Genomic DNA, 55559 nt, shown 5'->3' with positions numbered 1-55559 from the left:
GCGCTCACCGACAGCTGCCGCCGGTCCACGCCGCGCACGTCCGTGAGGTACGCCCGGACGCGCTTGACCTGCTCCCGCTCGCCGTGCACGAACGCGTGCACCCGCCCCTCCCGCCACGCCGCGTCCTCGACGGCGGCGGCGAACCGCGTCGTCTCCGGGGTGAAGGGGTCGCCGCGGTGCAGCCAGCGCACCTCGACGCCGGCCGGCGCGGTCAGGGGCACCTCGTCCCGGGCGTCGGTCACCTCGATCAGCGCGACGCCGACCGCCGCGGCGTCCGTGGCGGCGAGGTCCTCGAGGGCGGCGGCGATCGCCGGCAGGGCGGCCTCGTCGCCGGCGAGCAGGTGCCAGTCCGCGGTGGGGTCGGGTCGGTAGGCGCCGCCGGGGCCCAGGAACGCGACCTGCTGCCCCACGGGCTCGGAGGCCGCCCACGCCCCGGCCAGGCCGCCGTCGCGTCCGCGGGCGGCGCCGTCGTCGGACGCGCCGTGGACCACGAAGTCGACGTCCATGGTGCGGGCGGCCGCGTCCATGCGGCGCACCGTGTAGGTGCGGCGGACCGGCAGCTGCTCCGGGGCGAGGCGCTCGCGGAGGGCGTCCAGGTCGTACGGGGGCTCGAGGCCGAGCGCGGGGCCGGCGAAGAGCAGCTTTACGTACTGGTCCGTGGCGCCCTTCTCCGCCCAGCGGGCGTGGACGGCGTCGAACTGCTCGCCGCCGAGGGTCAGGCGCACGAGGTGCGGGGTGAGCCGGCGGGCGGCCAGCACGGTGAGGACGGTCTGGGGCCGGGCCATGCGGGCCTCCTGGGGTCGGGGGCGGGGTCTGCGCGGGCACGCGTCCCCCACTCTCCCACGACGAGGCGGATTAGCGCACGTCAGCGTGATGTTTTCCGCGGCGTCGGGGTCAGCGGAACCGGCCCCCCCGGTGGCCCTCCGGCAGCAGCGGTCCCGCGCCGGCCGGGGCCGGGGTGGCGCGGCGCGCCCCTAGGCTGTGGGCGTGCGTCTCGTCCTGCTCGTCCTGCTCTCGCTGCTGAGCCAGCAGCTCGGCGCGTCCGTGGCGGGCCTGCTGTTCGACGACGTCGGCGCGTCCGCCATGGTCGCCCTGCGCGTGGTGTTCTCCGCGGCCGTGCTGCTGCTCGTCACCCGGCCGAGCCGCGCCGCCCTCGCCGGCCTGGGCCCCCGGGGGTGGGCCGCCGTCGTCGGGCTGGGCGCGGCCATGACCGGCATGAACCTGGCCATCTACGAGGCGTTCGCGCGGATCCCGCAGGGCGTGGCCGTGACGTTCGAGGTGCTCGGGCCGCTGACGCTGTCCGTGGCGGCGCGGCCGTCGTGGCGGTCGGCGGCGTGGGCGGCCCTCGCGCTCGCCGGGATCGGGGTGCTCGGCCGGGAGGGGTTCAGCGCGGACGGCGGGATCGGCGGCGCGGGGCTGGACCCGGTGGGGGTGGCGCTCGCGCTGGCCGCGGCGGCGTGCTGGGCGGGGTACATCCTGCTCTCGCGGCGCGCGGGGACCCACCTGCCGGGGGTGCAGGGGCTGGCCCTGGCGACGGCCGCCGGGTCCCTCGTGGCGCTGCCGGTCGGCGTCGCGACGGCGGGGGCGGCCCTGCTCTCTCCCGTGGTGCTGGGCGTGGGGCTGGCCGTGGCGCTGCTGTCCACGGCGGTGCCGTACGGGATCGACCTGCAGGTGCTGCGCCGCATGCCGACCGCACTGTTCTCCCTGCTGACGTGCCTCTCGCCGATCGCGGCGGCGCTGACCGCGTGGGCCGTGCGCGGGCAGGAGCTCACCCCGCTGGACCTGGCGGGGATGCTGCTGGTGATCGCGGCGTGCGCGGCCGCCGTCTGGACGGGCCGATCACCGGGTGTGGCGGGCAGGGGCTGAGGCTAGCCTGTGTCGATGCCCCACCCGTCCCGTCCCGCCCCCGACGACGTCCCCGCCGCCGAGCGCGCCGCCCTGCGCCGTGGCCGGCTGCGTCCGTGGCTGCCGTTCCTGCTCGCGGCCGTGCTGTGCCTGGCGCTGCTGGGGTGGGCCCTCGTCGCCCTGCCGGGCCTGCCGGAGCGCGTGCCCACGCACTGGGGCGTCGACGGGCGGCCGGATGCGTGGGAGGACACCTCGTTCGGCACGGTGGCGGCGGGGCCGCTGATCGGCCTCGGCGTGACGGGGTTCCTGGCCCTGGTCTCCGCGATGGTCACCGCCCTCGTCCCGACGGATCCGGGGCTGTCCCCGTGGCGGCGCGTGCGCCAGGCGGGGGTGCACCGCGGGGTCCAGGAAAGCCTCGGGTGGTCGTGCGTGCTCATCGTGCTGGTGCTGGCCCCGACGACGGCCGAGGTGCTCGCCGCCGGGGCGTGGACGATGCCCTGGTGGCTCCTGCCCCTCACGCTGACCGTGCTCATGGTGGGCGTCTTCCCGGCGATGCGGGCCGGCACGCAGCGGTGGACGCGCTGGTCGGACCGCGTCGCGGCGGAGCTCGGGTACCGGCCCACGGCCGCGGAACGCGCCGAGGACGAGATGTGGACGCCCCTGGGGCTCAAGCGCGACCCCGAGGACCCGGCCGTCTTCCCCGCCAAGCGCCCCGGCTACGGGGTGGGCGTGACGGTCAACCTCGCCACCCCGGTGGGCCGGTGGCTGGTGCGCGGATTCGTGGCCGTGTTCATCGTCGGCCTGCCGCTGGCGATCTGGCTCGGCGCGTTCGCGGCACGGTGAGGCGGACCGTGCCCGACGACGTCGCCGTCCGCCTGCTCCTGATCGCCGACACCCACATCCCGCGGCGTGCCCGTGCCCTGCCCGCGCAGGTGCGGGCCGAGGTGGCGCGGGCCGACGTCGTGCTCCACGCCGGCGACTGGGTGACCGAGGACGTGCTCGACGACCTCGACGCACGGGCCGCCCGGCTGGTGGGCGTGTGGGGCAACAACGACGGGCCGGGGCTGCGGGCGCGGCTGCCCGAGGTGGCGCGCGTGGAGATCGGCGGGGTGCGGATCGCGATGGTCCACGAGACGGGCCCGGCGGCCGGCCGCGAGCGCCGCATGGCCGCGGCGTTCCCGGACGCGGACGTGCTGGTGTTCGGGCACAGCCACATCCCGTGGGACACCGTGGCCGGGCCGGAGACCGCGAACCCGGGCCTGCGGCTGCTCAACCCCGGCTCCTGCACGGACCGGCGACGGCAGCCGGTGTGCACGCTCATGCGCGCGGTGGTGCGGGGCGGTCGGCTCGAGGACGTGGAGCTGGTGCCGGTCGACCGCACGCCGTGACCGACGGGCCGGCCGCTCCCCCCTGCAACGCTGGTTGAGTTATCACGGGTCCAGGCGGCTTGCACCCGTGATAACTCAACCCGCGTCGCGCCGGTGCCACCATGACCGGCGGGTCGGCCGCTCCTGCACAGCCACCACGACGACGGCGGCCCTCCCCAGGGCGCGTCGGTCCGGTCCGTCGCAGGGCCCGGGGGCGGCAGGCTCACCCCATGACCGCGCGCACGCCCCTGCCGTCCACCCTCGCCGCGGGCGCCTTCACGACGGCCGAGCTGCACGCCGCCGGCCTGCCGTGGCGCCGCACCCTCGCGGCAGACCTCGCCCGGATCTGCCGCGGCGTGCACACCGCGGGCATCCCCGACCCGTGCGCCCCGGACGGCGCGGCCGCGCTGGTCCGCCTCACGGGCGGGGTGGTCTCCCACGTCTCTGCCGCCCTCTGGCACGGACTGCCGCTGCCGCCCCGCCTCGCGCGGCCCGCCGGACTGCACCTGACCTTCGACCGCTCCGCGCGCACGCACCGGACCGACCTGGACGGCGTCGTCAGCCACCGGGTGCGACTGCCCTCCGACCACGTGCTCGAGCTTCCCGACGGCCAGCGCGTCACGACGGCGGCGCGCACCTGGTTCGACCTCGCCGGGATGCTCCGCCCCCACGAGGTGGACTGGCTCATCGCGGCCGGCGACCACCTGGTGTGTCCGCCGTGGACGCCGACGGGCCGGGCGCACCCCGTGGCCACCGTGCCCGGGCTATCGGAGGTGCTCGCCCGCTGCCGTGGCCGGCCGGGTGTCCGTCTCGCACGTGCCGCGCTGGCCGAGGTGCGCGTCGGGGCCGACTCCCCGCCCGAGACCTTCCTCCGGCTCGCGCTGATCCGGGCCGGGCTGCCGGAGCCGGAGCTGCAGGTCGCTGTCGACCCGGCCGACCCGGCCTCGCCCGTCGTGGACCTCGGGTACCGGGCGGCGCGCCTGGCCCTCCAGTACGACGGCGCCGGCCACCGCACGGCTCAGCAGCAGGCGAGGGACGCCCGTCGGGACGCGTACTGCCTCGAGCGGGAATGGACGACCCTGCGCTGCACCTGGGAGGACCAGCGCGCTGGGTTCGGGCGGATCGTAGGGCTGGTCCGGCGTCGGCTCGCCCGCACGCGCTGATCCGCCCCCGCCCGTCCCGACGCGGGTTGAGTTGTCACGGGTCCAGACCAACGCGGGTTGAGTTGTCACGGGTCCAGGCCCGCGTAACCGGTGATAACTCAACCCGCGTTGCATGCCACCGGCCGGCGCCGCGTGACGCTCTGCGACGTGCCCACCCTGCCCCCGGCACACCTCGCCCGGGACAATGGGTCGGACTGTCCCGAAGCCTCCATCGAAAGGACCCCCGTGGCTGACCACGAGTTCGGCTTCCGCACCCAGGCGCTGCACGCGGGCGCCGTTCCGGACGCCGTCCACGGCTCCCGCGCGGTGCCGATCCACCAGACCAGCTCCTTCGTGTTCGAGTCCGCCGAGGACGCCGCCAACCTCTTCGCGCTGCAGAAGTACGGCAACATCTACAGCCGCCTGGGCAACCCCACGGTCGCGGCGTTCGAGGAGCGCATCGCCACGCTCGAGGGCGGCATCGGCGCCGTCGCGACGGCGTCCGGCATGGCCGCCGAGTTCATCACCTTCGCGGCCCTCGCCGGGGCCGGCGACCACATCGTGGCGTCCTCGAAGCTCTACGGCGGCACGATCACCCAGCTGGACGTCTCCCTGCGCCGGTTCGGCGTGGAGACCACGTTCGTGGACTCCGCCGAGGCCGCGGACTTCGAGGCCGCCCTCCAGCCCAACACGAAGGCCGTGTACACGGAGATCGTCGCCAACCCCTCCGGTGACGTCGTGGACCTGCCGGGTCTGGCCGACGTCGCCCACCGGCACGGCATCCCGCTCGTGGTGGACGCCACGCTCACCCCGCCCTACCTGATCCGGCCGATCGAGCACGGCGCGGACATCGTGATCCACTCGGCCACGAAGTTCCTCGGCGGCCACGGCACCACGCTGGGCGGCGTCGTGGTGGAGTCCGGCCGCTTCCCGTGGGACAACGGCAAGTTCCCGTCGATGACCGAGCCCGTGCCGTCGTACGGCGGCGTCTCCTGGTGGGGCAACTTCGGCGAGTACGGCTTCCTCACCAAGCTCCGCTCGGAGCAGCTGCGCGACTTCGGCCCGTCGCTGGCCCCGCAGTCGGCCTTCCAGCTCCTGCTCGGCGTCGAGACGCTGGCCCCGCGCATGGACGCCCACCTCGCCAACGCCCGCGCCGTCGCCACCTGGCTGGACGAGGACCCGCGCGTCTCCTGGGTCCGCTACGCCGGCCTGCCCGACCACCCGCACCACGCCCGCGCGCAGCAGCTGCTGCCCCGGGGCGTCGGCTCGGTGTTCAGCTTCGGCGTGGCCCCGGCGGCCACGGACACCGACGACGGCGCCTCCGGTCCGGAGGCCGGGCGCGCGACGGCGTCGCGCTTCATCTCCGCGCTGCAGCTGGCCTCCCACCTGGCCAACATCGGCGACGCGAAGACGCTGGTGCTGCACCCCGCCACGACGACCCATCAGCAGCTCACCGCCGAGCAGCTCGTGGCCGGCGGCATCCCGGAGGACCTCATCCGCATCTCGGTGGGCATCGAGGACACCGAGGACATCCTGTGGGACCTGGACCAGGCTCTGACCGAAGCCACCGGCCGCACCCGCGACGACGACGGCGCCCCGGTCGCGCCGAAGGAGGCCTGAGCCATGAGCACCACCCACCCCGAGCGCACCTGGACCGGCCCCGGCGCCCCCGAGCGCCTGGCGATCCTGCGGCGCACCCGGTCGATCGCGATCGTCGGCGCCTCGGACAAGCCGGCCCGCGCGTCGTACTTCGTGGCCACGTACCTGCTGAGCTCGACCACGTACGATGTCTACTTCGTGAATCCCGTGCTCGCCGCGGCCGGCAAGGAGATCCTCGGCCACCGCGTGTATGCCTCGCTGGACGACCTGCCCGTCATCCCGGACCTCGTGGAGGTGTTCCGCAAGTCCTCCGACGCCCCCGAGGTGGTGGCGGACGCCGCCCGCGTGGGCGCCCGGACCGTGTGGCTGCAGCTGGGCATCTGGAACGAGGACGCCGCGCGTCAGGCCGGGGCCGCGGGCCTGGAGATCGTGATGGACCGCTGTGTGAAGATCGAGCACGCCCGCTTCCACGGCGGGCTCAACCTCGCCGGCTTCGTCACCGGCGTGATCAGCTCGCGGCGCCAGGAGCTGGACCGCTAGGCGGGCTACGCCCCGTGTCGGGCGTCGTCCGGCCCTCGTTGCGCACCCGCCCGTCGATGGCGTGGGATGGGCCCATGACCTCCGAGCTCCCCTCCCCCTCCCTCTCCCCCGCCTGGACCGGCCGCACCGACGGCGACACCCCCGAGCACCTGCGCTGGCACCAGGTCGTCCGTCCCGCCGACGGGCGCGGCGAGCCCACGACGACGCAGCGCCACCCCGGTGCCGGCGCTCCGACGTCGGGCGCGCGGTCCACGGCGCTCATCGGCTTCGCCTCGGACGAGGGCGTGCGCCGCAACCACGGCCGCGTGGGCGCCGAGGACGGCCCGGAGGCGCTGCGCGGTGCGCTCGCCTCGCTCGCGTACCTCGAGGGCACGGGCGCGCTCGTGGACGCGGGCGACGTGTCCGTGGACCGCGGCGACGACGACGCCCCGGGCGAACTCGAGGCGGGCCAGGCCGAGCTGGGCACAGTGGTCAGCGGGCTGCTGAACGCCCACGACCTGGCCGTGGTGCTCGGCGGCGGACACGAGACCGCCTACGCATCGATCACGGGCCTGACCGGCTCCACGCGCGTGGGTGCTGGCACCCGCGTGGGCATCCTCAACCTGGACGCGCACTTCGACCTGCGCGAGGCGCCGCGGCCCAGCTCCGGCACCCCGTTCCTGCAGGCGCTGCGGGACGCCGAGGGGGCGGAGCATCAGCTCTCCTACGCGGTGGTGGGCATCAGCGAGGCCAACAACACCCGGGCCCTGTTCGACACCGCGCGCGAACGGGGGGTCACGTGGGTGACCGACGAGCAGGCCCAGACCGCCGACGTCACCGGCGTCCGCCGCTGGGTGCGCTCGTTCATCAACGCGGTGGACGTGCTCTACCTGACGATCGACCTGGATGTGCTGCCGGCCGCCGTCGCCCCGGGGGTGAGCGCACCGGCCGGCTTCGGCGTGCCGTACGAGGTGATCCACGCGTGCGCGCTGGAGGCCACCCAGTCCGGGAAGCTGGCCCTGGCCGACGTCGTGGAGCTCAACCCCGCCCTGGACGTGGACGGCCGCACGGCGAAGGCCGCGGCCCGGCTGATCCACACGATCGTCAGCCGTCACCGGACGGACGCGTCGCTGCTGGCCTGAGCGGGCCGGGGGTCCCTTCAGGCGCGGGGGGCCGCGGGCGTCAGCGTCCCTCCGCCCACGGGGCCGGGGGCTCGGCGCTGCCGTGGGCCGCGCGTCGGGCGGCGTAGTCCAGTGCCGAGCGTGCCAGGAAGTCGTGCAGGGCCAGCACCCCGGCCCGGGCTCCTGCCGAGTCCCTCCGGGTCACCGCCTCCAGCGCCGGGACGTAGAACGCCCGGCCGCGTTCGACCTCGTCGGGCACGCCCTTCGTGGTGGCGAGCCAGAACCGGCGGCACAGCCCCTGGAGCGGGACCAGGGAATCGGCGAGATAGCGGTTGTTCGCGATCGTGCGCAGGAGTTCGTGCGAGCGCCCGACGGCGGCGACGTACGCCGGCAGGTCCTCCACCGTGCGCAGGTGCCGCACGTGGGCTGCGACGGCGGCCAGCTGCTCCTCGTCCGCCCGTGCGCAGGCCAGTCCCACGGCCAGCGCCTCGAGCGACCGCCGCACCTCCAGCCTCTCCAGCTGGTCGTCCACGGAGATCGGGGGCACCTGCAGGCCACGTCCCCCACCGGCCAGGAGCCAGTGGTCTCGGATGAGGCGTTGCACGGCCTCGCGCAGGGGCGTGCGCCCCGTCTCGGCGGCGTCGATGAGGGCCGCCTCGCCGAGGATGGCGCCCGGTGGCAGCTCCCCGGTCTCGATCTTCTGCGTCAGGCGGGCGTAGGCCTCCTCCGACTTGTTCATGGGCCCAGCCTAGGCAGTCATCTTCCCGCACCCCCTTGATATATCCGGAATATGCGGCGTAGCCTGGCCCACACCCTGTTACCGGCATCACATGGAGGACTCATGAAGTACCGCCCGCAGCACGAGGCCAACCCCCTGCCCTTCTCCCCCTTCAAGAGCTCCACCGTGCCGCGGCCCATCGGCTGGCTGTCCTCCGTGAGCACGGACGGCCGGGAGAACATCGCCCCCTACAGCCAGTGGCAGAACCTCACCTTCGACCCGCCCATGGTGATGTTCTCCGCGAACCAGTACCCGGACGGACGCCGCAAGGACACCGTCCTCAACGCGGAGCAGACCGGCTGGTTCGTGTGGAACATGGCCACCTACGACCTGCGCGAGGCCGTCAACGTCTCCGCCATGGCCCTGAAGCCGGGCGAGAGCGAGTGGGACCGCATCGCCGAGCACGGCGTCACCAAGGTCTACGCGGACAACCACCCCATCCCGATGGTCGCCGAGTCCCCCGTGCGCTTCGAGTGCCGCTACCACTCGACGCACCGCATCAAGGGCGACTCGAACGTCGGCACCATCGACGTGGTCTTCGCCCACGTGGACACCATCCACATCGACGACGACGTCATCACCGCCGACGGCCGCATCGACATCCCGCGCATCCAGCCGATCGCCCGCCTGGGCTACTTCGACTACACCGTGGTGCGGGAGACCTTCGAGATGCGGGTGCCCGGCGCCGACGGCGATGCCCAGGCCGGCCTCGAGGGACGGGCATGAGCACCGCGGCCACCGGCGCGGCCCGGCCCGCTCCCGTGCCCCGGGCCCGCCCCCGGAGCCTGAAGGACATGCTGGCCGTGAACTTCGGCAACGCGCTGGAGTGGTACGACTGGAACGTCTACACGATCTTCGCCCCGGTCTTCGCGGCGCAGATCTTCCACGCGGACAATCCCACCTCCGAGCTGCTCGCCACCCTGGCCGTCTTCGCGGTGGGCTTCGTCGCCCGCCCCATCGGCGGCTACGTGTTCGGCGCCTACGCGGACCGGGTGGGCCGCAAGCGCAGCCTCTTCGCGGCGATGATGATCACCGCGCTCGGCAGCCTGATCATCGCCTTCACCCCCACCTACGGCACGGTGGGCGTCCTCGCCTCGGTGATCCTCGTCATCGCCCGCCTGCTGCAGGGCCTGGCGCATGGCGGCGAGATGGGCACCTCCGTGACCTACCTCGTGGAGCGGGCGCCGCAGGGTCGGCGCGGGCTGTTCGGGGCGACGTCGTGGGTGTCCGTGGTGGTGGGCACGATCCTGGCCACGCTCGTGGGCCTGGCCATCAACACGCTGCTCTCTCCCGAGCAGGTGGCGTCCTGGGGCTGGCGCGTGGCGTTCGGCATCGGCGGCGTCCTCGGCCTCTACGCGCTGTACCTGCGACGGAGCCTGACGGAGTCGGAGCACTTCACGGCGGCGCAGCAGGTGGTGCCCACCGCCGACGACGCTCCCCGCCGGGAGCCGGGTGCGGTGTGACGCGGCCTGCTGACGATCTTCCTGGTCTCCGCGGGCGGCTCCCTGATGTTCTACACGTGGCTGATCTACCTGCCCACGCACGCGCAGGTGGCCCATCAGATGGACAAGTCCACCACCCTCTCGGCCTCGCTCGTGGCCCAGGTGATCTTCCTGGCCGCCATCCTCGGGGCGGGCCTGCTGGGCGACCGGATCGGCCGCCGTCCGCTGGTCATCGCCTTCGGCCTGCTCTTCGTGGTGCTGCCGTTCCCGCTGTTCGGCATGCTGGACGGCACCTTCGCCTCGTTCCTGCTCGTGCAGACCATCGCCCTGCTGGCGGTGGCGCTGCTGTTCGGCGTCAACGGCGCCGTCTGGTCCGAGGCGCTGCCCACGGCGGTGCGCGCCAAGGGCGTGGCCACCATGCTCTCACTGGCCACCGCGATCTTCGGCGGCACGGCGCCGTACCTGATCACGTGGCTGACGGCGCAGGGGTGGGCCAGCGCGTTCCCGATCTACCTCATGGTGGTCGGCGGCCTCACCGGCCTGGTCATGAAGGAGACGAAGGACGTGGACCTGGCGGCCTGAGCCGGGGCCAACCGACCCGACCCGCAGGCCGCCCCCTCCACACACAGAGTGGTCACGACACGCCGTCTCGTGCAGACGCACGCGGCGTGTCGTGACCACTCTGCGGCGTCGGACCACGCTGTGGCGTCATTGCCCCTCGGCCTCGGCGCCCTCGGACTCCTCGGCCAGGTCCTGCGGCTCGGCATCGGCGGATACGCCCGCGAGCGCCTCCGCCACGGCGGCCAGCACGGACCCGTCGCGCAGGGCCTGCTCGGCGGCGGCCAGCTGCGGGGCCATGTACTGGTCCGGGCCGGGGCCGGGCACGCCGGCCTCGCGGATCACGCGGACGGCGGCACCGGTCGCGGCGGAGGGCTGCAGCGGCGCGCGCAGCTCGATCGCGCGGGCGGCGGCCACGAGCTCGACGGCGAGCACACGGCGGAAGTTCTCCACGGCCGAGCGCAGCTTGCGGGCAGCATGCCAGCCCATGGAGACGTGGTCCTCCTGCATCGCGGAGGACGGGATGGAGTCCACGGACGCGGGCACGGCCAGGCGCTTCATGTCCGAGACGAGCCCGGCCTGCGTGTACTGGGCGATCATCATGCCGGAGTCCACGCCCGGGTCGTCCACGAGGAACGCGGGCAGCCCGTGCGAGCGGGCCGGGTCCAGCATGCGGTCGGTGCGGCGCTCGGACATGCTCGCGACGTCGGCCACCGGGATGGCCAGGAAGTCCAGCACGTACGCCACGGGCGCCCCGTGGAAGTTGCCGTTCGAGCTCACCCGGCCGTCGTCGAGCACCACCGGGTTGTCCACGGTGGCGGCGAGCTCGCGCTCGGCCACGGTGCGCACGTACGCGAGGGTGTCGCGCAGGCCGCCGGCCACCTGCGGGGCGCAGCGCAGCGAGTAGGCGTCCTGCACGCGGGAGTCGCCCTCCTTGTGGCTGGCCACGATCGGCGAGCCCGCCAGGATCTTCAGCATCCGGTCGGCGGAGGTCGCCTGGCCCGGGTGGGGGCGCAGCGGCAGGTGCAGCTCCGGCACGAACACGCGGTCGGTGCCGAGCAGCGCCTCCACGGACATCGCGGCGGTGAGGTCCACGGTGTCGGCGAGCTCCTCGAGGTCGGCCAGCGCCATGATGAGCATGCCGAGCATGCCCTCGGTGCCGTTGACGAGGGCCAGGCCCTCCTTCTCCCGCAGCTCGACCGGCTCGATCCCGGCCTCGGCGAGCGCCTCGCCGGCCGGACGCAGCGCGCCGTCCTCCCCGACGACGTCGCCCTCGCCCATCAGCGCCAGGGCCACGTGGGAGAGCGGGGCGAGGTCGCCGGAGCAGCCCAGCGAGCCGAACTCGCGCACGGCGGGGGTGATGCCCGCGTTGAGCATGGCCACGAAGGTCTCGACCACCACGGGGCGCACGCCCGTGCGGCCGGAGGCCAGCGTGGTGGCCCGCAGGAACATCAGCGCGCGGACGACCTCGCGCTCCACCACGGGGCCCATGCCGGCGGCGTGGGAGCGGATCAGGGACTTCTGCAGCTGCGCGCGGGACTCGAGCGGGATGTGCTTGTCCGCGAGCGCGCCGAAGCCGGTGGACACGCCGTAGGTGGGCGTCTCGGCCTCGGCCAGCGCCTCGACGTGGCGGCGCACCGCGCCGACGGTCTCGAGCACGTCGTCGGCGAGCACCACGCGGGCGTCGTGGCGGGCCACGGCGACGACGTCGTCCAGGGTGGCCCCGGACGTGCCGAGCGTGACGGTGACGGGAGGGGTGGTCATGGTGATGCGTTCTCCTTGCTGTCGGTCGATCAGACGGCCCGGCGGCCCGCGCGCCAGACCGCATGGGTCAGCGGCATGCCGGGGCGGTAGGCCAGGTGGATGGCGGCGGGGGCGTCGAGCACGTGCAGGTCGGCGCGCTTGCCGACCTCGAGGCTGCCGACGCGGTCCTGCGCCCGCAGGCCGATGGCCCCGCCGAGGGTGGCGGCGCGCACGGCCTCGGCGAGGGTCAGGTGCATCTGCAGCACGGCGGTGCCCACGTTGAAGTTCATGGACGTGGTGTAGCTGGTGCCCGGGTTGCAGTTCGAGGCCAGGGAGACCTCGATGCCGGCGTCGAGCAGGCGACGCGCGGGCGCCAGCGGGGCGCGGGTGGACAGATCGCACGCGGGCAGGCAGCCGGCCACGGTGCCGGGAGTGCCGGTGGCCGAGGCGCGGTCCCAGCCGGTCCAGGTGCCGGCGAGGGCCTCGACGTCCGCGTCGGAGAGGTGGTTGACGTGGTCCACGGAGGCGGCGCCGAACTCCACGGCCACGCCCACGCCCGGGCCCTGCTCGATCTGGTTGCCGTGCAGGCGCACGCCCAGTCCCGCCGTCACGCCCGCGGCGAGCACGCGGCGGGTCTGCTCGGCGTCGAAGGCGCCGGTGTCGCAGAACACGTCCACCCAGCCCGCGTGCTCCCGCACGGCCTCGAGCATCGGCCCGACGACGTCGTCGAGGTAGTCCTCCGCGTCCCGGCCCGGGGGCACGAGATGGGCGCCGAGGAAGGTCACCTCGTCCACGAGGCCCTCCTCGCGCAGCCCGGCCAGCAGGCGCGCGTGGCGCGCCTCCTCCTCCACGGTGAGCCCGTAGCCGGTCTTGGTCTCGAGGTAGGTGGTGCCGCCGGCCACCGCGTCGGCCACCCGGCCGCGGACCAGCTCGGCCAGGCGGTCGTCCGAGGCGGCACGGGTGGCGGAGGTGGTCACGCCGATGCCGCCGGCCGCGTAGGACTCGCCGGCCATGCGGGCCTCGAACTCGGCGGAGCGGTCCCCGTCGAACACGAGATGCGTGTGGGAGTCCACCCAGCCGGGCAGCACGGCGCGGCCCTCGACGGACACCCGGTCGTCCGCCTCCGGGGCGTCCGCGGCGGGGCCGATCCAGGCGATGCGCTCGTCCTCGACGACGACGGCCGCGTCCGTGAGCACCCGCCCTTCGGGGTCGACGGTGGTCAGCTCGGCGATGTCGGTGATGAGCGTGGAGCGCATGGGGGCCTCTCTGCGGGACGGACGGGGGTGGGCCGGTGGGGCGGGCCTCAGGTGAGCGCGGCCACCAGGTGGGCCAGCGGCGTGGCCAGCACGATGGTGAGCGCCACGCGCTCGACCCAGATCACCAGGAGGTGCCACATCTTCACGGGGATGTCCGTGGCCAGGATGGCAGGAACCACCGCGGAGAAGAAGATGATCGCGGAGACGCAGACGACGCCGATCACGAACCGGGCGACGAGGTCCTCGTGACCGGCCGCCATCGTGGCCGGGATGAACATCTCGGCGATCGAGGTGGCGGAGGCCGAGGCCAGCAGGCCGGGGTCGGAGTAGCCGAGCGCCCAGAACAGCGGGTAGAAGATCACGCCGATCCACTCGAACACGGGCGTGTACGTGGCCAGGACCAGGGCGATCAGGCCCACGGACATGATGGACGGCAGGATCTGGAGCACCATCACGAGTCCATCCCGGAAGTTGACCCAGATGTTCTTCGGCAGGGACGGGGCCTCGGCGAGGGTCTGCTCGGCGGCGCGACGGGCCACGCGGAAGCGGTCCCGGGTGACGGCCTGCTCGGGCGAGTGGGTGACGCCCGGGTAGCACTCGTCCGGGATGCGGCTCAGCGGCGGGATGCGCACCGTGATGGCGGTGACCGCGAACGTCACCGCGAGGGTGCCGAAGAAGTACCAGAGCCAGATGTCCATCAGGCCCAGCGTCTTGGCCACGATCACCATGAAGGTCGCGGACACCGTGGAGAAGCCGACGGCGATGATCGCCGCCTCGCGGGCCGTGTAGCGGCCGCCGGTGTACATGCGGTTCGTCAGCAGCAGGCCCAGGGCGTAGGAGCCCACGAAGGAGGCGACGGCGTCGACGGCGGCGCGGCCGGGCACGCGCCAGATCGGCCGCATGGCCGGGCGCAGGTAGACGCCCACGAACTCCATGAGGCCGTAGCCGATCACGAGGGCCAGGAAGACGCCGCCGATGGGGACGATCAGGCCCACGGGCACCACGAGCTTGTCCATCAGGAACGGGCCGATGCTCTCGTCCAGGATCCAGCTCGGGCCCACGCCGAACACGACCATCGCCGAGGCGACCAGGCCGAGCACGGCGAGGAAGGCGAAGACCGTCCGGGTGGTGCTGGTGCGCCAGCGGCCCGAGGCGAACGGGTACACGGCGCCGGCGGCGATGATGGCCATGCCCACCCAGCGGTCGGCCGGGCCGAGCAGCCCGCGCACCCAGGTCACCAGGTGGTCCAGCGGGATGGAGCTCGCCCCGTTGATCGTGACGGGCACGAAGAACATGACGATGCCGATCGCCGAGTAGACGATCATGCGCCAGCGCGCCGGCGGGCGGGGCGCGTCGGCCTCGATCGCGGCCATCGCGGTGGTGTCGGTGTGCAGCTCGCGGTCTGCGGGGCGGGACGAGTCCATCGTGGTGTCCTTTCGATCGCGAGCCGGACGGGCGTCCGCCCGTCCGGCTCGCGGCGGTGAAGTCGTCGGACGGCGACGGCGCGGCGGCACCGTCGTCGTCCGACGACGTGACCGGGGTCAGTCCCGGATCGTGGCCTCCATGGGCACACGGACGCCGCGCTCCTTCGCCACCTCGGCGGCGCGGGAGTAGCCGGCGTCGACGTGGCGGATGACGCCCATGCCCGGGTCGTTGGTGAGCAGCGCCTCGAGCTTGGCCGCGGCCAGCTCGGTGCCGTCGGCCACGCCCACCTGGCCGGCGTGGATGGACCGGCCGATGCCGACGCCGCCGCCGTGGTGGATCGACACCCAGGTGGCACCCGAGGAGGTGGCGGTCAGCGCGTTCAGCAGCGGCCAGTCGGCGATCGCGTCGGAGCCGTCCAGCATGGACTCGGTCTCGCGGTACGGGGAGGCCACGGAGCCCGAGTCGAGGTGGTCGCGGCCGATCACGATCGGCGCCTTGACCTTGCCCTCGGCCACGAGCTGGTTGAAGAGCAGGCCGGCCTTGTGGCGCTCGCCGTAGCCCAGCCAGCAGATGCGGGCCGGCAGGCCCTCGAACTCCACGAACTCGGCGGCGCCGTCGAGCCAGCGGTGCAGGTGCTCGTTCTCGGGGAACAGCTCCTTCAGCGCCGCGTCGGTCACGCGGATGTCCTCCGGGTCGCCGGAGAGCGCGGCCCAGCGGAACGGGCCGAGGCCCTCGCAGAACAGCGGGCGGATGTAGGCCGGGACGAAGCCCGGGAACTCGAACGCGCGGGAGTAGCCGGCCTTGCGGGCCTCGTCGCGGATGGAGTTGCCGTAGTCGAACACCTCGGCGCCGATGTCCTGGAAGCCGACCATGGCCTCGACCTGGCGGGCCATGGACTCCTGGGCCTTCTTCGTGAAGGTGTCCGGGTCGGCCTCGGCCTCGGCGTGCCAGTCCTTCTCGTCGATCTCGATCGGCAGGTAGGACAGCGGGTCGTGCGCGGAGGTCTGGTCGGTGACGATGTCGATCTCGACGGTGCCGGCCTTCTGGCGCTCGAGCAGCTCGGGGAACACCTCGGCGGCGTTGCCCACGAGGCCCACGGAGACGGCCTCGCCGTCGCGCTTGGCCTGCATGACGCGCTCGACGGCCCTGTCGATGTCCGTCTCCACCTCGTCCAGGTAGCGCTTGCCCATGCGGCGGCGCAGGCGGTCCTCCGAGACGTCCACGATCAGGCAGACGCCGCCGTTGAGGGTGACGGCCAGCGGCTGGGCGCCGCCCATGCCGCCGCAGCCGCCGGTGAGGGTGAGGGTGCCCTTGAGGGAGCCGTCGTAGCGCTTGCGGCCGATCGCGGCGAAGGTCTCGTAGGTGCCCTGCAGGATGCCCTGGGTGGCGATGTAGATCCACGAGCCGGCGGTCATCTGGCCGTACATCATCAGGCCCTCGGCCTCGAGCTCGCGGAAGGTCTTCCAGTCGGCCCAGTCGCCCACCAGGTTGGAGTTGGCGATCAGCACGCGGGGGGCCCACACGTTGGTCTTGACGACGCCGACCGGCTTGCCGGACTGCACCAGGAGGGTCTCGTCCTCCTCGAGGTCCTTGAGCGTGGCGACGATGGCGTCGTAGGCCTCCCAGGAGCGGGCCGCGCGGCCGGTGCCGCCGTAGACGACGAGGTCCTCGGGACGCTCGGCGACCTCGGGGTCCAGGTTGTTCATGAGCATCCGCAGCGGGGCCTCGGTCTGCCAGGACTTGGCGGACAGCTCGGTGCCGCGCGGGGCGCGGATGGTGCGGGACGGGTCGTGCTGGGTGAAGCCCACGGCCATGGCAGTTCCTCTCGACGGGGTGCGTGCGCCGCCGGGACGAGTGGCCCCTGTGATTTCACGGCTCGGCATGCACTTTCCGAACATTGAAACAGTGACTCGGCTCACGCGCAAGCCCGATCCGTGTGTCCCGCACCCGTTACGCTCCCTGTCATGACCACCACCCCCACCGCCTCGACGCGCACCGTGGACCGGGCCCTGGACCTGCTCGCCGCCGTCACCGAGCAGCCCCGGCTGAGCCTGACCGAGGCCGCCCGTGCCACGGAGCTGCCGGCGTCCACGGCGCTGCGCCTGCTGCGCAGCCTCGAGGGATCCGGCTTCGTGGCCCGCGACGACGACGGCGCCTACCGCCCCGGCGTGCGCCTCATCCAGCTCGGGGCGCGGGCCTTCTCCCGGGACTCGCTCGTGCAGCTGGCCCGCGGGCCGATGGACCACGTCGTGGCCGCCACGGGCGAATCCGTCTACCTCTCGGTGACGACCCCTCCGGACTCCGCCGTCTACCTGGCGATCGTGGAGGGCACGCATTCGGTCCGCCACACGAACTGGGTCGGACGCACCGTCCCCCTGGCGGGCACGGCCGTGGGCGACGCCCTGCGCGGCAGCGTGGCCGCGGGGGACTACACGCTGCGCACCCGTTCCGTCGAGAAGGACGTCACCTCGCTGTCCGCCCCCATCAGCGTGGCGGGCACGGTGGTCGGTGCACTCAGCACGCTCGTGCCGGCCTACCGCTGCACGGACGAGCTGGCGGACCGGTGCGGGGCGGCCCTCGTCGCCGCCACCCACGAGCTGGCGCACCTGCTCGGGGCGGCCGACACTCCCAGGGAACGCCCAGCCGACTCCCCTGGAAAGCCCAAGGCGAGTTCGTAGGCTGAAGCCACCTCATCGAAGGTGCGAGTGATGACGGAGAAGGCCCCGGGCCCGGCGAGAGCCGGAACCGGGGCCTTTCTCTGCGGCCGGCGCCCGAGGCGCCGGTTGCGGGGATCAGCGGCGGGAGGAGACGACGCCCGCCCAGAGGCCGCCGAGCAGGCCCGCCACCGGCAGCATCCAGAACAGGTGCAGGCCCGCCCCGTAGAGGACGGTGTTGGAGAACACCGCGAACAGGCCCACGGCACCGAGGAAGCCGCCGACCACGCCACCGACCACGTAGCGCACGACGGAGCGGGCAGCCCCGCCCATCAGCAGCACGACCAGGTAGCCGGCCGCGCCCGCCAGGGCGCCGCCCACCAGGCCGAACATGAACGACTGCACCAGCACGACCCAGCCGTGGCCGGTCTCGCCCAGCGCCACGGAGCCGTTCGGATCACCCAGGTCGCCGGTGAGCACGCGCACGACGTTGCCGATGATCACGACGAGCACCGAGACGAGGATGACGCGGTTGGTGAAGCCCCAGCCCTCCACCGGGCCCAGCGGCTCGAGCACCTCCTCCTCCACCACGGCGTGGCGCACGGGGCGGGCCGGGGCGGTGTGGGCGTTCGCGGCGTGGGGCTGGACGGCGTGGCTGCCGTCGGCGTTGATGGTCATCTCTGATCTCCCGTCCCGCCCCGGGCGGGGCGCGTTCCGAGCGCCGGGGCGCCCGTCTGGTTGCACGTCTGACGTGATTTTAGGCTTTTCCCAGCCCGAGGGGGTAATGGTGACCCGTCCGCCGGGCGGGGGGCGGCTCAGAGGACGTCGGTGCGGCGGTTGGCGAGCGAGGGGAGGAACTCCCGGACCTCGTCGATGCGCTCGCGGGTGACCTCCGCGGTCGCCACGGCCTCCCGCTCGTCGGCGAGCTCGGCGACGGGCAGCGCCAGCGGGTCCACGATCATCGAGTGGCCCACGGTGCCGTCCGAGCACGTGTCCGCCGCGGCCACCCACACGGTGTTCTCCACCGCGCGGGCCTTGAGCAGGGTGCGCCAGTGCTCCACCTTGTGCTCGCCGGAGAACCACGCCGCGGGGATCACGAGCACGTCCGCGCCCTCCACCGCGAGACGCCGGGACAGCTCGGGGAAGCGCAGGTCGTAGCAGGTGAGCAGGCCCAGGCGGAGCCCGCCGAGCTCGATCGCCGCGACGCCGCCGTCGCCGGGGGTGATCCGGTCCGACTCGCGGTGCGCGAACGCGTCGTAGAGGTGGAGCTTGCGGTACGCACCCAGCCGGGCGCCGTCCGCGCCCACCGCCAGCAGCGTGTTGTAGGGACGCCGGTCCGGTCCCGGCTCGTAGCCGCCCGCGACGACGGCGATCCCGTGCTCCCGCGCCAGCGCGGCCAGGCCCGCGGCGAACGGCTCCCAGGCCGCGGCGACGGCGTCGGGGAACTCCTCCCCCACCTCGCGGGCCCCGAGCATGGCCTCCTCGGGCAGCACCAGGAGGTCCGCCCCCTCGCCCGCGGCGCGGGCGGCGAGGCGGGCCATCACGGCCAGGTTCTCCTCGGCGTCGCCCACGGGCCCGAACTGTCCGACGCTGATCCTCATGCCCCCAGGGTAGCCAGGCCCCTGCCGGTGGCCGTCAGCCCTGGTCAGCGCTGGGGCCAGCCGCCACGCTGGAAGCCGGGCACGACGTCGGCCCGCATCGGCCGCCGTCGTCCTCCGCCCCGGATCCGCGCGGCACCGCGCGGCACGTCGACACCACAGGAGCAGACGCGATGACCACCCAGCAGCCCGACATCCCCGGCACGCCGGGGCCGATCACCCCCGACCTCGAGGAGCACACCGCCCTCACCCACCCGGACCAGCCCGTGGCCGTGCCGGCCCCGGACCAGCGCGGTCCGGCACAGGTCTCCCCCACCGGCCAGGACACCGGCGCCGACCCCGCGACCGCCGCGCAGGGCTGCCCGTACCTGACCACCGCGCACGGCGTCCGCCTGCAGGACTCGGACCACTCGCTCAAGGCCGGCCGCCGCGGCCCCACCCTGCTGCAGGACCACCACCTGCGGGAGAAGCTCAGCCACTTCGACCACGAGCGCATCCCCGAGCGCGTGGTCCACGCCCGCGGCGCCGGCGCCCACGGCGTGTTCCGCGGCTACGGCACCGCCGCGAAGATCAGCCGGGCCGGGCTGTTCGCCAAGGACAAGGAGACGGAGGTGTTCGTCCGCTTCTCCACCGTGGCCGGCTCCCGCGGCTCCATGGACCTGGCCCGTGACACCCGCGGCTTCGCCACCAAGTTCTACACGGATGAGGGCACGTGGGACCTGGTGGGCAACAACATCCCCGTGTTCTTCGTGCAGGACGCCATCAAGTTCCCGGACGTGGTGCACTCGGTGAAGCCGCACCCGGACCGCGAGATCCCGCAGGCGCAGTCCGCGCACGACACGTTCTGGGACTTCGTGTCCCTGCACACCGAGGCGCAGCACCACACCCTGTGGAACATGTCCGACCGCGGCATCCCGCGCTCCTACCGCATGATGGAGGGCTTCGGCGTCCACACCTACCGCCTGGTCGCGGCGGACGGCTCCACCGTGCTGGTCAAGTTCCACTGGAAGCCGATGCTCGGCGTGCACTCCGTGACCTGGGAGGAGGCGCTGCTCACCAACGGCATGGACCCGGACTTCCACCGGCGTGACCTCGCCGACGCGATCGAGGCCGGCGCCTTCCCCGAGTGGGAGCTCGGCGTGCAGGTGTTCGAGGACAACGAGGAGCAGATGTTCGAGGGCATCGACCTGCTCGACCCCACGAAGCTGGTCCCGGAGGAGCTCGCCCCCGTGCAACCCCTCGGCCGCATGACGCTGAACGCCAACCCGTCCAACTACTTCGCGGAGACGGAGCAGGTGGCCTTCAACCCGGCCAACCTCGTGCCCGGCATCGACGTCACCAACGACCCGCTCCTGCAGGGCCGCCTCTTCTCCTACCTGGACACGCAGCTCACCCGCCTCGGCGGGCCGAACTGGAACCAGCTGCCCATCAACCGCCCGCACGCCCCGGTCAACGACATGCTGCGTGACGGCTTCCACCAGAGCGCCGTGCATCGCGGCGTGGCGCCGTACCGGCCCAACTCGCTCGACGGCGGCCTGCCGTACGAAACCCCCGCGGACGACCACGCGTTCATCGAGCACCCGGAGCCGCTGCCGGCGTCGGTGAAGGAGCGCGCGCACGCCGCCTCCTTCGACGACCACTTCTCGCAGGCGCGCCTGTTCTTCCTCTCCCTCTCCGAGGTGGAGCGCGAGCACGTGGCGCAGGCGTACACGTTCGAGCTGGGCAAGTGCTACGAACAGACCATCCGCGAGCGCCAGCTGGCCCACCTCGCCGCGATCGACACGCGACTGGCCCAGCAGGTCGCGGACGGCCTGGGCATCCCCGTCCCCGCGCCGACCGAGACCCCGGCCGAGGTGCAGCCCTCCCCCGTGCTGTCCCAGATCGGCGGCGCGTGGCCGCTCGACGGCCGTCAGGTCGGCGTCGTGGTGGGCGAGTCCGTGGACGAGAAGGAGCTGGACGCCCTCGTGCAGGGCATCCACGGTGCGGGCATGGTCCCGCTGGTCATCGCGCCGAAGGGCGGCCCCGTGGCCGGGGAGATCGTGGCCCAGCGGACCTACCTGACCGCCGCGTCCATCGAGCTGGATGCCGTGGTCGTGGCCTCGCCGGCGGCCCCCGCCGCCGACGCCGCCCCCAGCCTGGACCAGAAGGCCGGCGCCGCCGACTCCGAGGCGGTGGACCCGCGCGTCGTCAAGGTGCTGCAGGAGATGTGGCGCCACTCCAAGGCGATCCTCGCCCTCGAGCCGGCGGAGGCCGTCCTCGCGGCCGCCCAGGTGTCCGGCAAGGGCGTCGAGTCCGCGGCGGACGGCGCCTCCGCCGTCAGCCGGCTGACGGAGCTGCTGCCCGCGCACCGCGTGTGGGACCGCTTCCCGACCACCGGCCGCCTGGCCGACTGACTCGGCGGACCCCCGGGCGCTTTCGAACGTGAGATAGGGCCTATCTCACGTTCGAAAGCGCCCATTCGCCCTCTTTCACGTTCGAAAACGCGGGCCGGGGTGGGCCGGGGGCGGGGCGGCGGGCCGGGTCAGTCCTCGATGAGGTCGCGGACCTGGACCACCTGGTCGCGGCCCGGGCCCACGCCGATCGCGGAGATCCGGCACCCGGAGAGCTTCTCGAGGGCCTCCACGTAGCGCTGGGCGTTCAGCGGCAGATCCGTGAACGCGCGGGCGCCCGAGATGTCCTCGGTCCACCCGTCGAAGAGCTCGTACACCGGCTTCGCGTGATGGAACTCGGTCTGGGTCATGGGCATGCGGTCGTGGCGCACGCCGTCCACCTCGTAGGCCACGCACACCGGGATCTTCTCGATGCCGGTGAGCACGTCCAGCTTGGTGAGGAAGTAGTCCGTGAAGCCGTTGATCCGCGCGGCGTAGTGGGCCATGACGGCGTCGTACCAGCCGGTGCGCCGCGGGCGGCCGGTGTTCACGCCGAACTCGCCGCCGGTGGTGCGCAGCTGCTCGCCCATCTCGTCGAAGAGCTCCGTGGGGAACGGACCGGCGCCGACGCGCGTGGTGTAGGCCTTCACGATGCCGATGGTGCGGGAGAAGCGGGTGGGGCCGATGCCCGCGCCCACGGCCGCGCCGCCGGCGGTCGGGTTGGACGAGGTCACGAACGGGTAGGTGCCGTGGTCCACGTCCAGGTAGGTGGCCTGGCCGCCCTCCATGAGCACCACCTTGCCCTCGTCCAGGGCGTCGTTGAGCAGGTTCACGGAGTCCACGACCATGGGGCGCAGGCGGTCCGCGTAGCCCAGGAAGTACTCGGCGATCTCGTCCACGGTCACGGCGCGGCGGTTGTAGAGCTTCACCAGCAGCTCGTTCTTCTGCCGCAGGGCGCCCTCGATCTTCTGGCGCAGGATCGACTCGTCGAAGATGTCCTGCACGCGGATGCCCAGGCGGGCCACCTTGTCCATGTAGGTGGGGCCGATGCCGCGGCCGGTGGTGCCGATCGCGCGCTTGCCCAGGAACCGCTCGGTCACCTTGTCCATGGTCTGGTGGTACGGCGCCACGAGGTGGGCGTTGGCGGAGATCTTCAGGTGCTCGCACGGGTGGCCGCGGGACTCGAGCCCGTCGATCTCCTCGAACAGCGCCTCCAGGTTCACCACCACGCCGTTGCCGATCACCGGCACCGCGTTGGGCGAGAGGATGCCGGCGGGCAGCAGCTTGAGCTCGAACTTCTCCCCGTTGACGACGACGGTGTGCCCGGCGTTGTTGCCGCCGTTCGGCTTGACGACGTAGTCCACTCGCCCGCCCAGCAGGTCGGTGGCCTTGCCCTTGCCCTCGTCGCCCCACTGGGCTCCGACGATCGCGATCGCTGGCATCTGCATCTCTCCTCAGGGCCGCGGGTCGCCCCGGACCGGCCCGTACATGGAAAACGCCCCCTTGCGGTGCACGCGGAGGCCGTACCCCCGAATCCTACCAGCGTGACGGATGCCACCCTCTGGCTACGCTGGCGCCATGAGCACCGCAGCGCCCGGCACCCAGCACTCGGAGTTCGCCTCCCCGACCCCCACCCGCAAGGGCCCGAGCGTGGGCACGTGGCGCCCCTGGGCCGTGCTGCCGTGGGCGCTGGCCCTCCTCGCCCTGCCCCTGATCGCGCTCGCCCTGCGCTCCAACTTCGGCGCGAACGGCTGGATGACGGTCATCTACATGGTCTTCGGCGCCCTGCCCCACGAACTCGTCCTCGTGCTCATGGTGGGGAGCCTGTTCCTCCTGCCCCGCGTGAACCCGCAGGATGAGCAGCGGGGCGGCATCCGGCTGGGGCGCCTGCTGCACACGCTGCTGGGCATCTCCTGGGGGTCCTTCGCGCTGGCCGCGATCATCTTCCCCGACGGCGGCGACCACCCGGACTCCGGCGCCACGACCCCGGTGCTCATGGACCTGCTCGGCAAGAGCACCGCGATGGACGTCGGCATCGTGGGCGGCCTCGCCCTCGTGGCCGTCAGTGCGCTCACCGGTCTCGCGGTGATCGTGGTGTGCGTGGTGCGGCGGATCCGCGCCGTTCGCTGAGCACGCTCCCGACGACGGCGGTCAGCGCGGGTTCAGGCGTTGGCGGGCTCGGCCGTGCCCGCGCCCCGGCGGCGCAGCTCGGGCTTCACGGTGCCCTCGGCGCCCGTGTCGGGGCAGGCGTCCTCCGCAGCTCCGGCCGCACCGGAGCCGCACGGGCCGGCGTCGTCCGTGCCGCCGCAGCAGCCGCCGGCCGGGGCGCCGTCGTCGGCCGCGGCCTGCTGCGCACGCTCCTCGGCGCCGAGCACGGTGAAGCCGGCATCGGCGATCATCTGCAGATCCGCCTCGGCGTCCTGGCCCTCGGAGGTGAGGTAGTCGCCGAGGAAGATCGAGTTGGCCACCTGCAGGCCGACCGGCTGCAGGGAACGCAGGTGCATCTCGCGGCCGCCGGCGATGCGCAGCTCCTTGCCCGGGCACGCCATGCGGACCATGGCCAGGATCCGGAGGCACTCGAGCGGCGTGAGCTGCTGGTGGCCCTGCAGCGGGGTGCCGTCGAAGGGCATGAGGAAGTTGACGGGGATGGAGTCGGAGTCCAGGTCGCGGAGCGCGAGGACGGCCTCGACGAGCTGCTCGTGCGTCTCCCCCATGCCCGCGATCAGGCCGCTGCAGGAGGACAGGCCGGCGGCGCCGGCACGCTGCACGGTGTCCACGCGCTGCTCGTAGGTGTGGGAGGTGCAGATGGACTCGTAGTGGGACTCGGCCGTGTTGAGGTTGTGGTTGTAGGCGTCGACGCCGGCGTCCTTGAGCTTCTCGGCCTGGCCGTCCTTGAGGAAGCCGAGGCACGCGCACACCTCGACGTCCGGGTGCTGGGCCTTGAGGTCGCCGACCATGCCGGCCACGCGGTCGACGTCGCGGTCCGTGGGACCGGTGCCGGAGGCCACCATGCACACGCGCGAGGCGCCGCCGGCGATGCCCAGGCCCGCCTGGCGGACGGCCTCCTCCGGCTTGAGCCACGTGTAGCGCAGGATCTCGGCCTCGGTGCCGAGCCGCTGGGAGCAGTAGGTGCAGTTCTCCGGGCAGAGGCCGGTCTTGAGGCTGACCAGGTAGTTGACCTTGACCGTGCGGCCGAAGTGCTTCTCGCGCAGGCGCGAGGCTGCCGCGACGATGCGGAACGTGTCCGCGTCCGGGGCGTCCAGCACAGCGACGGCCTCCTCAGCGGTAAGCACGTGGCCCGCCTCGATGCGGTCCACGAGGGCCTCGGGGTCGAGGGCGGCGGCGGGGCGGGGGTCGACGGCGGGGGAGTCCTGGGTGGCGGTCATGCGGGCCTCTCCGGTGGGCGGGGCTCGGCCCCGGGTGGGTCTGACTCGAGGGACTCTAACAGTGTTCATTGAACAGTGTTCAGGAGCGGGGGGCCATGACCCCGACGTCAGCGCCCGTGCCGGTCCAGAGGGACCGGCTCGGGCCGAGGCTGCTCCTCGAGCGTCGTCGTCGCCGCGAGGATGCCGTGGGCGGCGGCAGCGAGCACCGCGCCGAGCAGACCGGCCACGACCGCCCGGACGCCGGCGTCGTCGATCGCGTTCAGCACCAGCCCCGGAATGACCGCGGCCCCCATCAGCAGCATCACCCACGCGGTGGAGCCGGCTCCGGCGTCAAACACGTTGCGGCGAGCCTGCTCCGCCTCGACCCGGTGATGCACCCCTCGCAGGGTGAGCATCGCCCCGAGGGCCGTGACGGCCACCAGCGTCAGACCCCACCCCAGTCCCAGATCCTGCCGCAGCCCCGCGAACACACCAGCCGAACCCACCAGGGCAGATGCCACACCGATGCGCCACCGCCACTCACGCTCATTCCCCACCCGGCTCACAGCCCCATGCTGGCACACGGCCCTCGGAGGCGGAGCGGCAGATCATGCGGTCGTGGCCGGCGGGATCACTCCTGCGTAAGGGGCGGATGGAACTCCGAGGCGAGCATCGCGTAGGTGGCGCCATCCACCCAGCCGCGCGTGAGATGCAGAGACTCCTCCTTGAACGTGCCCTCGTGACGCATCCCCACCTTCTCCATGATGCGCAGGCTCGGAGCGTTGTCCGCGAAGGCATGAGCCTCCACGCGCCGCACACCCAGATCGTCGAACGCGAAGCCCAGCAGGGCTCGCGCAAGCTCGGTGCCATAGCCCTGCCCGGCCTGGCGCGGATCGATCGTCCAGCCGAGCTCGGCCTGGGCGTCCCGGGCTTCCTCCCGCGGGCCGCCCTGACTCCACGCGTCCTGCACCGCGACCTTCCCGACACCGACGATGACGTCTCCGGCCCGCACGGTGAGACGGTCCCCCGCCCCGAGGTAGGACTCGCGCAGCGCGTTCTCACTCTCCGGGCGGCCGGAGGTCCACGACCACACCTGCTCACGACGGCAGAAGCTCCACACGGCGGGTGCATCGAGACCCCGGAACGGGGTGAGGGTCAGCCGGCGGGCTCGCAGCGGGAAGCAGACGCCTCGACTCGCGGCGAGCTCCAGGAGAGGGGTGGCCATGACAGACAGGGTACGAACAAAAGTTCTCGAGTCAGCCCCCGGACAGACCAGTGCCCGCACCCTGCGTCGATGTCAGATCCACGCGGCCTCTCAGGGCCCGTTGACCTCGGGCAGATCCCGCCACGGAGTCCCGCACCTGCACTGGCAGATGATCGCTTCGACCATCGTGCGGACATCCGAGAAGGGTCGACCCTGCCGGCCCGTGCGGTCTGGAGCAGCGGGGCGATCAGCTCCGATCGGGCGTCGGAGACGACGTGCAACCGGGACATGGCTCCCCGGATCTCAGCGGGTCCCTGGAGCCGTTCTCAGACACGCCCTAGGCCATCTCCAGCGCCGAGGCCCGCCTCACATCCGAGGAGGTCCTCCACGCTCAGGTGACGCGGCTCAGACACGATGCAACAGTCGATCGAGGGCCTCTCGCCCGGCGGCCCGCTCACGGACGTCGTCGGAGTCCATGAGGTCCAGCGCCACGACTGTTTCAGTGCGAAGCAGGGCGGAGGGATCCACGGGGGCAGGTATGTGGCGGATCACCACTTCCCCCGCCGCCGAGGCGTCGAGGCGGAGCCGCGACTGGAGAGCCTCCAGGTCGCCGAGCAGATAGCCCTCCTCCCGCTGGTTCCCTTCGACAGCGGCGAGCCCGAAGCGGCGGGCGAGATCCGACTGATCCAGGGCGGACACCCCCGAGGGCACGAGAACGTCGGCGAGCTTGGCTCGGGCTCGAGGCGAGGCGTGGAACCGGTGGGGCCGGGCCCTGTTCTCAGCCAGTCGGTGCATCTCGGCAGCGGTGAGCGTTCGCAGCCGGGAGCGCAGACGGGAGATCCGCGGCTGGTCGAGGAAGGCCCGTCCGTTTCCTCCGGCAAGGAGGTCGACGGCGGCCCAGGCGGTCCGCGGAGCCCAGGTGCGGCCGATACCCGGCGCCCTGCGGGCACGACGGGCCAGGGCACGCTCATCGATGAACCAGGATTCTCCGAGGCGGCGGGCCGGCACATCACCGTCCTCGACGAGGCGCCGCACATAGCGGTCGGAGACCTTGAGGCGCTCGGCGGCCTCCCCCACCGTCAGAAGAGTCATGCAAGAAGAGTACCGGAGCCGGACCTGTTCATGCATGCCCGGGGAGCCCTGACTTTGAGACCCTGTCATGCCATGCACCGAGAGCGCGTGGCCCTCTCACCAGAGCCGTACTCCACCAGAGCGGAGACGGAAGGGCCATCGACAGCAGCGCCTGGAAGGGGGCAACACACCCTGGGGCGATCCCTTCGGCCTGGCGCTCCTTGATCCTTCGACGCTCGAACTCAGCGAATGCGGCCTTGATGCCGAGCATGAGTCCGGCTACGGGGGAAGTGCCGGGCCTGGGCACCGTGATCTCACTCGGTCGAGACCCGCACGGTGCATCCCTTGTCGGTGAGGTCGTCCACGCTCGCGTACAGATTCCGGGTGACCCGGCCGAGCCGGGCCACGACGTCGTCGACCACTGGGGGATCGACCGCACCGGCACCCTCGTCAGCGAGCGCCCGACTCTGGACGTGGACCAGGCCCCGCCCGAGACGATCGAGCGCCTAGAGTGATCCACATCACTCCCGCCCCGGTCTTTCACCTCCGAACAGGAGCCCCATGTCCACCACGTCCACACGTCCGCCCACGCCCAGGCCCCCGGGCCGCGCCGCCCGCGAGGGCACGTTCTTCAGCCGCGCCATGCGCCCGCTGAACACGACGATGGAGCGGTTCATCCCGTCCTCGCTCGTGTTCACCATCGTGCTGACGTTCGCGGTGGCAGCCCTGTGCCTGCTGCTCACTCCGGCCGGGCCGGCCGACGTCGTCGTGGGCTGGGGTGACGGCCTGTCCGGACTGCTGGCGTTCATCACGCAGATGGCGCTCGTGCTCATGCTCGGCCACATCCTGGCGAACACCGGTCCGGTGCGCCGCCTGCTCGCCCGGCTCGCCAGCATTCCCCGCACGCCCCTGGCCGCCTACATCTTCGTGTTCGTGGTGGCGGCGGCGGCCTCCCTCATCACGTGGGGCCTGGGCCTGGTGGTCGGTGCGCTGCTGGCCAAGGAGGTCGCGGCGCAGGCCCGTGAGCGCGGGCTGGTCCTGCACTTCCCGATGCTGGTGGCCGCCGGGTTCTCCGGGTTCGTGGTGTGGCACATGGGGTACTCGGGCTCCGGCCCGCTGACGGCCGCCACCCCCGGTTCGTTCCTCACGGAGAGCCTGGACGGCCGGACGGTCCCGGTCTCGGAGACCACCTTCTCCTGGTGGAACATCACCGCCGCCGTGGTGACCGTGCTCGTCGTGGCCCTGGCCCTGTTCCTCGTCGCCCCGCGCGCCGGGGACCGGATCGTGGAGCTGGAGATCGACGCGCGGGACCAGGACGCGGTGTCCGCACCGGAGATCGAGACGCCGGCGGACCGTCTCGACGCCTCCCGTGTCCCCACGCTCCTCGTCGGCGCCATGCTCGTGACCTATCTGGTGATGCACTTCGTCGGCGGCGGCACCCTCACCCTGGACATCGTCAACTGGTCCTTCCTCGCGCTGATCCTGCTGCTGGTGCGCAGCCCGCACGAGCTGATCGGCCTCACCCAGGGGGCCGCGTCCAACGTGGGCGAGATCCTGCTGCAGTTCCCCCTCTACGCGGGCATCCTCGGCATGATGACGACCACCGGCCTGGTGGCGGTGCTCTCGGACGCCTTCGTGGCGATCTCGAACCCGGTGACGTTCGGCCTGCTGGCGTTCCTGGCCGCGGGCCTCGTGAACTTCTTCGTCCCCTCCGGCGGCGGACAGTTCGCCGTGCAGGGCCCGATCATGCTCCAGGCCGGCGACGCGCTCGGCGTGGATCCGGCCATCACCATCATGGCCGTCTCCTACGGCGACCAGTGGACCAACATGATCCAGCCGTTCTGGGCGATCCCCCTTCTGGCGATCGCCGGCCTGAAGATGCGCGACATCCTGGGGTACACCACGGTCGTGCTGCTCGCGTCGGGGCTCGTCTTCGGCGGCACGCTCCTGCTCGTCTCGCTCTGACCCGGCCGGCCGATGCGGGCCAGGACAGACGAAGGGCCCCGGGATCACCGGGGCCCTTCGCCTGTCATCACTCGCACCTTCATCACTCGCACCTCGATGAAGTGGTTCCACCGTACGAACCGAGCATGGGCGCAGCCGTCACGCAGCCTGGCAGTTGCCTGGCAATGGCCGCCTCAGCCCAGGGCACCGCCGGACTCCGCCAGGTAGCACGTGCCGCACAGGGACTCGTAGGTCACCTGGACACCGTCGATCGCCACCTGGTCCCCCTCGAACACGAAGTGCTCGGCGCCCGTGGCCGGGTCAACGACCTTGCGCGTGTTGAACACCGCCTTCCGGCCGCACCGGCAGATGGTCTTCAGCTCCTCGAGGGAGTGCGCCAGCTCCAGCAGCCGCGCGGAGCCCGGGAAGGAGCGGGTGCGGAAGTCGGTGCGCAGTCCGTAGGCGATCACGGGGACGCCGTCGAGCACGGCGATGCGCAGCAGGTCGTCCACCTGCGCCGGCTCGAGGAACTGTGCCTCGTCCACGAGCAGACACGCCATGGGCGGGGCCTCCACGTGCCCCACGAGGGCGTCCGGGTCGTCACCGGTGGCGTGCCGGCGGAACAGCTCCCGCACGTCCGCGCCCGCCGGGACGAGGAAGTCCACGGCGCGGGTCACACCGAGGCGGGAGACGACGTCGCCCTCCCCCTTCACGTCCACCTCCGGCTTGGCCAGCAGCACCCGCTGGCCGCGCTCCTCGTAGTTGAAGGCGGCCTGCAGCAGGCCCGTGGACTTGCCGGAGTTCATGGCCCCGTAGCGGAAGTAGAGCTTGGCCACGGCTCCGCTCAGCCCTGGGCGCGGCCCTGGCCGGCCTCGATCTGCTCTGCGGCCGTGGGGTCCGAGTCCCGCAGGAAGGTGCGGATGCGCTCGACCTCCTCGGACTCCCCGATCCCGGCGGCCGCGCGGCCCAGCGCGTACAGGGCGCGCAGGAAGCCGCGGTTGGGCTCGTGGGCGTACGGCACCGGGCCGGCGCCGCGCCACCCCGCCCGGCGCAGCGCGTCCAGACCCCGGTGGTAGCCGACGCGGGCGTACGCATAGGAGTCCACGGTCCGGCCCTCGGCCCACGCGTCCTCCGCCATGAGCGCCCACACCAGGGAGGACTCGGGCGCCACCGGCACGATGTCCTCGGGCAGGTCACCTGCCTCGAGCCGGGCCAGCACCTCCGGCTCCTCCGGCAGGCGCGTGGCCGGCGGCTCCATCAGGTTCTTGCCGATCAGGGACTCGGACATGGGATGCCTCTTCTCCTCGCGGACGATGCGGTCGCGGCCGAGTCTATCGACGGCGCCGGACGCCGGACGGATCGCCGTCCCCGCGTCCAGGACGGTCCGGTACCGTAGGCGCAGCGTCCGTCCGCAGCCCCACGCTCCCGGGGCCGGGCCGCCGATGCCGTCGAAGGAGCCTCCATGACCCACCCCGCGCCCGCCCGCCGCCGTGCCCCGCTGGCCGTCGGCGTCGCCGCCCTCGCCCTCGCCCTGGCCGGCTGCGGCTCGGCCGGCCAGTCCGGTGAGCCCGCCTCGTCGACCGCCGCGGCACCCAGCGGATCGGCGGCCTCGGCCGCAGCCGGCTCGGCCACGGAGAGCCCCACCGACCCCGCGTCCGCCGCGGCGTCCCGCGTCCGTGAGGCCCTCGCGTCGGAGTCCGCCGAGGGCACCCCGCGCGCCGAGCCGCGTCAGGCGTTCGAGACCGTCGGCCCGGGCATCAAGGACGGCGCCGCCACCGAGGCCTGGAAGAACACGGCGGCGGTCCGCAACGACACCGTCTCCGTGATGGACTGCACGCGCGACGTCCTGGACCAGCGCACCCTGGACGCCGTCGCCACGCACATCCCGGACAGCTCGAACATCGAGATCGTGCAGCTGTTCGCCTCGCAGGACGAGACCCACGAGTTCCTCACCTGCGTCTACAACGGCTACTTCGAGTACAGCCCCGGCATGCCCCTGGCGCAGGTCCACTACCAGCACAACCTCGACGGCTCCCGCCTGGAGTGGTGCCAGGAGGAGCCCGCCGCCGTGGCGGACGAGTACACGTTCGACCCGAAGACCGGCAAGGGGCTGCTCGCCCTGCTGCGCCCCGGCATGGTCGGCGGCCAGGACGGCGCCCCCCTGCTGCCCCAGCGCACCGCGTGGGCCTGCTCCGAGGACGGCAGCGAGATGGTCTCCGTGACCATGGGCTCGATGGAGGGCTTCGGTGACGCCAACGGCGGCCTCACCCAGGTGAAGAACTCGCCGGTCGCGCAGAGCACCACCCTCGTCACCGAGACCCGCGACCACCTCGCGGACACCGTGCTGAAGGACGCCGGGGACTTCCAGGAGGTCATCAAGCTCAGCTCGCCGTTCTTCCTGAACGCGCAGATGGACGAGGAGACCCTGGCCCAGGCCCGGGAGATCCCCACCGGCCGCGTGCCCGACGAGCTGCTGAACAACCAGTCCACGATCGACCGCCCCGAGGGCGCCCCCGGCCCCGTGGCCCCCGGCCAGCCGCCGCGGCCGTTCCAGGGCGCCGCGCGGGAGGCCGCCGAATCCCAGCGGGCCGCGGAGGCGTCCGCCTCGGCGTCGGCCAGCCCGTCACCGACGAAGTCGGCCTCGGCCTCGCCGTCCCCCTCCACGTCCGGGGACTGACACCCGGCACGACGACGGCCGGTCACCTCGTGAGGTGACCGGCCGTCGTCGTGAGGCCCGGCGGATCAGGCCTTCGCCGCGGCGTCGTCCTGACCGGCGAAGTGCCGGCGGTACGCGCCCAGGGTGAGGAACGCCGGGTACTCCGGCGGCAGGGCCGACTCGCAGAACACGCGCACCGCGTCCTCGAACCGGTGGCCCTCGGGCAGCGGGCCGGCGAGGATCCGAGCGTGCTCCTCGCGGATCAGCTGCTCCATCCAGCCGCGGTTGGCGGTCCGCACGCCGCCCTCGGTCAGCTGCACACCGGTGCCGTTGTGGGCCCACTGCCAGATCTGGGACCGGGAGATCTCCGCCGTGGCGGCGTCCTCCATGAGTCCGTGGATCGCGGCGGCGCCGTTCCCCCGCAGCCAGGACTCGATGTAGCGGATCCCGACCTCGATGTTCATCCGCACGCCGGCCTCGGTCACCGAGCCCGTGGTCGCGGCGACGTCGAGCAGGGCGGCCTCGTCCGGCTCCACGTCCTCGCGACGGCGGGTGCGGATCTGGTTCGGGGCCTCGCCGAGCACGGCGTCGAACTCCTCCCGGGCGACCGGCACGAGGTCCGGGTGCGCCACCCACGAGCCGTCGAAGCCGTCGCCGGCCTCGCGGGCCTTGTCCGCGCGCACCTTCTCCAGCGCGGCGGCGTTGGCCTCCTCGTTCCGGCGGTCCGGGATCACGGCGGACATGCCGCCGATCGCCGAGGCGCCGCGCCGGTGGCAGGCCCGGACCAGCTGCTCCGTGTAGGCCCGCATCATCGGCTGGGTCATGGTCACCTCCGAGCGGTCCGGGAGGACGAACTCGGCCCCGCGGTCCCGGAAGTTCTTGATGATGGAGAAGATGTAGTCCCAGCGGCCGGCGTTGAGGCCCGCGGCGTGGTTGCGCAGCTGGTACAGGATCTCCTCCATCTGGAACGCCGCGGTGATCGTCTCGATCAGCACGGTGGCCCGGATGGTGCCCTGGGGGATGCCCAGCTCGTCCTGCGCCGCCACGAACACGCAGTTCCACAGCCGCGCCTCGAGATGGGACTCGAGCTTGGGCAGGTAGAAGTACGGGCCGTGGCCGCGGCGGATCAGCTCGTCGGCGTTGTGGAAGAAGTACAGGCCGAAGTCCACGAGGGCGCCGGCCATCGGCTCGCCGTCCACACGGATGTGGTCCTCGATGAGGTGCCAGCCGCGCGGGCGGACGATGATGGTCGGCCGGTCCGTGAGCTCGCGCTCGCGCAGCCGGTACTCCTTGCCCTCGGGGGAGGTGAAGTCGATCTGGTCGCGGATCGCGTCGAACAGGTTGACCTGCCCGTCCAGCATCCGGTCCCAGGACGGCGTCGAGGAGTCCTCGAAGTCGGCGAGCCAGCCCGAGGCGCCCGAGTTGAGGGCGTTGATCGTCATCTTCCGATCCACGGGGCCGGTGATCTCCACGCGGCGGTCCTGCAGGCCGGGGGCCAGCGGCGCCACACGCCAGGAGTCGTCCTCGCGGACCCGGCGGGTGGACCGCAGGTAGTGCGGGTTCCATCCGTCGGTGATGCGGCGCTGGGTGTACTCCCGCTCCTCGAGCAGCCGCCGGCGGCGGTCCTCGGCCAGCCGGTGCAGGCGGCCGAGGAACGCCAGCGCCTCGTCCGTGAGGATCTCGGCCTGCCGCCCGTCGACCGGCCCGTGGACGGTCACCACGGGGGCGGCGCCCTCGGGGATGACGACGGGGATGGCCTGGGTGCTCACGTCATGCGGCAGGGGCGTGTGCTCCCGAGCGTCGTCGGCATGGATCTCGTGCAGGGTGGGGGTCGTGGTCTGCGGGCTCATGGGACTGCCTCCTCGCGGTCTCGGCTGAGCGGATCAGTGGAACTGGCCGGACTCCGTGGAGCCCGCCAGGGCCACCGTGGAGCTGTCCGGGTTGATGGCGGTGGACACGGCGTCGAAGTAGCCGGTGCCGACCTCGCGCTGGTGCTTGGTCGCGGTGTAGCCGCGGGCCTCGTCGGCGAACTCGCGCTCCTGCAGCTCGACGTACGCGGACATCTGGCGCTCGTTGTATCCCTTGGCCAGGTCGAACATCGAGTGGTTCAGGGCGTGGAAGCCGGCCAGCGTGATGAACTGGAAGGTGTAGCCCATGGCGCCCAGCTCGCGCTGGAACTTGGCGATGGTGTCGTCGTCGAGGTTCTTCTTCCAGTTGAAGGACGGCGAGCAGTTGTAGGCCAGCATCTGGTCCGGGAACTCGGCCTTGACGGCCTCGGCGAACTTCCGGGCCAGCTCGAGGTCCGGCGTGCCGGTCTCCATCCAGATCAGGTCCGCGTGCGGGGCGTAGGCCTTGGCGCGGGCGATGCAGGGCTCGACGCCGTTGCGGACCTTGTAGAAGCCCTCCGCGGTGCGCTCACCGGTGATGAACTCGGCGTCGCGCTCGTCCACGTCCGAGGTGATCAGGGTGGCCGCCTCGGCGTCGGTGCGGGCGATGATCACGCTGGGCACGTCGGCGACGTCGGCGGCCAGGCGGGCGGCGTTGAGCGTGCGGATGTGCTGGCCGGTGGGGATGAGCACCTTGCCGCCGAGGTGCCCGCACTTCTTCTCGGAGGCCAGCTGGTCCTCCCAGTGCACGCCGGAGGCGCCGGCGGTGATCATCGACTTCATGAGCTCGTAGGCGTTGAGCGGGCCGCCGAAGCCGGCCTCGGCGTCGGCCACGATCGGCACGAGCCAGTCCTCGACGCTGCTGACGCCCTCGGCGTGCTCGATCTGGTCCGCGCGCAGCAGGGCGTTGTTGATGCGGCGCACCACCTGCGGCACGGAGTTGGCCGGGTACAGGGACTGGTCCGGGTACGTGTGGCCGGAGAGGTTGGCATCCGCGGCGACCTGCCAGCCGGAGAGGTAGATGGCGCGCAGCCCGGCCTTGACCTGCTGGACGGCCTGGTTGCCGGTGAGGGCGCCGAGGGCGTTGGTGAACTCACCGCGGGCGTTCTCGTCCTTCAGCTGGGTCCACAGCTTCTCGGCGCCGCGGCGGGCCAGCGTGTGCTCCTCCTGGATGCGGCCGCGGAGACGGACGACGTCCTCGGCGGTGAAGCTGCGCTCGACGCCGGCCCAGCGGGGGTTGTTGTCCCAGTCGTGCTGGAGCTGTTCGGCGGAGGCGGGAGTGGAGTGGTGGGGCTGGGTGGTCATGACGTCCTCCTGAGGATCGGTCCGGTTCGTGAAGGGTTCGGTGCGACGTGTCCGTCGCTGCCGTTGACATCCACCTTGGCCCCGGGCAAGGCCCTCTGGAGCACAAAATCGGTGGAAACTCCGGCCGTTCCTGCCACTGGGTCAGAACGTGACAGTCCTTGCGCCCCGGTGTGGTCTGGATCACGGCAACGGCCCCCCGCTTGTCAAGAATGTGACTTTCTTTCCGAAACACGTGATCTCCTCCCCGGTTCCGTCTACAGTTCCGCGCATGATGACCCGCCCGCTTCCCGAGGACAGCGCGACCGTGGACGCCGTCGCGCTGGGCCGCCGCGTCCGGCACCTGCGCAAGCAGGCCGGCCTCACCCTGGACCAGCTCGCGGAGCACACGGGAGTGAGCGGCTCGCACCTGTCCCTCGTGGAGAACGCCCGCCGCGAGCCGCGGCTCTCGCTGGTCCAGCGGATCGCCGAGGTCCTGGGCGTGCCGGTCGAGGACCTGCTCACCGGCCGGGCCCCCACCCGGCGGGCCGAACTGGAGATCGAGGTCGAACGGTTCGCGCGCTCGGAGCACTACGCCTCCCTCGGCCTGCCCCCGCTGCGCATCGGGCCCCGCACCCCCACCGAGGTCCTCGAGGTGATCGCGGGGCTGGAGGCCGAGCTGCGCCGTCGCCTGGAGGAGCAGGCCGCCACCCCCGAGGAGGCGCGCCGCGCCAACGCCCAGCTGCGCGCCCGGATGCGCGCGGTGGACAACCACTACCCCGACCTCGAGGCCGAGGCGCATCGGCTGCTCGACGCGATCGGCCACACGGGCGGGCCGCTGGGCCTGCACGCGGTCTCGGAGCTGGCCGAGCACCTCGGCTTCACCCTGCGCTTCGTCCCGGACCTGCCGCACTCCACGCGCTCCGTCACGGACCTCAAGCACGGGCGCATCCACATCAGCGGCTCCCGCTCCTCAGACCATGACCGCCGCACCGTGGTGCTCCAGGCCCTCGCCGCCGCCGTCCTGGGCCACGGCGAGCCGCGGGACTACGAGGACTTCCTCGCCCAGCGTGTGGCGGTGAACTACCTGGCGGGCGCGCTGCTCATGCCGCAGCGGGCGGCGTCGTCGCTGCTGCGGGCCGCCCAGAAGCGCCGGGACCTGTCCGTGGACGACCTGAAGGACGCGTTCGGCGTCTCCTACGAGGCCGCCGCGCACCGGTTCACCAACCTGGCCACCGTGGACCTGGGCATCCGCTGCCACTTCCAGAAGGTCCACGAGACCGGGGTGATCCACAAGGCCTACGAGAACGACGGGATCGTGTTCCCCGCCGACCACACCGGTGCGATCGAGGGCCAGCAGGCGTGCCGGAAGTGGGGCGCACGGCAGGCCTTCTCCCGCAACGACCGGTTCCGCGCCCACACGCAGTACACGGACTCGCCCAACGGGACGTTCTGGTGCACCTCGATGATCGAGAACGGCCCCGACGGGCTGTTCGCCCTCTCCGTGGGCACCCCGTTCGAGCATGCCCGGCACTTCCGCGGCGCGGACACCCGCCACCGGGTCACCTCCACGTGCCCCGATCCGCGCTGCTGCCGCCGCCCCGACCCCGAGCTCGAGGCCGCGTGGGGCGGGCACGTGTGGCCCGCGGCCCGCATGCACGCGCATCTGCTGGCGGCCATGCCCACGCAGACCTTCCCCGGTGTGGACGAGCGTGAGGTCTTCGAGTTCCTCCAGGCCCAGGAGGAGCGGGAGGGCTGAGGACGACGCCGGCCCGCACCCTCACGCGAGGGTGCGGGCCGGCGCGGCGGACGGCGGGGTCAGCCGATGCTCTTGCCGGCCGAGTTCAGCTCGGTGCAGGCCTGGACCACGCGGGCGGCCATGGCCTCCTCGGCCTTGGCGCCCCACACGCGGGGGTCGTACTGCTTCTTGTCGCCGACCTCGCCGTCGACCTTCAGGACGCCGTCGTAGTTCTCGAACATGTGCCCGGCCACGGGTCGGGTGAACGCGTACTGGGTGTCCGTGTCCACGTTCATCTTCACGACGCCGTACTCCACCGAGTCGGCGATCTCCTGGGCGGCGGAGCCGGAGCCGCCGTGGAACACGAGGTCGAACGGGCGCTCCCTGCCGAACTTCTCACCCACGGCCTGCTGGATCTCCTGCAGGATCTCCGGGCGCAGCTTCACGTTGCCTGGCTTGTAGACACCGTGCACGTTGCCGAAGGTCAGCGCGGTGAGGTAGCGACCGTTCTCGCCGAGGCCGAGTGCCTCCACCGTGGCGATGCCGTCCGCCACGGTGGTGTAGAGCTTCTCGTTGATCTCGTGGGCCACGCCGTCCTCCTCGCCGCCCACGACGCCGATCTCCACCTCAAGGATCTGCTTGTTGGCGTGGGTGCGGGCGAGCAGCTCGCGGCCGATCCGCAGGTTCTCCTCGAGGGTCTCGGCGGAGCCGTCCCACATGTGGGAGTTGAAGATCGGGTCGCGCCCGGCCTTCACCTCGGCCTCGGAGGCGTCCAGCAGGGGCAGGACGAAGTCCTCGAGCTTGTCCTGGGGGCAGTGGTCCGTGTGCAGGGCGATGTTCACGGAGTGCTTCTTGGCGACCTCGCGCGCGAACGCGGCGAACGCCAGCGAGCCGGCGACCATGTCCTTCACGGAGGAGCCGGAGAAGTAGGCGGCACCGCCGGTGGAGACCTGGATGATGCCGTCCGAGCCGGCCTCGGCGAAGCCGCGGATGGCGGCGTTCAGGGTCTGGGAGCTGGTGACGTTGATCGCCGGGTAGGCGAAGGCGCCGTTCTTGGCGGCGTCGATCATCTCGGCGTACTTCTCCGGGGATGCGATGGGCATGCTGCAGCTCCTAGGCGTCGTCGACTCAGGCAGGCGGGGGAGCGCGGCGGGCGCGACACCCTCGGGCTCATCCTATCCGCGCGGCCGGACCCGCCCCAGGGCCCCGGGCCCGACGGCGACGCCAACCTGGGCACGGCCCCGTCGCTGGCCTAGGGTGAGATGCGTCACATCTGCATCCCAGAGACCGGAGACCACCATGGCCCCCGTACGCCGCCCCTCCCGCCCCCTCGCCCTGGCCGCCGCCGTGGCCGTCGTCGCCGGGTTCGGCGCGCCGCACGCGGCCCTGGCCCAGGAGTCCGCCCCGGCCCCCGACGCGCCGGAGGTGAGCTCCGCCGTCGAGGACCTCTCGCAGCCGGCCACGACGGCCGAGGACGCCCGCTGGAACGCGGCCCGGGACGCCCTGGCGGCCGCCTCGGCCGACGACCCCTTCTACCTGCCGCCCACCACCCTGCCCTCGACCCCCGGCGCCCTGATCCGCACCGAGCCCACCGCCTTCTACCTGGACCCGGTGCGACTGGTGCAGGTGCCGGCGCACGCCACGCGCATCATGTACGCCTCGCAGGACGCCCAGGGCCGACCCATCGCCGTGACCGGCACCGTGCTGACCCCCACCGCCCCGTGGACGGGCGCCGGCGAGCGCCCCGTGATCGGCTACGCGGTGGGCACCCAGGGCGCGGCGGACCGCTGCGCCCCCTCCCGCACCCTCTCCACCGGCGTGCAGTACGAGGGCGTCGGGATCACGTCCCTGCTGAGCCGCGGCCACGCCGTGGTGGTCACCGACTACGAGGGCCTGGGCACCCCGGGCACGCACACCTACATGGTCCGGGAGGCCCAGGCGCACGCCGTCCTCGACGCGGTGCGCGCGGCCGCCCAGGTGTCGGGGTCGGGCGTCACCGCGACCGCGCCGGTCGCGCTCGCGGGCTACTCGCAGGGCGGCGGGGCGACCGCGGCCGCCGCCGAGCTCGCGCCCGACTATGCCCCGGAGCTGGACCTCAAGGGCGCCTACGCGGGCGCCCCGCCGGCCGACCTCGTGCAGGTCGCGGACCGGATCGACGGCGGTCTCTACGCGGCCTTCCTGCTCTACGCGATGGCCGGGCAGCTCGCCGCGTACGACGTGGACCCGGCCACGCACCTCAACGAGACCGGCCTGGCGGCCCTCGCCGGCGCGGCCGAGACCTGTGTGACGGACAGCCTCGCCCACGCGCACCTCGACTCCGCCACGCTGACCCGCACGGGGCAGGACTTCCCTGAGCTCGTCCGCTCCGACGCCGAGCTGGGCGGGATCCTCGCCGAGCAGCGGATCGGCGCGCAGGGCCGCCGCCCCGAGGTGCCGGTGCTGATCGCGCACTCCGTCACGGACGACGTCATCCCGTACCGGACCGGCCGCGACCTGGGCCGCCGCTGGTGCGCGCAGGGTGCGCGGGTGCGCTTCGACCCGCTCCTCACCCCGACCCACGTGGGCGGCCACGTGGCCGCGCTGCCGCGGATGGGGGCGTTCCTGGACGCGGCCCTCGCCGACCGCTGGACCGCCGACTCGTGCGGGTGGTTCTGAGCCTCGGCTAGCGTCGGGGCCAGGACCGTCCCGCCCACCGAAGGAGCAGTCATGCGCGCCGAGCAGGTCACCGATCCCATCGCCTACCACGGCGAGGGCCCCGTCTGGGCCGCCTCCTGGGGCGCCGCCGCCGAGGGCGTGACCGCCGGCGGCGGCCTGCGCTGGGTGGACATGCTCGCCGGGGACGTCCTGTCCCTGCGCGCCGACGGCACGGTGGACCGCACGCACGTCGGCGACGTGGCCGCCGCGCTGCGCCCGCGTGCGGGGGGTGGCGCCGTCGTCGCGGTGGAGCGGGGCTTCGCCCTGATCTCGCCCGAGGGCGAGCTGACGACGCTGCCTGAGCTGTGGGGCGCGGACGCCGGGATCCGGATGAACGAGGGCGGCTGCGACCCGGACGGCCGGTTCCACTGCGGCACCATGGCGTACGCCAAGACCCCCGGCGCCGCGAACCTCTACCGGCTCGCCCCCGGACCCGACGGCGGCGCCGGCGAGGTGGACGTCGTGCTGACCGGCGCGACGACGTCCAACGGCCTGGAGTGGAGCCCGGACGGCACGCTGGCCTACTACAACGACACCCCCACGCGGCAGGTGGCCGTGTTCGACTACTCCCGCGAGGAGGGCCTGACGAACCGGCGCGTGCTCGTGGACGTGCTCGACGGGGAGGGCAAGCCGGACGGACTCACCGTGGACGCCGAGGGCGGGATCTGGGTGGCCGTGATCAGCCACGGGCAGATCCACCGGTACACGCCCGAGGGGACGCTCGACGAGGTGGTCGAGGTGCCCGTGCAGAAGACCACGGCGTGCACCTTCGGCGGCGACGACCTCGGCACCCTCTACATCACCACCTCCTGGGAGAACCTGGAGCGCGGCGAGGACCCGCTGGCCGGGGCCCTGTTCGCCGTCCGCCCGGGGGTGACGGGCCTGCCGGCCCGCCCCTTCGCGGGCTGACGCCGTCACGCCGCACGTCATCGGCGGCGCGGTCCTGCGCGGTCCTGCGCCATCCTGCGCCGCGAGCCAGACGAATCTGCGGTCCAGAGGCTCCTTTCAGCGCGGAATCGTCTGGCTCGCGCCGGACTCAGGGGACGGCCGCGTGCTGCCGGATCCACGCGTGCATCGCGATGCCGGCGGCCACGCCCGCGTTGATCGAGCGGGTGGAGCCGTACTGCGCGATGGACAACACCGCGCTCGACGCCGCCCGCACCTCCGCCGAGAGTCCCGGCCCCTCCTGCCCGAAGACGAGCACGCAGGCACGCGGGAAGTCGAAGGTCTCCACCGGCACCGACTCGGGGAACAGGTCCACGCCGAGCACGGGCAGCCCCTCCCCCGCCGCCCACGCGGTGAACGCCGCCACCGTCTCGTGGTGACGCACGTGCAGGTAGCGGTCGGTGACCATGGCGCCGCGCCGGTTCCAGCGGCGCCGCCCGATGATGTGCACCCCGGCGGCGTTGAACGCGTTGGCGGTGCGCACGACGGTGCCGATGTTCAGGTCGTGCTGCCAGTTCTCGATGGCCACGTGGAACGGGTGCCGCCGCGCGTCGAGGTCCGCGACGATCGCCTCGAGGCGCCAGTAGCGGTAGCGGTCGAGGACGTTGCGGCGGTCGCCGTGCGCGAGCAGCTCCGGGTCGTGGCGGGGGTCCTCCGGCCACGGGCCGAGCCACGGCCCGACGCCGACCTCACGGGGCGCGGGGCCTTCCTCGGCCGGCGCGGGCTCGTTCAGCGGCCGGCCTCGGACCGGTCGACGGCGGCCCAGGCGGCCCCGGCGGACACCGCGGCCACGGAGAGCACGGCCGGCCACGCGCCGATCTTCTTGGCCAGCGGGTGGGAGGCGCCGAAGCCGCCGAGGTACAGGGCGGCCAGGCCCCCGGTGACGGCCGGCCCCCGCGTGGCCAACCACGTCCGGCCGGCATACAGGCCGGCGGCGGCCAGCACGACACCGCCGAGCGGCCGGATGCCGGTCTCACGGGCGGTCAGGTAGCCGCCGATCAGACCGAATGCGGTGACCGGGGCCGTGGAGACGGCGTGGGCGGGGAGCAGGGTCTTGCCGTCGCGGACGACGGGCGGGGCATGACGCGGAGTCTTCATGGCGCCACCGTAGCGCGCGCATCCTGGAATCCGCCGGGGGCCGCCGTCGGGGAGAATGTCCGGGTGAGCATGATCGACAACGCCGTGTACGTGGACGGGCGGCGCGTCCACGCCCCCTCCACCCTCGAGGACACCTGGGAGGAGTGTGAGCGCACCGGCGGCATGGCCTGGCTGGGCCTGTACCGCCCGGACGTGGCCGAGCTCCAAGCGGTCGCGGAGGAGCTGCGCCTGCACCCGCTCGCCGTCGAGGACGCCCTCGCCGGAGGCGAGCGCGCCAAGCTGGACCGCTACGGCGAGGACTCGTTCATGGTCCTGCACCCGGCCCGCTACGTCGACCGCACCGAGACCGTGGAGTTCGGCGAGCTGAGCGTCTTCACCGGTGAGCACTACGTGGTGACGGTGCGTCACGCGGAGGAGCCGGACCTGGCCGCCGTGCGACGGTCCCTGGAGACGGAGGGCCGCGAGCGCCTCGCGATGGGGCCGTGGCAGGTCACCCTGGAGATCCTGGACCGGGTCGTGGACGACTACTTCCCGGTGGCCGACGGCCTCGAACAGGACATCGCGGAGATCGAGGACCAGGTCTTCGCCGGCGACGGGCACGTCTCCCGGCGCATCTACGAGCTCTCCCGCGAGGTGCTGAACTTCCAGCACGCCATCCGCGCGCTGCCGTCCATCGTGGAGCAGCTCCAGGAGGAGGTGCGCACCCGCCTGCATGAGGACACCCGCCGCCTCGACGCCGACGGCCTGCCCCGGCGCGACGACGCCCACGCCTGGGAGGACGAGGAGCTCAGCGATCAGGCGCGCCTCGAGGTGGAGAACCTGCGCCGCCTGCGCGACGTCCACGACCACGCCGTCCAGATCAACGAGCGCGTGATGACCATGCGCCAGATGCTCAACAACGCCCTCGAGCTGGACTCGACGCTGGCGTCGAAGCGGCTGGCCGAGCAGTCGATCGCCCAGAACGAGCAGGTCAAGCAGATCTCGTCCTGGGCGGCGATCATCTTCGCGCCGCAGCTGGTGGGCTCGGTCTACGGCATGAACTTCGACGGCATGCCCGAGCTGCACTGGGCGTTCGGCTATCCGTTCGCCCTGGGACTCATGCTGGCGGTGGCCCTCACCCTCTTCGTGCTGTTCAAGCGCGCGGACTGGCTCTAGGCGGGCGGCGCGGGGCCGGCCGAGGCTCAGTCGAGGCCGAGCTCGTCCTTGCCGAACGCGTACAGGTACGGCACCCCCGCCTCCTCGGCCACGCGCTCGGCGGCGCCGGTCGCACGGTCCACGATCACGGCCACGGCCTGGACGTCGCCGCCCGCGTTGCGCACGCCCTCGACGGCGGTGAGCGCGGAGCCGCCCGTCGTCGAGGTGTCCTCCAGCACGACGACGCGGCGCCCGTCCACGCCCGGGCCCTCCACCTGCCGGCCCATGCCGTACGACTTCTGCGCCTTGCGCACCACGAACGCGTCGAGCGCGCGGCCCACGGTGCCGGCCTGATGCATCATCGCGGTGGCCACGGGGTCGGCGCCCATGGTCAGGCCGCCCACCGCGTCGAACTCGATCCCGTTCTCCTCGAGCAGGCGCAGCATCACGCGGCCGATCAGTGGGGCGGCCTCGTGGTGCAGGGTGACACGACGCAGGTCCACGTAGTAGTCCGCCTCCTTGCCGGAGGACAGGGTCACCCGGCCGTGCACCACGGCCAGCTCCTGGATGAGCTGCTTGAGCCGCTCGCGGTCCTGCTCGGGCGTGGGGACGGTGGGGGTCTGCGCGTCGGTCATGCCGCCCATGCTAGTGCGAGCCCGGCCACCCCTGCCGATTCCGTCCCGGCCTGGCTAGGCTCGGGTTATGAGCGAGATCCCGCACGACGACGCCCCCGTCCAGCATCCCTCCGGCCTGCCCCTGGCGCACTGGCTCACCCTCACCGAGGGCCTGATCGCGGCGCGCGTGGCCGAGAGCCTCGAGGAGCACGGCCTGACCCGCGTCCAGTGGCAGCTGCTGAACACCCTCACGGTGGCCCCGCAGTCCCGCGCCGAGCTCGAGGCCGGCTTCGAGGAGGAGCAGCGCGGCGCGGTGTCCGGTCAGATCGAGGAGCTGGTCGAGTCCCACTGGGTGACGGTCGAGGGCGACCTCTACACCCTCACCGCCACGGGCCGCACCGCGGGCGCCCGCGTGGGTGAGGCGGTCGAGGCCCTGCGTGCCGAGGCGACGGCGGACGTCCCGCGGGACCAGATCGACGACGCCGTCCGCGTCCTGCGCCGCATCGCCCGCAACCTGGGGCACCCGGACGCGTGAGCCGTCGTCGCCGACCGCCCCTGTCCCCGTGCGCGGGGCCGGTCCTACGCTGACCGGCATGCGTGAACTCCAGCAGCGGATCATCGCCCAGCAGGGCGTCCTCCCCGAGATCGACCCGGCGGCCGAAGTCGAACGGCGCGTGGCCTTCCTCGCCGACTACCTCGCGGCCACGGGCGCGTCCGGCTTCGTCCTGGGCATCTCCGGCGGCGTGGACTCCACGGTGGGCGGCCGGCTGGCCCAGCTCGCCGTCGAGCGTCGCCGCGCCCAGCTCGGCGTCCCGGACGCCGTCGCCCTGGGCGGCCCCGGCACCACCCCGCCGGGTGAGGCGGGGGTGGGCGCCGACGTCGTGCCCTCCCGCGAGAACCCCCGGTTCACCGCCGTGCGCCTGCCCTACAAGGTGCAGCACGACGAGGCGGATGCCCGGGCCGCCATGGACTTCGTGGGCGCGGACCAGGACGTCACCCTGAACATCGCGGAGGCCGTGCAGGGTCTGGCCGCCGCCTTCGCCGAGGCCGTGGGGGAGCCGATCTCGGACTACAACCAGGGCAACGTGAAGGCCCGCATCCGCATGACGGCCCAGTACGCGGTGGCCGGCGCCCACGGGCAGCTGGTGATCGGCACGGACCAGGCGGCGGAGGCCATCACGGGCTTCTACACGAAGTTCGGCGACGGCGGCGCGGACGTCCTGCCGCTGGCTGGCCTGAACAAGCGGCAGGTGCGGGCGCTGGGCCGCGAACTCGGCGCCCCCGAGCCCCTGTGGAACAAGGTGCCCACCGCGGACCTGCTGGACGGCACGCCGGGCCAGACGGACGAGGCCGAACTCGGGATGACGTACGAGGACATCGACGACTACCTCGAGGGCAAGGACGTCCCTACCGAGGTCGCGGAGAAGCTCGAGGGCATCTGGCTCCGCAGCCGCCACAAGCGCACCACGCCGGTGACGATCCACGACGACTGGTGGCGCTGAGGCGCCGATCCCACGGTGTCCGCGCCCTTCGATAGCCTGGCCGGGTGAAGATCGCCACCTGGAACGTCAACTCCCTCCGTGCCCGCGCCGACCGCGTCGAGGCCTTCCTCGAGCGCCATGACATCGACGTCCTGGCCATCCAGGAGACCAAGTGCCGGGACGAGAACTTCCCGTGGGAGCTCTTCGAGCGCGCCGGCTACGAGGTGGTGCACAACGGCACCTCGCAGTGGAACGGCGTGGCCATCGCCTCCCGCGTCGGCCTGAGCGACGTGCAGCGCGGCTTCCCCGGCCAGCCGCACTTCGGCAAGGGCGGCGTGGACCCGCAGGAGGAGTCCCGCGCCATCGGGGCGACCGTGGGCGCGGAGGCGGCCGACGGCGTCGCCCCGGTGCGCCTGTGGAGCCTGTACGTGCCCAACGGGCGCGGCCTGGAGAACGAGCACATGGGCTACAAGCTCGAGTGGCTGCGCGTGCTCCAGGAGCACGCGGCCGCTCGCCTCGCCGAGGACCCGGACACCCGGCTCGCCCTGACCGGCGACTGGAACATCGCTCCGCAGGACGAGGACGTGTGGGACATCGAGCTGTTCCAGCGCGAGGGCTACACGCACGTCTCCCCGGCCGAGCGCGCGGCGTTCCACGCGTTCGAGGACGCCGGGCTGGTGGACGTGGTGCGCCCGCGCCACCCCGGCCCCGGCGTGTACACGTACTGGGACTACACGGGCCTGGCCTTCCCCAAGAAGAAGGGCATGCGCATCGACTTCCAGCTGTGCTCCCCCGCCCTCGCACGGACGGTCACGGACGCCTGGATCGACCGCGAGGAGCGCAAGGGCAAGGGCGCCTCGGACCACGCGCCCGTGGTCGTCGAGCTGGGCTGAGCCACGGATGAGCCCGCGATGACCCACGACGACGGCGGCCCGCCCCCGGGTGTCGCGCGCGGCACCGCGCACCTGCGCGTCTTCCAGCCGCTGGCCACGTTCCCGGACGCGGTCCAGGCGCGGCTGATCGCCGGCGGCCACCGCACCCGTGCCGAGGTCGAGGCCGAGGCGGCCGAACGGGCCCGGCGTCGCCTGGCCCGGCCCGTGGCCGACCCGTTCCCGGAACCCGGTGAGGACGACCTGGTGCGGGTCCTCCAGGACGAGCACCGCTCCGCCTTCTACTGCCCGGACGAGCGGGGCCTGCGCGCCGAGATGGCCGCGGCCATGCTCGAGGAGACGATGCTGCCGCGGCTGCACGAGGCCGCCATCCCGCCGGCGGCGCGCGCCATGAACCGCGGCCGCGCGCTCGTGGCGCTCGAGGACGAGTGGGGCCTCTCCCCCGACCCGGACGCGGCGGGCCAGGACCCGCAGGACGAGGGCGGCGCGCCGGAGCACCACCGCGTGCAGACGCGCACGGCCACGTGGGGTGTGCCGCACGGCTGGCTCACGGTGTTCGACCCCGAGGAGCCGGTGAAGCGCCTCGTGGACGGCGAGCGCACGGCGTACCGGCGCGCCCCGATCGTGGCCGCCCGGGAGCGGGCCGGGCACGCGGCGGCGGTGCTCGCGCGGCACGCCCCGGATGCGGAGCTGATCGGCGAGCTCACGGTGATGGTGGAGTGGCTCGGCGCGTTCCACCCCGACTCGTGGATCGAGCTGGACTACGGCGGCCTCACGCGGCACGTGTGGCCGGACGACTCCGTCTTCGACCTGTGGACGCTCATCGACGCGCTCGAGGAGGGCGACGAGGCGACCGCCGGCGTCGCACAGGAACGACTGAACCGGCGCTGGGCCGCCGTCGGGATGCTGGCCAGGCTGACCTGAGCCGGCCGCCGGCGCACCGGGGTGGGGCCGACCCGGGTGCTCGAGACGCACACCACGCCGCCGACGCCGCCCACGCGGGGCGCGCGCCCCGGCGTCGGGCCTAGGGTGGATCCCATGACCACGCAGCGCCTGAGCACCCCGCCCTCGGAAGCCCGGAACCGGCCCGTCACGCCGTGGTGGGTGGACGCCGTGATCTACCAGGTGTACCCGCGCTCCTTCGCGGACGCGGACGGGGACGGCATGGGCGACCTGCGCGGCGTCACCTCGCGCCTCGACTACCTGGCCCAGCTCGGCGTGGACGCGATCTGGCTCTCGCCCTTCTACCTCTCCCCGCAGCACGACGCCGGCTACGACGTCGCGGACTACCGCGCCGTGGACCCGCGGTTCGGCACGCTCGCGGACGCGGACGAGATGATCGCCGCCGCGCACGAGGCCGGCATCCGCGTGGTCGTGGACCTCGTGCCGAACCACACCTCGTCCGAGCACGCGTGGTTCCAGGCCGCCCTGGCCGCCGCCCCCGGCTCCCCCGAGCGCGCCCGCTACCACTTCGCCGAGGGCCGCGGCGAGCACGGCGAGCTGCCCCCCAACAACTGGGAGTCCACGTTCGGCGGCGGGGCCTGGACCCGTGTGACCGAGGCGGACGGCACCCCGGGCCAGTGGTACCTGCACCTGTTCGACACCACGCAGCCGGACCTGAACTGGGAGAACGAGGAGGTGCGCGAGGAGTTCCGCTCCATCCTGCGGTTCTGGCTGGACCGCGGCGTGGACGGCTTCCGGGTGGACGTGGCCCACGGGCTCATCAAGCAGCCCGGCTACCCGGACGCCGAGCACTCCCGCATGGGCATGGTCACGGACGCGGGCGAGGACGCCGACCCCACGTTCGACCCGGACACCTTCGAGCCGCTCACCCCGTTCATGGACCAGGACCGCGTCCACGAGGTCTACCGGGACTGGCGGCGGGTCCTGGACTCCTACGACCACGAGCCGATGATGGTGGCCGAGGCGTGGGTGGCCCCGCTCTCGCGGATGTTCCGGTACGTCCGCCCCGGCGAGATGCACCAGACCTTCAACTTCACCTACCTCATGGCCGGCTGGGACGCCGCCTCGCTGACCCACGCGATCGACCGGTCCTTCGAGCAGGCCGGCCGGGTCGGCGCCCCGAACACCTGGGTGCTCTCGAACCACGACACGGTGCGCCACGCCTCCCGCTACGGCCTCGCCGACCCGAGCTCCTACCCCGCCGGCATCACGGCCGAGGACGAGCAGCCAGACGAGGCGGTCGGTCGCCGTCGGGCCCGCGCCGCCGCGATGGTGGAGCTGGGCCTGCCCGGCTCCGCGTACATCTACCAGGGCGACGAGCTGGGCCTGCCCGAGCACACCACCCTCGCCGCCGAGCATCGCCAGGACCCGTACTTCTTCCGCACGGACGGCAAGGAGCCCGGCCGCGACGGCTGCCGCATCCCTCTGCCGTGGGCCGCGGACGAGCCGTCCTACGGCTTCTCGACCCCCGCGGACGACGACGGCCCCGCGTCCGCCGCCGAGGGCGTCGCCGCGCCGTGGCTGCCCCAGCCCGCGTCCTTCCGGGCGCTGGCGGCGGACCGGCAGGTCGGCGTCGAGGGCTCCGTGTTCGAGCTGTACCGGCGTCTGCTGCAGATCCGCGGCGAGCTCGACCTGGGCACGGGCACGTTCGCGTGGTCCGAGCACCACGACCCCGCACGCGGGGTGCTGGCGTTCACGGTCACCTCGGGCGGTGGCCGGCACCTGGGCTCGGGCGAGCCGATCCCGGCGCGCACCGTGCTCGTGATGGCGAACCTGTCGACCGATCCCGTCGACCTGCCCGCGGGCCATTCCCGGGCCCTGTTCTCCCTCGAGGAGGCGGAGGCCGTGCAGGACGGGCGGCTCGCGCACGACGCCGCCGCGTGGCTGCTCATGGACTGAGCCCGGCGCGCCCCGGGACCCGCCGGGGCACCCCGGACCTTCCGCGGGGAATCCGCGGTGGGCGAGGTCACATCATCCGGCCCGGCCGGACGAACGCGACGTAACGTCCACGATGACTCGCATCACACCGGACAAAGTGGCATGAACGCTGTGTCACGAGTCACCATGGCGTGTCCTGATCCACCCCCCTTCGAGCGGAGACTTCACGTGAGCACCTCCCCCTTCGGCTCCCGCGTCGCCGAGACCGGCGCGGCCACCGCGGACCGCGGGCAGCTGCACCGCGGCCTGAGCCAGCGGCACATCATGTTCATCGCCCTGGGCACGGCGGTGGGCACCGGCCTCTTCTACGGCTCGGCCGGCGGCATCCAGGCCGCCGGGCCGGGCGTGATCCTGTCCTTCCTCGTCGCGGGCGCCGCCGTGTTCCTCGTGATGCGCGCCCTCGGCGAGATGACGCTCCGGGAGCCCGTCTCCGGGTCCTTCGCCGCCTACGCCTCCCGTTATCTCGGCCCCTTCGCCGGCTACGTGACCGGCTGGACCTTCGTCTTCGAGCTGGCCGTCGTGATCGTCGCGGACACCGCCGCCATCACCACGTACATGGCGTTCTGGTTCCCGGGGGTCCCGGCCTGGGCCTGGGTCGCGGCCACGATCCTCGTGGTCGGCCTGATCAACTTCACGCACGTCGGCAACTTCGGTGAGGCCGAGTTCTGGCTGACGCTCGTGAAGGTCGGGGCCATCGTGGCGATGATCTTCGGCGGTGTGATCCTGCTCTTCACCGGCGCCTCCACCGCGGACGGCACCCAGGCCAGCCTGGCGAACCTCGTGGACCACGGCGGATTCCTGCCGCACGGCATCCTGGGCGTGCTGACCGCGCTCACCATCGTGACGTTCTCCTTCGGCGGCATCGAGACCCTCGGCGTGGCCGCGGGCGAGGCCAAGAACCCGGAGAAGGTGCTGCCCAAGGCCATCAACACGGTGCCGATCCGCATCCTGTTGTTCTACGTGCTGACGATGGCGGTCATCATGGCCCTCGTCCCCTGGAACCAGGTGGACGGCAAGGCCAGCCCGTTCGTGCAGATCTTCGAGGGCCTCGGCGTCCCCTTCGCCCCGCACCTGCTGAACTTCGTGGTGCTCACCGCCGCCGTCTCCGCGATCAACGCCTGCATCTACGCGTCCGGTCGCCTGCTCTACGCGATGGCCCACGACGGCCAGGCACCCCGGGCCTTCACCCACACCAACCGCGGCGGCGTGCCGTGGCTGTCCGTGGCCGTGATGCTGGGCGTGATGGTGCTCGGCGCGGTGCTGATCACCGTGGACCCGAACGCCTTCAGCCTGGTGGCCGGCGTCGCCTCGTTCGCCGTGGTGCTGACCTGGGCCATGATCTTCCTGTCCCACCGCGCCATGCGCAGGCGCGTCGCGGAGCAGGGCGCGGAGCCGTCCCCCTTCCCCATGCCGCTGGGCGGCGTCGGCACCTACCTGGGCCTGGCGTTCGTGGCCACCGTGGTGATCACCATGGCCACCATCCCGGATTCGCGCCAGGCGCTCATCATCGGTCTCGTGTGGGTCGCGGTCCTGACCCTCGCCTGGTTCGTCACGGGCACCCGCACGTCGGCCGCGGCCCACGACCGCACCGGCACCCTGCCGGTGGTCCGCACCCGCCAGTCCCACGAGGACTGACCCCCACGACGACGACGGCCCCTGTCCCGCGCGGGACAGGGGCCGTTCTCGTCGGGGCCGGGAGGGCGCCCGGGGGCGGACGTCAGTGCCCGTGGCGGCGCAGCCGGGTGCGGCGCGGCCCCTCCGAGGCCGGGACGCCGGCGGCCGCATCGGCGATCCGCTGCTGGTGGTCCCGGCTGAGCGAGGCCCACCACTGCGAGGCCGCCACGGGGCCGGCGTCGACCACCTCGTCGTCGTCGGACTCGAGGCCCAGGCGGTCCTTGATGGAGGCCAGCATGGCCTGACGGCGCACCGCCTCCACCCGCGCCACGGAGTAGCCGAGCGAGCGGAACGTGGCCAGGCAGATCAGCAGCATCAGCACGGAGAACGGCAGGCCGATGGTGATGGCCAGGACCTGGATGGCGGACAGGCCGCCGGCGGCCAGCAGGGCCGCGGCCATGAGCGAGGTGGCGATGGCGAAGAAGATCTTCACCGTGGCCTTCGGGTTCACGTCGCCGCCGGTGGCGAGCATGCCCATCACCAGCGAGCCCGAGTCGGCGGAGGTGATGAAGAAGATGCCCGAGAGGATGATGGCGCCGACCACGAGCATCATGCCCGCGGGCAGCTGCTCGAGCACCTGGAAGAGCGCGGTGTTCGAGTCGATGGCGCCGTCCGCGCCCACCACGGAGGTGTACCCGGCCGGGCGGGTGGTCTCGAGGAAGATCGCGGTGCCGCCCAGGATGCCGAACCAGACCACGCAGACCAGGGTGGGCACCAGCAGCACGCCGGCGATGAACTCGCGCACGGTGCGACCGCGCGAGATGCGGGCGATGAAGATGCCGACGAACGGCGTCCAGGACATCCACCAGCCCCAGTAGTACGCGCTCCAGCCGGCCTGCCACGCGTCGCCCTCGGCGCCGTAGAACGCGGAGACGTTGAGCGAGTTCGCGAAGAAGTACTGCATGTAGGAGCCGAGGGACTGCACCATCTCCTTGAGCAGGAACGCGGTGGGCCCCACGATCGCGATGAACAGCAGCAGTCCGGCGGCCAGGATCAGGTTGGTGTTGGACAGCCACTTCATGCCGCGCTCGACACCGGAGACCACGGTGTAGAGCACCACGCAGGTGACCGCGCCGATCATGGCGTACTCGAGCCAGGGGCTGTCCTCGGGCACGATGCCCAGCGCGCGCAGGCCCGCGGACATCTGGGTGACGCCGAGGCCCAGCGAGGTGGCCACGCCGAAGACGGTGCCGATGAGGGCGATGTTGTCGATCAGGTGGCCCCAGCCGCCGCGCACGCGGCGCTCGCCGATCAGCGGCTCGAAGGCCCAGCGCAGCGCGAGGGGACGGCCACGCCGGTGGATGGCCAGCGCGACCGCCACGCCCACCACCGCGTAGATCGCCCAGGGCTGCAGGCCCCAGTGCAGGAACGTGGTGGCCAGCGCCGACTGGGCGGCCTCCGCCTGGGTGGGGTTGGCGGCCGCCACGTCGGGCCGCGGCGAGGTGAAGTGCATGAGCGGCTCGGTCATGCCGAAGAACACGAGGCCGATGCCCATGCCCGCCGCGAAGAGCAGGGAGAACCAGGACAGCGTGGAGAACTCGGGCTTCTCATCGGGCTTGCCCAGGGTGATGTCGCCCTTGCGGGAGAACGCGAGGTAGCCGCAGAACAGCACGAAGAACAGGGCGACGAGGGCGTACCACCACGAGAAGTTCGTGATGATGGCCTGCTGGACCAGGCCGATGCCCACGGTCATCTGCTCGGGGGCGAGCAGCGTGGCCCCCACGAAGGAGAGCACGATGACCGCGGAGGGCCAGAACACCCACGGCAGCAGGACGCGGTCGCGGGCGGCCGCGGCGGAGGTGGCAGGGGCGACGGCGCCGTCGGCCGTGGGGGCGGAGGAGGGGCGGGTGTCGGCCCGCTCAGGATCCAGTGGATTCTTCAAGGGCGGTGTCGGATCGCTCATCCTCCCGACCCTACGTGGTCCCGCGCGCCGGCCCCCCGCCTGAGACGCGGCCGAGTGGACGGTCTCACCCGGCCGGGTGACCGCGCCCACGGCCCCGGCGCGGGCGCCCCCTGGTGAGGCGTGGGCGGCCTCACTAGGGTGTGGGGCACCACGACGACGGCGGCGCCGGACGGGCCCGCCCGTGAGAGGAAGGACCCGCACCATGACCGACGTCCCCTTCGAGGACCGCGAGGACGAACGAGAGCTCGAGACGGACCTGCTCGCCGATCCCAACGCCGCCGGCGACCCCGAGCCGGAGGACGGCCGCGACGGCCAGCCCGTGCGCGGCGGCTCGGACGACCCGCAGCACCGGGCCGGGGAGGGACGTGCCCCGGACTCCCTGCGCAATGCGGAGTCCGCCGCCATGCACATCGAGGAGGACGCCCAGGACCGCACGCGTGCGGACGAGGGCGACGTCGAGATCCTGTGAACGCCCCTCAGCCCCGGTCGGGGACGAGGCCGGTGCGCAGGAGGGTGAGTGCCTCGTCCTGCCCGAGGAGCGGCTGACGCATCTCGTCGCGGAGGAAGTCGAGCATCGCCGCGGCCAGCGCCGGCTCCTCGGAGGCGATCGCGTCCGTCGCGATCGCGGCGTGGAAGTCGAGGGCGAACGCGGCCGTGGCGGTCTCGGCGATGCAGCTGTGGGTGGAGACGCCGCACAGCAGGAGCCGATCCACCCCGCGGCCCCGCAGCTCGGCCGCCAGTCCTGTGCCGTGGAAGGCGGAGTCCCGGGTCTTCACGACCTCGACGGCGTCCGGGGCGGCCGCCGCGACCCCGTCGAGCAGAGCGGCCTGCCGGGTGCCCGGGAAGGCGAAGCCCTCGTCGTCGGCCAGCATGTTCAACGTCCACGTGGAGCGGTCCCGCGCGTGCTCGGTCCGCACCAGGAAGACGGGACGGCCGGCCTCGTGCGCGGCCCGGAGCAGTTCCACGACCGCCGCCGTCAGCTCGGACTGATGGGCGGCCAGCGCGGGATGCTCGAAGTAGCTGTGCTGGACGTCGATCACCACGAGCGCGGTCTCGCCGCCGGTCGCGCGGGCGGAGGGGGAATCGGGCATCGACCCAGTGTGCCCACCGCGTCGCCGCCTGTCAGCGGCCCGTCGCCCCGGACGACGAAGGCCCCCCGCGTCTGCGGGGGGCCTTCTCGAAGTGGTGGCTCCGACCGGCGTCGATCCGGTGACCTTACGATTTTCAGTCGTACGCTCTACCAACTGAGCTACAGAGCCCGGCGACCTTCGTCACCAGGACCATGCGTCACCGGACTCCGTTTCCGAATGCCGGTGATCGGACGATCCGAGCGACCCTGACGGGACTTGAACCCGCGACCTCCGCCGTGACAGGGCGGCGCGCTAACCAACTGCGCTACAGGGCCATGTTCTGTTGTTCTCGCTACTTTCGCAACGAGTGGAAACTCTAGCAGAGCCTCCGAGCGTCGTGCAAATCCACGCTCCATGTGCCGTTCCGGCTGCCGAAGGCGGCTGTTCTGCGTACCCCCAACGGGATTCGAACCCGTGTCGCCGCCGTGAAAGGGCGGTGTCCTAGGCCTCTAGACGATAGGGGCAGGTCCGGTGTCGAGATTCCCGAGGTGGACCCTGGGAGTCTATGGTGGCCGCAGACCCTCCGGCAAGTCCGGCCGCCGGCCGGCCGCCCTCCGCGCCGCGGAGCCCCGCACACCCAGGAGCCGCCGTGGACCACCGCCCGTCGCCCGAGCAGCCCGCCGCCACGTGGATGAGCGAGCAGGAGTTCGACGACGCCGTCTCCGCGGCCCTCACCCGCATCCCGGACGAGCTGGCACGGCTGCTGACGAACGTCGTCGTGGTGGTGGAGGACGAGTACGAGCCGCAGCGCTGGGAGGACCCGGCCACCGAGCTGTTCGGCCTCTACGAGGGCGTGCCGCTGACCGAGCGCGCCGAGTTCGCGTGGCAGATGCCGGACCGGATCGTGGTGTTCCGCGGCCCGCTCACCCGCCACTGCACCTCCCGCGCCGAGCTCGAGGACGAGATCACCGTCACCGTCATGCACGAGGTGGGGCATTTCTTCGGCATCTCCGAGGAGCGCCTCCACGAGCTCGGCTGGGGCTGAGCGCCGGTCAGGACCCCGACTGGTCCTGGACCGGGCCGAACGAGGCGCGGCGGCCGAGGCGGACGTCCTTGCGGAACGGGACGACGAGCACCGGGCCCTTCGCGTGGTCCGCGACGCCGCGGCTCGTGGAGCCGACGATCGCACCGGCGAAGCCGCCCAGACCGCGCGTGCCCACCACGGTGAGGCGGGCGGTGGCGGTCTGGTCCACCATCACGTCCACGGGGGTGCCGTCCACGAGCTCGGTGAGGACCTCGAGGCCGGGGAACTCGGAGCGGATCCACGCGGCGCCGGCGTCGAGACGCTCGCGCAGCTCCCGCTCTCGGGCCTCCTCGTCCAGGCTGACGGCCAGCCACGCGGCGTTCGCGCCCAGGGGCGGGACGGCGCACACGAGCTTCAGCGGGGCCTGGCGGAGGCGGGCCTCCTCAGCGGCCTCGAGAGCGGCGGCACGGCCCTGCTCGGAACCGTCGACGCCCACCACGACGGCGGTCCTGTCCCCCGCGCGGCTGGCCTCGACCCCGGCGGGGATGATGGCGACCGGGCAGTGCGCGTGGCCGGGCAGCGCGGCGGCCACCGAGCCGAGCAGGCGGCCCATGAAGCCGCCGCGGCCGCGCGCGCCCGAGACGAGCAGGGAGGCCTCGGCGGAGAGCTCCACGAGGACGCCGGCCGCGTCCCCGATCTCCACACGCAGCTCCGGACGCACCCCGTCGGCGTCGAGCTTGCCGGCGACCTCCTCCAGGAGGGCCTGCACGCCCTCGCGGAGACGGGAGTCGTCCAGGACGGCGCCGCCGGCGTCCGCGCCGTAACCCCAGTACGCGGGGATCGAGTAGGCGGTGACGAGGGTCAGCGGCTCGCCGCGCAGGCCGGCCTCGCGCTGGGCCCAGCGGGCGGCGGAGACGGACTGGTCGGAGCCGTCCACACCCACCAGGACGCCGAGCGGTGCGTCCTCACGGCGGGTGGCGGCGGGCTGGGTCTGGGCGGACATGGCGACCTCCTCGAGTCGGACTCGACGGGCCCCGGGCGGACCCGGCCGAGTGCCTCCAGTCTACGCTACGCCTCGGGGCCCGGGACGAGTCCCGTGATCCCGGGCGCGACGCCCGCGGGGAAGCCGCGTGGATCCTCCGCGAGCCGGGCCGGGAAGGCGTCCATGCGCAGGGCACGGGCCAGGCGGTCGCGGGGGTCGGAGCCGGGCGGGGCGTCCGCGGCGGGGCGGGCCACGGGAGCGTCCGAGGCCGCCACGATGACGTTGCCGCGGCGCCGCCCCTTGAGCATGGGCGGATCCGCGATCACCTCGACGTGCTCGAACGCGGCGACGACGGCGGCCACGTCCGCCCGCACCGACGTCAGGTCCGGCCCGCCGCCCACGTTGAGCACGTACAGCCCGCCGGGGGCGAGGACCCGCGCGGCGGCGCGGGCCGCGTCCAGGCCGGTGAGGCCCGGCGGGGTGATGTGGCGGGCGCCCGTCAGGTCCGTGGGGTCCGGGGCGAAGACGTCGCGGATGATCAGGTCGCGGCTGGCCGGGTGGGCCGTGGCCAGGACCTCGGCGGCGTCG

52 protein-coding genes, 3 tRNA genes and 1 pseudogene (2 of these 56 cut by a window edge) are annotated in these 55559 nt (G+C 72.9%); 27 read left to right on the top strand and 29 right to left on the bottom strand.

Annotation, left to right across the window (positions count from 1 at the left end):
- Positions 1-785: the 5' portion of a siderophore-interacting protein gene (locus ACZ1IK_RS03435; RefSeq protein WP_148408369.1), read on the bottom strand. It extends 94 nt beyond the left edge of the window; only the first 785 of its 879 coding nucleotides appear in the window; it begins with the start codon at positions 783-785; its stop codon lies beyond the left edge, outside the window.
- 202 nt (positions 786-987) lie between these two features.
- On the opposite strand from ACZ1IK_RS03435, the gene ACZ1IK_RS03430 reads away from it, so the two are divergent.
- From ACZ1IK_RS03430 to hutG, 7 genes are all read left to right on the top strand, one after another.
- The gene (locus ACZ1IK_RS03430; protein WP_148408370.1) at positions 988-1866 is read left to right on the top strand and encodes an EamA family transporter; all 879 of its coding nucleotides are present in this window, start codon (positions 988-990) and stop codon (positions 1864-1866) included.
- Between the two features lie 15 nt (positions 1867-1881).
- A complete protein-coding gene (locus ACZ1IK_RS03425) occupies positions 1882-2688 on the top strand; it encodes a DUF1648 domain-containing protein (RefSeq protein ID WP_285139357.1) in 807 nt (268 codons plus the stop codon).
- An 8-nt stretch (positions 2689-2696) separates the two neighbouring features.
- Positions 2697-3233 carry a metallophosphoesterase family protein gene (locus ACZ1IK_RS03420; protein WP_465098324.1) on the top strand — a complete coding sequence of 179 codons (537 nt, stop codon included), beginning with the start codon at positions 2697-2699 and terminating at the stop codon, positions 3231-3233.
- 209 nt (positions 3234-3442) lie between these two features.
- On the top strand, positions 3443-4375 hold the full coding sequence (locus ACZ1IK_RS03415) for a hypothetical protein (protein ID WP_412004903.1): 933 nt from the start codon (positions 3443-3445) through the stop codon (positions 4373-4375).
- A 225-nt stretch (positions 4376-4600) separates the two neighbouring features.
- A complete protein-coding gene (locus tag ACZ1IK_RS03410) occupies positions 4601-5974 on the top strand; it encodes an O-acetylhomoserine aminocarboxypropyltransferase/cysteine synthase family protein (RefSeq protein WP_465098323.1) in 1374 nt (457 codons plus the stop codon).
- 3 nt (positions 5975-5977) lie between these two features.
- Complete coding sequence (locus ACZ1IK_RS03405) at positions 5978-6493, top strand: CoA-binding protein (RefSeq protein WP_285140269.1); 516 nt, start codon at positions 5978-5980, stop codon at positions 6491-6493.
- A 74-nt stretch (positions 6494-6567) separates the two neighbouring features.
- Complete coding sequence (hutG, locus tag ACZ1IK_RS03400; protein ID WP_465098322.1) at positions 6568-7614, top strand: formimidoylglutamase; 1047 nt, start codon at positions 6568-6570, stop codon at positions 7612-7614.
- A 40-nt stretch (positions 7615-7654) separates the two neighbouring features.
- On the opposite strand, the gene ACZ1IK_RS03395 is transcribed toward hutG, so the two are convergent.
- Entirely contained in the window at positions 7655-8332 is a 678-nt protein-coding gene (locus ACZ1IK_RS03395) for a GntR family transcriptional regulator (protein ID WP_465098321.1), read from the bottom strand.
- Between the two features lie 102 nt (positions 8333-8434).
- Here ACZ1IK_RS03395 and ACZ1IK_RS03390 point away from each other — a divergent pair, with 102 nt between their 5' ends.
- The 3 genes from ACZ1IK_RS03390 to ACZ1IK_RS03380 are packed head-to-tail and all read left to right on the top strand — an operon-like array spanning position 8435 to position 10395.
- Positions 8435-9097 carry a flavin reductase family protein gene (locus tag ACZ1IK_RS03390; protein ID WP_465098320.1) on the top strand — a complete coding sequence of 221 codons (663 nt, stop codon included), beginning with the start codon at positions 8435-8437 and terminating at the stop codon, positions 9095-9097.
- Positions 9094-9834 (top strand): MFS transporter, encoded by a 741-nt coding sequence (locus ACZ1IK_RS03385; protein WP_230297364.1) that lies wholly within the window; start codon positions 9094-9096, stop codon positions 9832-9834. The genes ACZ1IK_RS03390 and ACZ1IK_RS03385 overlap by 4 nt, the downstream gene beginning before the upstream one ends.
- Before the next feature lie 6 nt (positions 9835-9840).
- A complete protein-coding gene (locus ACZ1IK_RS03380) occupies positions 9841-10395 on the top strand; it encodes an MFS transporter (RefSeq protein WP_363692579.1) in 555 nt (184 codons plus the stop codon).
- A gap of 126 nt (positions 10396-10521) precedes the next feature.
- Here the strand turns inward: ACZ1IK_RS03380 and hutH are convergent, their stop codons facing one another.
- The 4 genes from hutH to hutU all read right to left on the bottom strand — a co-directional run bounded on the left by hutH (position 10522) and on the right by hutU (position 16609).
- Positions 10522-12135, bottom strand: a complete 1614-nt coding sequence (hutH, locus tag ACZ1IK_RS03375) for a histidine ammonia-lyase (RefSeq protein WP_230277946.1) — start codon at positions 12133-12135, stop codon at positions 10522-10524.
- Between the two features lie 29 nt (positions 12136-12164).
- Entirely contained in the window at positions 12165-13370 is a 1206-nt protein-coding gene (gene hutI, locus ACZ1IK_RS03370) for an imidazolonepropionase (RefSeq protein WP_221844542.1), read from the bottom strand.
- A 47-nt stretch (positions 13371-13417) separates the two neighbouring features.
- Complete coding sequence (locus tag ACZ1IK_RS03365) at positions 13418-14794, bottom strand: YjiH family protein (RefSeq protein ID WP_465098319.1); 1377 nt, start codon at positions 14792-14794, stop codon at positions 13418-13420.
- A gap of 117 nt (positions 14795-14911) precedes the next feature.
- Positions 14912-16609, bottom strand: coding sequence for a urocanate hydratase (gene hutU / locus ACZ1IK_RS03360; protein WP_221844541.1), 1698 nt, complete (start codon positions 16607-16609; stop codon positions 14912-14914).
- Between the two features lie 150 nt (positions 16610-16759).
- Here hutU and ACZ1IK_RS03355 point away from each other — a divergent pair, with 150 nt between their 5' ends.
- Entirely contained in the window at positions 16760-17473 is a 714-nt protein-coding gene (locus ACZ1IK_RS03355; protein ID WP_060973530.1) for an IclR family transcriptional regulator, read from the top strand.
- A gap of 114 nt (positions 17474-17587) precedes the next feature.
- Here ACZ1IK_RS03355 and ACZ1IK_RS03350 read toward each other — a convergent pair whose 3' ends face one another.
- Both ACZ1IK_RS03350 and ACZ1IK_RS03345 read right to left on the bottom strand, forming a co-directional pair.
- On the bottom strand, positions 17588-18127 hold the full coding sequence (locus ACZ1IK_RS03350) for a hypothetical protein (protein ID WP_036315779.1): 540 nt from the start codon (positions 18125-18127) through the stop codon (positions 17588-17590).
- Between the two features lie 137 nt (positions 18128-18264).
- Positions 18265-19050, bottom strand: coding sequence for a carbon-nitrogen hydrolase family protein (locus ACZ1IK_RS03345; protein WP_159228200.1), 786 nt, complete (start codon positions 19048-19050; stop codon positions 18265-18267).
- A gap of 170 nt (positions 19051-19220) precedes the next feature.
- Here ACZ1IK_RS03345 and ACZ1IK_RS03340 point away from each other — a divergent pair, with 170 nt between their 5' ends.
- Positions 19221-21440, top strand: coding sequence for a catalase (locus tag ACZ1IK_RS03340; RefSeq protein WP_159228199.1), 2220 nt, complete (start codon positions 19221-19223; stop codon positions 21438-21440).
- Positions 21441-21568: 128 nt separating this feature from the next.
- Here ACZ1IK_RS03340 and ACZ1IK_RS03335 read toward each other — a convergent pair whose 3' ends face one another.
- A complete protein-coding gene (locus ACZ1IK_RS03335) occupies positions 21569-22858 on the bottom strand; it encodes an adenylosuccinate synthase (RefSeq protein WP_036315830.1) in 1290 nt (429 codons plus the stop codon).
- Between the two features lie 136 nt (positions 22859-22994).
- Here ACZ1IK_RS03335 and ACZ1IK_RS03330 point away from each other — a divergent pair, with 136 nt between their 5' ends.
- Positions 22995-23546, top strand: coding sequence for a hypothetical protein (locus ACZ1IK_RS03330; protein ID WP_060973529.1), 552 nt, complete (start codon positions 22995-22997; stop codon positions 23544-23546).
- A gap of 32 nt (positions 23547-23578) precedes the next feature.
- On the opposite strand, the gene bioB is transcribed toward ACZ1IK_RS03330, so the two are convergent.
- The 5 genes and pseudogenes from bioB to ACZ1IK_RS03305 form a co-directional block, all read right to left on the bottom strand.
- The gene (bioB, locus tag ACZ1IK_RS03325) at positions 23579-24802 is read right to left on the bottom strand and encodes a biotin synthase BioB (RefSeq protein WP_230277947.1); all 1224 of its coding nucleotides are present in this window, start codon (positions 24800-24802) and stop codon (positions 23579-23581) included.
- 107 nt (positions 24803-24909) lie between these two features.
- The gene (locus ACZ1IK_RS03320; RefSeq protein ID WP_465098318.1) at positions 24910-25287 is read right to left on the bottom strand and encodes a hypothetical protein; all 378 of its coding nucleotides are present in this window, start codon (positions 25285-25287) and stop codon (positions 24910-24912) included.
- Between the two features lie 125 nt (positions 25288-25412).
- Positions 25413-26006: a GNAT family N-acetyltransferase gene (locus tag ACZ1IK_RS03315; RefSeq protein WP_205810640.1), complete on the bottom strand. Its 594-nt coding sequence runs from the start codon at positions 26004-26006 to the stop codon at positions 25413-25415.
- Between the two features lie 93 nt (positions 26007-26099).
- Positions 26100-26275 (bottom strand): annotated as a pseudogene (locus tag ACZ1IK_RS03310) (transposase); the annotation flags it as partial.
- A gap of 115 nt (positions 26276-26390) precedes the next feature.
- Positions 26391-27077, bottom strand: coding sequence for a helix-turn-helix domain-containing protein (locus ACZ1IK_RS03305; RefSeq protein WP_020626743.1), 687 nt, complete (start codon positions 27075-27077; stop codon positions 26391-26393).
- A gap of 621 nt (positions 27078-27698) precedes the next feature.
- Here ACZ1IK_RS03305 and ACZ1IK_RS03300 point away from each other — a divergent pair.
- Entirely contained in the window at positions 27699-29021 is a 1323-nt protein-coding gene (locus ACZ1IK_RS03300) for a short-chain fatty acid transporter (protein WP_060973406.1), read from the top strand.
- Between the two features lie 173 nt (positions 29022-29194).
- On the opposite strand, the gene ACZ1IK_RS03295 is transcribed toward ACZ1IK_RS03300, so the two are convergent.
- Positions 29195-29836: a thymidine kinase gene (locus ACZ1IK_RS03295; protein ID WP_063189666.1), complete on the bottom strand. Its 642-nt coding sequence runs from the start codon at positions 29834-29836 to the stop codon at positions 29195-29197.
- 8 nt (positions 29837-29844) lie between these two features.
- On the bottom strand, positions 29845-30288 hold the full coding sequence (locus ACZ1IK_RS03290) for a DUF3151 domain-containing protein (RefSeq protein ID WP_012750707.1): 444 nt from the start codon (positions 30286-30288) through the stop codon (positions 29845-29847).
- A gap of 174 nt (positions 30289-30462) precedes the next feature.
- On the opposite strand from ACZ1IK_RS03290, the gene ACZ1IK_RS03285 reads away from it, so the two are divergent.
- On the top strand, positions 30463-31677 hold the full coding sequence (locus ACZ1IK_RS03285; RefSeq protein WP_036341081.1) for a hypothetical protein: 1215 nt from the start codon (positions 30463-30465) through the stop codon (positions 31675-31677).
- A 65-nt stretch (positions 31678-31742) separates the two neighbouring features.
- Here ACZ1IK_RS03285 and aceB read toward each other — a convergent pair whose 3' ends face one another.
- Both aceB and aceA read right to left on the bottom strand, forming a co-directional pair.
- Positions 31743-33506, bottom strand: a complete 1764-nt coding sequence (gene aceB, locus ACZ1IK_RS03280) for a malate synthase A (protein ID WP_158184795.1) — start codon at positions 33504-33506, stop codon at positions 31743-31745.
- Between the two features lie 33 nt (positions 33507-33539).
- Positions 33540-34847 (bottom strand): isocitrate lyase, encoded by a 1308-nt coding sequence (gene aceA / locus ACZ1IK_RS03275; RefSeq protein WP_012750705.1) that lies wholly within the window; start codon positions 34845-34847, stop codon positions 33540-33542.
- Between the two features lie 268 nt (positions 34848-35115).
- On the opposite strand from aceA, the gene ACZ1IK_RS03270 reads away from it, so the two are divergent.
- Positions 35116-36582: a helix-turn-helix domain-containing protein gene (locus tag ACZ1IK_RS03270; protein WP_051995313.1), complete on the top strand. Its 1467-nt coding sequence runs from the start codon at positions 35116-35118 to the stop codon at positions 36580-36582.
- 59 nt (positions 36583-36641) lie between these two features.
- On the opposite strand, the gene fbaA is transcribed toward ACZ1IK_RS03270, so the two are convergent.
- Positions 36642-37664: a class II fructose-bisphosphate aldolase gene (gene fbaA / locus ACZ1IK_RS03265; protein WP_036341084.1), complete on the bottom strand. Its 1023-nt coding sequence runs from the start codon at positions 37662-37664 to the stop codon at positions 36642-36644.
- A gap of 196 nt (positions 37665-37860) precedes the next feature.
- On the opposite strand from fbaA, the gene ACZ1IK_RS03260 reads away from it, so the two are divergent.
- Positions 37861-39216: a lipase family protein gene (locus ACZ1IK_RS03260; RefSeq protein ID WP_357191161.1), complete on the top strand. Its 1356-nt coding sequence runs from the start codon at positions 37861-37863 to the stop codon at positions 39214-39216.
- A gap of 51 nt (positions 39217-39267) precedes the next feature.
- The gene (locus tag ACZ1IK_RS03255) at positions 39268-40164 is read left to right on the top strand and encodes an SMP-30/gluconolactonase/LRE family protein (protein WP_078025971.1); all 897 of its coding nucleotides are present in this window, start codon (positions 39268-39270) and stop codon (positions 40162-40164) included.
- A 127-nt stretch (positions 40165-40291) separates the two neighbouring features.
- Here the strand turns inward: ACZ1IK_RS03255 and ACZ1IK_RS03250 are convergent, their stop codons facing one another.
- Together ACZ1IK_RS03250 and ACZ1IK_RS03245 are read right to left on the bottom strand one after the other, a co-directional pair.
- The gene (locus ACZ1IK_RS03250) at positions 40292-40933 is read right to left on the bottom strand and encodes a TrmH family RNA methyltransferase (RefSeq protein WP_241246462.1); all 642 of its coding nucleotides are present in this window, start codon (positions 40931-40933) and stop codon (positions 40292-40294) included.
- Positions 40930-41298: a hypothetical protein gene (locus ACZ1IK_RS03245; protein ID WP_036316791.1), complete on the bottom strand. Its 369-nt coding sequence runs from the start codon at positions 41296-41298 to the stop codon at positions 40930-40932. Before ACZ1IK_RS03245 ends, ACZ1IK_RS03250 begins: the two co-directional genes overlap by 4 nt.
- Before the next feature lie 69 nt (positions 41299-41367).
- Here ACZ1IK_RS03245 and ACZ1IK_RS03240 point away from each other — a divergent pair, with 69 nt between their 5' ends.
- Positions 41368-42453, top strand: a complete 1086-nt coding sequence (locus ACZ1IK_RS03240; protein WP_036316798.1) for a magnesium and cobalt transport protein CorA — start codon at positions 41368-41370, stop codon at positions 42451-42453.
- Between the two features lie 26 nt (positions 42454-42479).
- Here the strand turns inward: ACZ1IK_RS03240 and pyrE are convergent, their stop codons facing one another.
- A complete protein-coding gene (pyrE, locus tag ACZ1IK_RS03235; protein ID WP_036316789.1) occupies positions 42480-43076 on the bottom strand; it encodes an orotate phosphoribosyltransferase in 597 nt (198 codons plus the stop codon).
- A gap of 58 nt (positions 43077-43134) precedes the next feature.
- Here pyrE and ACZ1IK_RS03230 point away from each other — a divergent pair, with 58 nt between their 5' ends.
- The 6 genes from ACZ1IK_RS03230 (at position 43135) to ACZ1IK_RS03205 (ending at position 49953) form a co-directional block, all read left to right on the top strand.
- Entirely contained in the window at positions 43135-43581 is a 447-nt protein-coding gene (locus ACZ1IK_RS03230) for a MarR family winged helix-turn-helix transcriptional regulator (protein WP_036316787.1), read from the top strand.
- A gap of 58 nt (positions 43582-43639) precedes the next feature.
- A complete protein-coding gene (nadE, locus tag ACZ1IK_RS03225) occupies positions 43640-44548 on the top strand; it encodes an ammonia-dependent NAD(+) synthetase (RefSeq protein WP_036316784.1) in 909 nt (302 codons plus the stop codon).
- A 44-nt stretch (positions 44549-44592) separates the two neighbouring features.
- Positions 44593-45420: an exodeoxyribonuclease III gene (locus ACZ1IK_RS03220; RefSeq protein WP_036316782.1), complete on the top strand. Its 828-nt coding sequence runs from the start codon at positions 44593-44595 to the stop codon at positions 45418-45420.
- Between the two features lie 18 nt (positions 45421-45438).
- Complete coding sequence (locus ACZ1IK_RS03215) at positions 45439-46341, top strand: DUF8083 family protein (RefSeq protein WP_036383519.1); 903 nt, start codon at positions 45439-45441, stop codon at positions 46339-46341.
- Between the two features lie 114 nt (positions 46342-46455).
- Complete coding sequence (locus ACZ1IK_RS03210) at positions 46456-48279, top strand: glycoside hydrolase family 13 protein (RefSeq protein WP_063189678.1); 1824 nt, start codon at positions 46456-46458, stop codon at positions 48277-48279.
- Positions 48280-48486: 207 nt separating this feature from the next.
- Entirely contained in the window at positions 48487-49953 is a 1467-nt protein-coding gene (locus ACZ1IK_RS03205; RefSeq protein WP_049147815.1) for an amino acid permease, read from the top strand.
- A gap of 82 nt (positions 49954-50035) precedes the next feature.
- On the opposite strand, the gene ACZ1IK_RS03200 is transcribed toward ACZ1IK_RS03205, so the two are convergent.
- Positions 50036-51895: a BCCT family transporter gene (locus ACZ1IK_RS03200; protein WP_069941068.1), complete on the bottom strand. Its 1860-nt coding sequence runs from the start codon at positions 51893-51895 to the stop codon at positions 50036-50038.
- A gap of 202 nt (positions 51896-52097) precedes the next feature.
- On the opposite strand from ACZ1IK_RS03200, the gene ACZ1IK_RS03195 reads away from it, so the two are divergent.
- Entirely contained in the window at positions 52098-52364 is a 267-nt protein-coding gene (locus tag ACZ1IK_RS03195) for a hypothetical protein (protein WP_041103606.1), read from the top strand.
- 7 nt (positions 52365-52371) lie between these two features.
- Here the strand turns inward: ACZ1IK_RS03195 and ACZ1IK_RS03190 are convergent, their stop codons facing one another.
- From ACZ1IK_RS03190 to ACZ1IK_RS03175, 4 genes are all read right to left on the bottom strand, one after another.
- Positions 52372-52986, bottom strand: a complete 615-nt coding sequence (locus ACZ1IK_RS03190; RefSeq protein ID WP_069941069.1) for a cysteine hydrolase family protein — start codon at positions 52984-52986, stop codon at positions 52372-52374.
- Between the two features lie 92 nt (positions 52987-53078).
- Positions 53079-53154 (bottom strand) — tRNA-Phe (locus ACZ1IK_RS03185).
- 72 nt (positions 53155-53226) lie between these two features.
- Positions 53227-53300 (bottom strand) — tRNA-Asp (locus tag ACZ1IK_RS03180).
- A gap of 116 nt (positions 53301-53416) precedes the next feature.
- Positions 53417-53489, bottom strand: a tRNA-Glu gene (locus ACZ1IK_RS03175).
- Between the two features lie 125 nt (positions 53490-53614).
- On the opposite strand from ACZ1IK_RS03175, the gene ACZ1IK_RS03170 reads away from it, so the two are divergent.
- Complete coding sequence (locus ACZ1IK_RS03170; RefSeq protein ID WP_002856128.1) at positions 53615-54010, top strand: metallopeptidase family protein; 396 nt, start codon at positions 53615-53617, stop codon at positions 54008-54010.
- A gap of 7 nt (positions 54011-54017) precedes the next feature.
- Here ACZ1IK_RS03170 and ACZ1IK_RS03165 read toward each other — a convergent pair whose 3' ends face one another.
- Together ACZ1IK_RS03165 and ACZ1IK_RS03160 are read right to left on the bottom strand one after the other, a co-directional pair.
- Positions 54018-54992 (bottom strand): universal stress protein, encoded by a 975-nt coding sequence (locus ACZ1IK_RS03165; RefSeq protein ID WP_465098317.1) that lies wholly within the window; start codon positions 54990-54992, stop codon positions 54018-54020.
- A 65-nt stretch (positions 54993-55057) separates the two neighbouring features.
- Positions 55058-55559: the 3' portion of a spermidine synthase gene (locus ACZ1IK_RS03160; RefSeq protein WP_095353592.1), read on the bottom strand. It continues 428 nt past the right edge of the window; the window shows 502 of its 930 coding nt (coding positions 429-930); its start codon lies off the right edge, out of view; it ends in the stop codon at positions 55058-55060.

It is taken from the genome of Micrococcus sp. CS26 (genome assembly GCF_055522295.1).
Note: the sequence above shows the minus strand (reverse complement) of the source record. Positions and strands in the feature narration are given on the sequence as shown.

Bases quoted from the DNA above. Each gene is read 5' to 3' on its own strand.
- ACZ1IK_RS03425 (WP_285139357.1), top strand. From the start codon at position 1,882: ATGCCCCACCCGTCCCGTCCCGCCCCCGACGACGTCCCCGCCGCCGAG.
- ACZ1IK_RS03415 (WP_412004903.1), top strand. From the start codon at position 3,443: ATGACCGCGCGCACGCCCCTGCCGTCCACCCTCGCCGCGGGCGCCTTC.
- ACZ1IK_RS03405 (WP_285140269.1), top strand. From the start codon at position 5,978: ATGAGCACCACCCACCCCGAGCGCACCTGGACCGGCCCCGGCGCCCCC.
- hutG (WP_465098322.1), top strand. From the start codon at position 6,568: ATGACCTCCGAGCTCCCCTCCCCCTCCCTCTCCCCCGCCTGGACCGGC.
- ACZ1IK_RS03395 (WP_465098321.1), bottom strand. From the start codon at position 8,332: ATGAACAAGTCGGAGGAGGCCTACGCCCGCCTGACGCAGAAGATCGAG.
- ACZ1IK_RS03390 (WP_465098320.1), top strand. From the start codon at position 8,435: ATGAAGTACCGCCCGCAGCACGAGGCCAACCCCCTGCCCTTCTCCCCC.
- ACZ1IK_RS03385 (WP_230297364.1), top strand. From the start codon at position 9,094: ATGAGCACCGCGGCCACCGGCGCGGCCCGGCCCGCTCCCGTGCCCCGG.
- hutH (WP_230277946.1), bottom strand. From the start codon at position 12,135: ATGACCACCCCTCCCGTCACCGTCACGCTCGGCACGTCCGGGGCCACC.
- hutI (WP_221844542.1), bottom strand. From the start codon at position 13,370: ATGCGCTCCACGCTCATCACCGACATCGCCGAGCTGACCACCGTCGAC.
- ACZ1IK_RS03365 (WP_465098319.1), bottom strand. From the start codon at position 14,794: ATGGACTCGTCCCGCCCCGCAGACCGCGAGCTGCACACCGACACCACC.
- hutU (WP_221844541.1), bottom strand. From the start codon at position 16,609: ATGGCCGTGGGCTTCACCCAGCACGACCCGTCCCGCACCATCCGCGCC.
- ACZ1IK_RS03355 (WP_060973530.1), top strand. From the start codon at position 16,760: ATGACCACCACCCCCACCGCCTCGACGCGCACCGTGGACCGGGCCCTG.
- ACZ1IK_RS03350 (WP_036315779.1), bottom strand. From the start codon at position 18,127: ATGACCATCAACGCCGACGGCAGCCACGCCGTCCAGCCCCACGCCGCG.
- ACZ1IK_RS03345 (WP_159228200.1), bottom strand. From the start codon at position 19,050: ATGAGGATCAGCGTCGGACAGTTCGGGCCCGTGGGCGACGCCGAGGAG.
- ACZ1IK_RS03340 (WP_159228199.1), top strand. From the start codon at position 19,221: ATGACCACCCAGCAGCCCGACATCCCCGGCACGCCGGGGCCGATCACC.
- ACZ1IK_RS03335 (WP_036315830.1), bottom strand. From the start codon at position 22,858: ATGCCAGCGATCGCGATCGTCGGAGCCCAGTGGGGCGACGAGGGCAAG.
- ACZ1IK_RS03330 (WP_060973529.1), top strand. From the start codon at position 22,995: ATGAGCACCGCAGCGCCCGGCACCCAGCACTCGGAGTTCGCCTCCCCG.
- bioB (WP_230277947.1), bottom strand. From the start codon at position 24,802: ATGACCGCCACCCAGGACTCCCCCGCCGTCGACCCCCGCCCCGCCGCC.
- ACZ1IK_RS03315 (WP_205810640.1), bottom strand. From the start codon at position 26,006: ATGGCCACCCCTCTCCTGGAGCTCGCCGCGAGTCGAGGCGTCTGCTTC.
- ACZ1IK_RS03305 (WP_020626743.1), bottom strand. From the start codon at position 27,077: ATGACTCTTCTGACGGTGGGGGAGGCCGCCGAGCGCCTCAAGGTCTCC.
- ACZ1IK_RS03300 (WP_060973406.1), top strand. From the start codon at position 27,699: ATGCGCCCGCTGAACACGACGATGGAGCGGTTCATCCCGTCCTCGCTC.
- ACZ1IK_RS03290 (WP_012750707.1), bottom strand. From the start codon at position 30,288: ATGTCCGAGTCCCTGATCGGCAAGAACCTGATGGAGCCGCCGGCCACG.
- ACZ1IK_RS03285 (WP_036341081.1), top strand. From the start codon at position 30,463: ATGACCCACCCCGCGCCCGCCCGCCGCCGTGCCCCGCTGGCCGTCGGC.
- aceB (WP_158184795.1), bottom strand. From the start codon at position 33,506: ATGAGCCCGCAGACCACGACCCCCACCCTGCACGAGATCCATGCCGAC.
- aceA (WP_012750705.1), bottom strand. From the start codon at position 34,847: ATGACCACCCAGCCCCACCACTCCACTCCCGCCTCCGCCGAACAGCTC.
- ACZ1IK_RS03270 (WP_051995313.1), top strand. From the start codon at position 35,116: ATGATGACCCGCCCGCTTCCCGAGGACAGCGCGACCGTGGACGCCGTC.
- fbaA (WP_036341084.1), bottom strand. From the start codon at position 37,664: ATGCCCATCGCATCCCCGGAGAAGTACGCCGAGATGATCGACGCCGCC.
- ACZ1IK_RS03260 (WP_357191161.1), top strand. From the start codon at position 37,861: ATGGCCCCCGTACGCCGCCCCTCCCGCCCCCTCGCCCTGGCCGCCGCC.
- ACZ1IK_RS03255 (WP_078025971.1), top strand. From the start codon at position 39,268: ATGCGCGCCGAGCAGGTCACCGATCCCATCGCCTACCACGGCGAGGGC.
- ACZ1IK_RS03245 (WP_036316791.1), bottom strand. From the start codon at position 41,298: ATGAAGACTCCGCGTCATGCCCCGCCCGTCGTCCGCGACGGCAAGACC.
- ACZ1IK_RS03240 (WP_036316798.1), top strand. From the start codon at position 41,368: ATGATCGACAACGCCGTGTACGTGGACGGGCGGCGCGTCCACGCCCCC.
- pyrE (WP_036316789.1), bottom strand. From the start codon at position 43,076: ATGGGCGGCATGACCGACGCGCAGACCCCCACCGTCCCCACGCCCGAG.
- ACZ1IK_RS03230 (WP_036316787.1), top strand. From the start codon at position 43,135: ATGAGCGAGATCCCGCACGACGACGCCCCCGTCCAGCATCCCTCCGGC.
- nadE (WP_036316784.1), top strand. From the start codon at position 43,640: ATGCGTGAACTCCAGCAGCGGATCATCGCCCAGCAGGGCGTCCTCCCC.
- ACZ1IK_RS03215 (WP_036383519.1), top strand. From the start codon at position 45,439: ATGACCCACGACGACGGCGGCCCGCCCCCGGGTGTCGCGCGCGGCACC.
- ACZ1IK_RS03210 (WP_063189678.1), top strand. From the start codon at position 46,456: ATGACCACGCAGCGCCTGAGCACCCCGCCCTCGGAAGCCCGGAACCGG.
- ACZ1IK_RS03200 (WP_069941068.1), bottom strand. From the start codon at position 51,895: ATGAGCGATCCGACACCGCCCTTGAAGAATCCACTGGATCCTGAGCGG.
- ACZ1IK_RS03195 (WP_041103606.1), top strand. From the start codon at position 52,098: ATGACCGACGTCCCCTTCGAGGACCGCGAGGACGAACGAGAGCTCGAG.
- ACZ1IK_RS03190 (WP_069941069.1), bottom strand. From the start codon at position 52,986: ATGCCCGATTCCCCCTCCGCCCGCGCGACCGGCGGCGAGACCGCGCTC.
- ACZ1IK_RS03165 (WP_465098317.1), bottom strand. From the start codon at position 54,992: ATGTCCGCCCAGACCCAGCCCGCCGCCACCCGCCGTGAGGACGCACCG.